This window comes from Alteromonas hispanica (assembly GCF_010500915.1).
GTDB classification, from domain to species: Bacteria; Pseudomonadota; Gammaproteobacteria; order Enterobacterales; family Alteromonadaceae; genus Alteromonas; species Alteromonas hispanica.
Genome location: NZ_JAAAWP010000008.1, coordinates 57,672 through 115,342, shown reverse-complemented (window position 1 = coordinate 115,342; position 57,671 = coordinate 57,672). Strand labels below are relative to the sequence as shown.

Genomic DNA, 57,671 nt, shown 5'->3' with positions numbered 1-57,671 from the left:
TCTCACGAAAAACAATTGTATTGCCAATACCAGCAGGTTGAGCTACCAGCTAATTCAATTGCTTATTTATTCTCTTCCGTTAACGCTTGAATGATAGCCACATTAGCTTCCGGAAAGTCTTTCACGTTTAAGTCATTAACAGCCTGCCAGCGTGATGACTGGCCTTCCTTGCCATGAGGCTCGCCATTGAAGTTAGTCACGCGATGCACATCTAGCTTTACGTACTTATCACCATAGTCATGCTCGATAACTATGAGTGGCTCGCTAGACAAAACATCTATACCAATCTCTTCAGCAAGTTCCCGCTTGAGTGCTTCAGTCACGGTTTCACCGTTTTCTACTTTGCCCCCGGGAAACTCCCATTTACCGCCTTGGTGGACGTCTTTCGAGCGAAGAGTGGTAAAGATATCACTACCGCGGGCAACTACGCCCACGGCAACGTGTACTCGCTTCATTAGCTTAACTTACCGTGGCACTGCTTATACTTTTTACCAGAACCGCATGGGCAAGGGTCGTTACGACCAACCTTAGGCCCGTTTCTCACTGCGGTACGAGGCGTGTCGCTTGCTTCTTCTGGCTTTGCAGAGGCGTCTTGATGCTCAAAGTTTTTGGGCACATCGTCAGCCTGACGACGCTGCTCTTCAACTTTTTGTACATCTTCTTCGGCCTGCACTTTCACACGCGCAAGAATTGTTATTACTTCAACTTTCAGAGTTTCAAGCATTTGAGAGAACAGCGCAAAAGACTCTCGCTTATATTCCTGCTTAGGGTTCTTTTGAGCGTAACCGCGCAAATGAATTCCCTGACGCAAGTGGTCCATTGCCGCCAAATGCTCTTTCCAGTGACTGTCTAAATTTTGCAGCATTACCGCTTTTTCAAACTGACGTAGCACTTCTGGGCCAACAATTTTCTCTTTTTCTGTATAAGCGCTTACCACTTCCTCCAGAATACGCTCTCTAAGCTTTTCTTCGTAAAGCTTGTCGTCGTTTTCTAGCCATGTTTGAAGGGGTAGATCAGTGGCAAAATCTGCTTTAAGGCGCTCTTCCAGCCCTTTCACATCCCACATTTCTTCCAACGACTGTGGCGGGATATATTCATCCACTACGCTGCTAATAACATCTTCGCGAATTGCTGTAATCGTTTCGCTAATATCGCCCTCGTCCAGCAGTTCGTTGCGCTGCTCGTAAATAACTTTACGTTGGTCGTTGGCCACATCATCGTATTCAAGAAGCTGCTTACGAGTATCGAAGTTGCGACCTTCCACTTTGCGCTGTGCATTCTCGATAGCGCGAGTTACCCACGGGTGCTCGATAGCTTCGCCACGCTCCATACCTAAGCGCTTCATCATGTTGCCCATTTTTTCAGAGGCAAATATTCGCATAAGTGCGTCGTCTAGCGACAGATAAAAACGACTTGAGCCCGGGTCACCTTGACGACCAGAACGACCACGAAGCTGATTGTCAATACGACGTGATTCGTGACGCTCGGTACCAATGATATGTAAACCACCGGCGGCAAGCACTTCGTCGTGACGCTTTTTCCACTCTGCTTTTATCTTTTCAATTTGAGCTTCAGTTGGGTTCTCAATTTTTTCAATTTCGGCCTGCCAATTTCCGCCAAGCACGATATCTGTACCACGTCCCGCCATATTTGTAGCGATAGTAACGGCACCCGTTTTACCCGCCTGGGCAACTATATCAGCCTCATGCTCGTGGAACTTAGCATTCAATACTTTGTGCGGAATTTTTGCCTTTTTCAGAATTCGTGAAATAAGCTCCGAATTTTCGATAGATACCGTACCTACCAGAGTAGGCTGACCGCGCTTAACACAATCTTTTATATCTTCTACTATGGCTTCGTATTTCTCTTCGGCCGTTAGGTAAATGAGGTCGGCCATGTCTTTACGCTGCATAGGTTTATTCGTTGGAATAACCACAGTCTCAAGACCATAAATATGTTGAAATTCGAATGCTTCAGTATCTGCGGTACCCGTCATACCCGCGAGCTTGTTATAAATGCGGAAGTAATTTTGGAAGGTAATAGACGCAAGCGTTTGGTTTTCGTTTTGAATGCGAACACCTTCTTTTGCCTCTACAGCTTGGTGTAAGCCTTCTGACCAACGGCGGCCTTCCATTGTGCGACCCGTGTGCTCATCAACAATGACAATTTGGTCGTCTTTAACAATGTAGTCTACGTCTTTGGTAAAGAGCTTATGCGCACGTAGCGCAGCATTAATGTGGTGCAATAATGATATATTTCCTGCGGCGAATAGTGATTCACCCTCAGGCAACACACCCTCTTCCTGCAGAATTTCTTCAACATGAAGTTGTCCGCGCTCGGTCAGGTGAATTTGCTTGGCTTTAAGGTCGATTGTGAAATCGCCGTCACCTTCCTGGCCTTCTTCGTCTTCTTTTTCTTGCTGTACTAATTTCGGAATTATCGTATTGATACGACGATAAAGCTCAGAGCTATCTTCAGCTTGACCTGAGATAATAAGAGGCGTTCGTGCTTCATCAATCAAGATTGAGTCAACTTCATCCACGACTGCATAGTTAAGTGGGCGCTGCACTCTGTCTTGTGGGCTAAACGCCATGTTGTCGCGAAGATAATCAAACCCAAATTCGTTGTTCGTACCGTATGTCACATCAGCTTGGTAGGCTTTACGCTTTTCCTCAGATGACATGCCCGGCACGTTACAACCTACTTCCATACCCAAGAAATTGAAAAGTTGGTTACTCCACTGCGCATCACGCTTGGCAAGGTAGTCGTTCACGGTAATAACGTGAACACCTTTTCCAGAAAGTGCATTTAAGTAAGTAGGCAACGTAGCGGTAAGAGTTTTACCTTCACCAGTACGCATCTCTGAAATGTTACCTTGGTGAAGAACTTGCCCGCCTAGCATTTGAACGTCAAAGTGACGCATACCATAAACACGCTTACTGGCTTCTCTTACCGTAGCAAACGCTTCGTTGAGCAGCGCATCTAAGGTTTCACCCTTTTCAATGCGGGCTTTGAATTCTTCGGTTTTCGCTTTTAGCGCCTCATCAGAAAGCTTTTCATACTCTGCTTCCAGTGCATTGATGGCATCTACGTTTTTACGTAATTTTTTTAATAGTCGGTCGTTTCTACTTCCGAATACTTTTCTTAGGATGCTTGAAAACATTAGCTTTTTTATTCCACTACTTGTCGAGACGCTATACCAAAAGTACAGCAAAATTAAATAATTAAGGCGTATACCAATACCAGGCAATGCCTTGCGATTTTTATGTAACTAGCGCGCAAAAACGAACAGCGTTTTCATTGCTTGCTACCCTTGATGCAGGTGTAAAACCTACTAACCTGGCTGCTACCTTACTTTTTTCTTACAAAAGGCAGAGGATCGACTTGTTTTCCGTTTCTTATTACTTCGTAGTGAACGTGGGCCCCGGTCGAGCGACCGGTATTGCCCATTTTTGCGATAGGTTGCCCTTTGGTAACCACATCACCTATCGAAACAGATAAGGTATCGTTATGCCCATAACGGGTAACAAAACCATCTCCGTGATCAATTTCTACAAGTTGGCCATAGCCATAGCGTTCGCCAGCCCAGGTAACAATACCTGCCGCTGTAGATACTACGTCTATTCCCGCTTGCCCAGCAAAGTCCAGCCCTTTGTGCATAGCAGGCTCGCCAGTAAACGGGTCGGCACGCATACCGTAATAAGAAGACAACCACCCCGACGCAATCGGACGACCAGATAATCGACTCTGCTCTTGTATATGGTGACCCCGTACTAAATTTTCAAGCATAGCTAACTGTTGCGATTTCAAGTCGAGTGATTGCTCTAGCTTTGCTATCTCATGAAGAATGGGGTCGTCTTGGGTGTTGTCTGGTATCGATACCGGTACGAAAGCGTCCAGGTCAGTCGCTGACATACCTAATTCTGTTGCTATCTCCTTTCCCTGCTCATTGAGCAAGGTAGCTTTAGCCGAGAGCTCAGCCACGCGAGATAGTAAAACGTTTAATTTCGTTGTGGTTTCTTTCTTCAGTGATTCAATATCGTCTTTGGATTCGTCTAACTGAGTTTGCGCTAAACGAACACGAGCAATATCTTCAGGAACTGATTCTGTTGAACGACTAGACACAAGCATAAAAATAGAAGTAAGCACAGTTGCGCTCACAAGCGTACGAACACTGACACTGTGCCGATAGCGTGTATTTTTACCTGCTAGTGTAATTGTTAACTTCATACCACGTAACGGATTTGGGTTTCACACTCTTTTCATTGCTTTGCGCTTAGCGATATCGCCAACGCTTTTTTGTTAGTCGCTTCGTTATGAGCGTTGAGGTGAAAGTACTACAAAATAGTGGCTTACTTTATCATTTATTTGAACGATTGCCACGTGAAAAAAAACCGCCATAAAGGCGGCTTTTTGAAATTATGCTAATACGGGCTGTGCGTAGCGAATTGGCGCAGACTCTTGAGAGTCGTAAGTCACATATTCCCAACAATCTTGCTGCGCAAGTAACGCGTTAAGAAGTTTGTTGTTTAGGCCATGCCCTGTTTTGTAAGCTCTAAGCTCACCAATTAGGCTGTTTCCACCTAAGTACAGATCACCGATTGCATCAAGGATCTTGTGCTTTAGGAATTCGTCATCGTAACGCAAACCTTCGGGATTAAGAACGCGAAATTCATCTAGCGCCACTGCGTTTTCCATGCTGCCACCTAGTGCAAGGTTATTAGCATTCATGTATTCTAAATCTCGCATAAAACCGAACGTACGCGCACGGCTCACTTCATTAACGTATGAACACGAATCGAAATCCATCACCATATGCTGGCGGGTTTCACTGATAACAGGATGATCGAAATCGATTTTAAAATCGACGCGAAAACCGTCGTAGGGCACAAGTTCGGCCCACTTATCTTCGTCTTCAACACGCACAGGCTTTTTAATACGAATAAACTGCTTTGGTGCGTTAAGTTCTTCAATACCAGCGGTTTGAAGAAGAAATACAAACGGACTTGCACTTCCATCCATGATAGGCAATTCGTTGCTGTCTACTTCAACAATAATATTGTCAATACCCAAGCCAGCAAGAGCAGAAGCAAGATGTTCAACGGTCTGAATAGTTACACCGTCTTCGTTATTTAAACACGTGCACAGCATAGTGTTCCCTACCGCATTAGCGCGAGAAGGAATATCAACATGTGGGTTAAGGTCAACACGCCTAAACACGATCCCCGTGTTCGCAGGCGCAGGCCGGAGAGTCATCGTGACCTTTTCCCCTTTATGCAGACCAATACCAGTTTCTTGAACCGATTGCTTGATTGTACGTTGTCTAATCATTTGCTTATGCTTTTACCTTTTAAAAAAGCGGGCGCGAATTATAGTGAGTTATTACTCACATGTCAAAAAACACACAAATACAGGGTTTCCCCGCAGCGTTTGTCTCTATCTATGTTAGCGCCTATGCAGGTCCTAATTTGACCTACGCATACACAGTGTTTAACTAATTGCTATGCGTAAGACCCTAACAGAACAAAAAATTCCCTGCAACTTCGCGCAATTATTCGCAGTTGTTCGCAGCCTTTCACAGTGTCTCGAAGCCCTTTACAGTTTTTCAAGAAAACAAGGCAGTACGTTAATCTGCCTGTTTACGTAGAAACGCAGGAATATCCAAATATTCCAAATCATTGTCAGGCTGAGCGCTGTCTTCTGCTTTTAATGCTTGGTTACCTTCGGTACCACCAACAGAAGAACGCGACTCACCAGCGTTGTTGCTACTTCCGTATTCTTTAGCCGGCTGAGTTAAACGTGAACCCTCAGTACTTACTAAAGAAATATCAGCCTTTCGCTCTGCGCCAATGCCCGTTGCAACAACGGTAACACGAAGCTCGTCAGTCATTTCCATATCAATAACAGTACCAACAACCACTGTCGCGTTTTCAGAAGCGAACGCTTTTACTGCGTTACCTACTGTTTCAAACTCGTCGATAGCGAAATCTGGGCCAGCCGTAATGTTAACAAGAATACCTCGTGCACCCGACAAATCGATATCTTCCAACAGTGGACTGGCGATAGCTGATTCTGCAGCTTCTTCAGCGCGGTCTGGACCACTTGCCGCGCCACTGCCCATCATGGCTTTACCCATTTCAGACATAACCGTTCTTACGTCGGCGAAATCCACATTGATCAAACCAGGGCGTGTAATCAGTTCAGCGATACCTTGAACCGCACCGCGTAACACGTCGTTTGCCGCACTAAATGCTTGAAGTAATGGCGTACCTGGCCCCATCACTTTGAGCAGTTTTTCGTTAGGAATAGTAATAAGCGAGTCTACGTTATTAGCTAATTCAACAATGCCCTGCTCTGCAAAAGAGGTACGTTTCTTCCCTTCAAAAGGAAACGGTTTTGTTACCACTGCAACAGTCAGAATACCCATTTCACGAGCAATTTTTGCCACCTCGGGCGCAGCACCTGTCCCGGTACCACCACCCATTCCGGCAGTGATAAACACCATGTCGGCGCCGTCTAACGCTTGACGAATAGTTTCTCTGTCTTCTTGCGCAGCATCTCTACCAATATTGGGATCGGCGCCTGCGCCCAACCCTTTAGTCACACTTGAGCCAATTTGCAGAGTAATGTCTGCATTTGAACTACGAAGTACCTGTGCATCGGTGTTTACCGCGATAAACTCTACGCCTTCAATGCTTTGAGACACCATGTGCTCAACAGCATTACCGCCGCCACCGCCTACGCCGATGACTTTGATTACGGCTTCTTCGCCGTGACTATCCATTAATTCGAACATACTTACTCTCCGGTTGTACGTCTTTAAAACACTACACTAGGTCATCTACAAAGGCTTATTGCATCCTGCTAGCCTAAATGCCATAGCAATAGCGCCCCCTAAAAATTAAAATTCACCTTTAAACCAGCTTTGCACTCTGTGAAACAAGCTTTCACTCGATTTCTGCGTACTGGAATTCTTATTTTCATTTTGTGCTTTACCGTATTGCAGTAAACCCACTACCGTTGCAAAGCCGGCATCGTCAACGTATTCAGCTAAGCCTTTTACGTCAATGGGTTTGCCCACACGCACGGGCATCTGAAAAAGCTCTTCAGCAAACTCTACTGCACCTTCCATTTTGGCGGTGCCTCCTGTTAACACAAGACCAGCAGCAACTTGCTCTTCCAGACCACTGGCACGAATTTCATCGTGTACCAGTTCAAAAAGTTCTTGATAGCGAGGTTCAATAACCTCAGCTAATGTATGACGAGACATTACCCTAGCAGGACGACCGCCTACACTAGGTACCTCAATACTGTCTTCCATACTCACCATATCTTTTAATGCACAGGCATAATTAATTTTAATTTCCTCTGCATTGCTAATTGGCGTTCTAAAAATTTTCGCTATATCACTGGTAATTTGATTGCCAGCTACTGGTATTACAGCAGTGTGACGAATTGCGCCATCTGTGTAAATAACCATATCCATGGTGCCGCCACCAATATCGACAACACATACGCCTAATTCACGCTCATCGTCGGTTAGCACAGCGTAACTTGAGGCCAATGCGGAAAAAATAAGCTGATCGGCATTCAGCTCGCAGCGCTCAACGCATTTCACCATATTTTTAGCCATATCATCTGCACAGGTAATAATGTGTGCATCGGCTTCCATGCGAACCCCTGACATACCAATCGGATTTTTAATTCCCTCTTGTACATCAATGGTAAATTCTTGTGGTAGCACATGTAACAAGCGTCTTTCCGCAGCAATAGGTACACTACGCGCCGCATGTATCACATTATCTACGTCTTCTTGTGTAACTTCTTGGTTATTGATCGGCACCATACCGTTTTCGTTCTGGCATTTAACATGGCGCCCAGAAATTGACATAAACACAGAAGAAACGCGGCAATCTGCCATCAGTTCCATCTCATTTACTGCGCGCTGTACCGACTTCACTACCAAATTCAAATCGTTGACGCCGCCTTTATCCATGCCTTTTGATGCATGGGTACCCACGCCAACAATACTGATTTGATCATCATCTAGCACTTCGCCCACCACGGCCTTCACTTGGCTGGTGCCGATATCTAGTCCTACAATCAAATTGCGTTCAGCAGGTTTTGACATGGTTTCCTTAACTCTCTTTGTTTGTGGCATTGTCGTCGTTCCAACCAACGGCAACGCCCGTGTCATAGCGAAGGTCGACATAACGTACGGCCTTCTCTTGTTGCGCCAATAACGGATAAACATCAATAAACCGCTGTAGTCTATCGATAAAGTCCTGACGCCCTAAATTCAATCTAATACCGTTCTCTAACTGTACCTGCCAAGCAAATCTCTCGCTTAACGACAGTTCATCAATAGCCATATTGGTAGTAGCCATCAACGCGTGCATGCTATTAAAGCCTTCTAACGCGGTTTTCTCACTACCACCAGGACCGTAAAGTCTCGGCAATTCCATTTCTACCCCTTCGTCATTGAAGGTATCACCATATGGATTGAGCAATAAATCTTCGTTCCATTTTGCAACAGCTTGCTGCTCTACCAAATAAATCTTTAGTGTATTTGGCCACTTTTTTCGCACCGAAGCGCGGTATACCCAAGGCTGCGACTCAACCAATTCGAACACATCATTAACGTCTAACGCAAAGAAGCTTCCAGGCTGTGCTTTTCTTATCAGCCTCTCTAGCTTGGTAATATCGATATGCTGGTACTCACCAGAGAAATCGATTACCTGCACCGGCATTTGCTGTTCGTCATGCAAATACTGGTTTGCCTTAATTGCACCTACAACGAGCCCAGCAATAACAAACAACAAAAACGCAATGCCAGTCCACATTGTGCGCTTATTTCGTTTTTCTGCCCTACTGCTAGCAGTTTTACTAGCGCTAGCAGTTTCACCAGAAACGCTAGGGGTATTTCGAGCTGCTGTTGCCATAGTTACAAAGTGTCTTTTGTATAAACGAAACACTTTTTCATATTTCGCTTATGCACCGCTATTTTACCCATCTACCTTTTCTGTCCCGGTGTTAAAGCTTGTTGATAGAATGCTGAGTACTAGTTCATCAAAACTTACACCGGCAACTTTGGCAGCTTTAGGCACCAAACTTTTTTCAGTCATACCCGGCACCGTATTCGCCTCAAGTAAATAAAACTGGCGCTGGTTATCCTGCATCACATCTACTCGTCCCCAACCGCTGCCTGAAATAGCGTTAAACGCACGAGACGCCAATGAAGCCAGTTGCTCTTCTTGCGCCTCTGACAAGCCGCTTGGGCAGAAGTATTCGGTAGTATTATCCTGATATTTCGCAGCATAGTCGTAGAAAGTGTGAGGCGTAGACATACGAATTGACGGTAAGGCTTGGCCCTGAACCACTGAAACAGTGAACTCTGGTCCGTCTATATACTGTTCTAGCAATACCTGGTCATCGTACTGAAAGGCGTCTTGCACAGCTGTTTCTAATTGTTTAGCGCTTGTCACTTTTGCCATGCCAATACTCGAGCCTTCCTGGGCCGGTTTTACCATGACCTCATTTCCCAATTTTTCCATTATAGCGCTGCACTTACCAGCTTCAAAGCGCCTTTTGTCAGCTATTTCATATTTTGCAGTTGGCAGTCCTAAACTTTGCCACACTTGCTTAGTATGAATCTTATCCATTGCCAAAGCAGAGCCTAAAACACGACTTCCGGTGTAGGGAATTTTCAGCAGTTGAAGCGCTCCCTGCATAGTACCATCTTCACCGCCTCTACCGTGTAACATAATGAGTGCGCGATCGACGTTTAAGTCTATTAAATCAGTAAGTGGACGCTCTGCAGGATCAAATGCAAATGCGTCTACTCCCTGGCGCAATAATGCATTGAGCACGGTTTTACCAGAATTAAGCGATACAGCACGCTCTGCAGAGTCACCACCAAGCAACACAGCAACTTTTCCATATTCTGCGGGAGTATGTGTGGTTAACAAGGGCTTAAACATGGTTAACTCCTTGTTGTGCAAGCTTTGCGGGTTCTAGCTCGCAGGTCGCAAGCGACTTGGCTATTTGACCAATATTACCTGCACCTTGAGTCATCACAATATCGCCATCTTGTAAAATGTTCGACAATATTCCAGGCAATGCGTCTTTATCTCCCACATAAACCGGTTCAATTTGCCCTCGCAAGCGAATTGAACGACATAGCGACTTGCTGTCAGCTCCTTCAATGGGCTGCTCACTCGCAGCATAAACGTCAAGCAGTAAGAGCGCATCCACACTCGATAACACTTCAACAAAGTCCTCGTAAAGGTCTCGAGTTCGCGTGTATCGATGTGGCTGATACACCATCACTAAGCGGTTGTCTGGCCAGTTAGCTCTTGCAGCAGCAATGGTCGCTTTTACTTCTGTAGGGTGATGGCCGTAATCATCTACCAAGCACACTTCACCTTTGCTGGTGTTGAACGTTCCTAGTTGCTCAAAACGACGCCCAATACCACCAAAATTAGCCAAGGCACTCACAATAGACTCGTCATCAATGCCCTCATCAGACGCTACTGCAATGGCAGCTAGCGCATTGAGTACATTGTGATTCCCAGTAAGATTAAGCGTAATGTCTAACGGCTTGCTGTCAGGGCGGTGCACTGTAAAGTTTGCCTTTCCAAAAGACAGCTTAATGTTTTCTGCGCGATAATCGTTATGGTCTTCAAAACCATAGGTGAGAATGCTTCGACCAATACGAGGGCGAATTTCTTGGATGTTGGCATCATCACCGCACATAATTGCTTGTCCGTAGAACGGCAGATTAGATAAAAAGTCTACGAAGGTGTCTTTCACTTTTGAGAAATCGCCGCCGTAAGTGCCCATGTGGTCAGCTTCAATATTGGTGACTACAGACACCATAGGCTGAAGGTGCAAAAATGACGCATCACTTTCATCGGCCTCAGCAATTAAATAACGGCTTTTACCCAAACGAGCATTGGTGCCCGCGCTGTTTAGCAATCCACCGATAACAAACGTTGGGTCGTATTCTGCCTCAGCAAAAATCGTCGAAATTAAACTGGTTGTAGTGGTTTTCCCGTGGGTACCGGCAATGGCAATACCGTGACGAAAACGCATCAACTCCGCCAGCATTTCAGCACGACGAATAATGGGAATGCGAGACTCTCGCGCTACTATTATTTCAGGATTCTGTTCGTTGATAGCACTCGAAACGACTATCACGTCCATACCTTGTACATTATCAGCTTTATGCCCAATTTTAACGTCAACGCCTAATTCACTAAGACGCTTCGTCATAGGCCCTTCTTGGATATCCGAGCCAGAAATTTTGTACCCTTCGTTCAGTAAAACTTCTGCGATCCCACCCATACCGGCACCGCCGATACCAATGAAGAAAATATTTTTTACCCGACGCATTTGCGGGCTTTCAAATGGGGTTTTGAAAACCATTAGTCCCCTTCTCCTACCACTAACTTAATGTGGCTTACAACATTCTGTGTAGCATTGGGGCTTGCACATTCACGAGCAAGCTCTCCCATTTTCAAACAGTCGCTTGGATGTTGAATCCAATTACGCACTGATTGCCCTAAATTCTCTTTTAATACTGATTGCGCAATCATTATTGCTGCATTGTGCTTCACTAGCGACTGCGCATTTTTTGTTTGATGGTCGTCTACCGCATGAGGCAAAGGCACAAAAATAGCGGCTCTTCCCGCGGCAGCCACCTCACTCACTGTTAGCGCACCGGCGCGACAAACGATAAAATCTGCCCATTCGTAAGCAGCTGCCATGTCATCAATAAAATCGCTAACAACCACATCGGCACTCTTAGAAACACTGCGTGCAGAATCAATGTGTACAGAACCTGTGTTTGCGTAAGTCTGCTCTACGGTTTTCGCATTTCCTTTTCCGCATTGGTGGCGAATTGAAAGCCCCTTTAACGCACTACACACTTGCGGTACGACGTCGTTAAGTACCTGAGCACCAAGGCTTCCTCCGACAACAAGCATATTCAGCGTTTTATCTGCAGACTGCTCGCCGCTGTTTTCCTGCGACTTCTGCTGTACTTCCCAAATGTCGTCCCTTACGGGGTTACCAACAACATGAACTTTGTTTTTTACTTTTACAAATTGCGCTTTAGCATCTTCGAAGCCCAGCAACACTTTGTGTGCAATCTTGCTCAAAAGTTTGTTTGTCATGCCGGCTGCAGCGTTTTGTTCGTGGATGATCACAGGAATACCCAATGACTTGGCCGCAACACCGCCCGGCCCACTTGCATAACCACCAAACCCAACGACAACATCGGGGTTTATGCGCCTTATAATTCGACGGGCTGACAGGAGGCTTTTTACAAGCGCAAACGCTCCTTTTATACGCGCACCTAATCCCTTACCACGTAAGCCCTTAACAGGAATAAAGTGAATAGGAAAATCGTATTTAGGCACTACTTGGGCTTCCATACGCTCAGGCGTTCCAAGCCATTGAATATCCCATCCCTCATCTCTAAGTGCATTGGCTACTGCCAGCCCTGGAAACACATGCCCGCCGGTTCCGCCAGCCATAATAAGACAGCGCTTAGTCATTATCGGCCTCCTCGGCAACGCGAGCTAAAATTGCTTTTATGCCTGCTTTACCCTCATCTTCGGGCTTGGCGTTTTCTACCTTGGCTTTGTCTACCTTGGCGATATCTACCTTGGTGTCTTTTTGTTTCGATTTGGTACCACCTGCCACCGTGGCTTGTTCTGACTCCTTTGCCGGTTTTACGGCAGCCTTAGACTTTCTTTTCTCACCCCGATCTAACGCCTGAACACCATCAACACGTAATTCAAAATCTATGCGCAATAAAATAGCCACTGCAGCTGCCATAATAATAAGAGAAGATCCACCATAACTAACTAGAGGTAATGTCAGCCCTTTGGTTGGAAGCACGCCAGCGCTAGCGCCGATATTTACGGCTGTTTGAAAGCTAAACCAGATGCCAATGCTGTAAGCCAAGAAACCATCGAACGCGCGTCCTCTTTCAAGTGCGTGATTGCCAATATGAAGGGCTTTTATCACCATCCAGAGAATAAGCCCTAAAACAGCAAGCACACCAACAAATCCTAATTCTTCGGCTAATATGGCCATAACAAAGTCGGTGTGAGCCTCGGGCAGGAACTCTAACTTTTGCAAACTGTTGCCTAAGCCCTGCCCAAACCAATTTCCGCGGCCATATGCCATTAACGACTGAGTTAGCTGATAGCCGGCACCAAACGGGTCGGCCCAAGGGTCTAGGAACGAGGTAACCCGCTTTAAGCGGTACTCCTCAAATACGATAAGGGCAACTACAGCCATTAACCCCACAAAGACAAGCGCAAAAAACTGCCAGAGTCTTGCGCCGGCTAAGAATAGCAGACCAATAGTGGTAGCAAACATCACAACCACAGTCCCCAAATCTGGCTGCAGCAGTAGCAACAGCGCTAGCACAAAGAAAACGCCTAACGGCTTTATAAAGCCTTTTAAATTTTCGGTAACCTCTTCATAACGACGAACTAAATACCCAGCTAAATACGCAAAGAAAAAGAGCTTGGCAGGTTCAGCGGCCTGAATAGTGATAGGCCCAATCGCAAGCCATCGTGTACTGCCGTTAACTGTGCGCCCAACTAGAAGCACCGCAACTAACAACCCAATGGCGGCGAAAAGCAAATACGGATTAGTCACCCGCCAAAACTGCATGGGCAGTTGCAGCACAACAATTGCTGCGAGTATAGCGCCCACTATGTAAATGCCGTGGCGAATAGCAAAGTAAAAAGGATTGCCGTGCAGTCTGTCTGCTACGGGCATGGATGCAGAGGTTACAATCACCACTCCAATGCTTAACAGTGCAAGGGCTATAAGCACAAGGGTGGCATCGTATGGATGCTTAGGTTGCTTCGGGCTGTCGTGACGAGCCGCAAAAAGCTGACTGAGTTTTGTAGAGGCTAACATCATGCTGCTATTACCTCTTCAACTGCGTTTTTAAACACCTGCCCGCGATGCATGTAGTTATCAAACATATCTATGCTGGCACAGGCTGGAGAAAGCAGAACAACGTCGCCATGACTGGCCGCGCTGTAAGCTCTTTTCACAGCCTCGCTCAAATCATTGCTCAACACTGTATTTTCAAACGCCTTTGCAAAAAGTTCTGCATCTTTGCCGATGGCAAAAACTTGAGCCACATGCTGCAAAAGGTACGGCGATAGGGCGTTAATATCGGCACCTTTTGCGTCGCCCCCCGCAATCAGCAAAAGTTTTCCGGTAGTAACTGGCGCAAGACCTTCAAGGGCAGCTATGGTTGCCCCAACGTTGGTCGCTTTCGAGTCATCTATAAAACGCACGCCGTTATTGGCCACTTCGACACAGCGATGAGGCGCACTGGTAAAGTTTTTAATGTGGGGCACCGCCGCCTCGGGTGAAACACCAAGTGCATGACATAAGCCCAAGGAAGCCATGACATTTAGCACATTGTGTGTACCCGCAAGCTGTATTTCACTAACGTCTATTAATGCATTACCGTTGAACGTCAGCTGGGCTTTGTCGTCAATTTGGGCAATACCAAATCCATATTCAGATTCGCCTAATCCATAATGCATAAGCTGCAAAGAGGCTGAGCGAGGCTGAATGTTATCGCCATCGCGCCAAACAATAGCAAGAGAAGCGTTATCAAAAATACGGTGCTTTACACTTGCGTAGCGTTCGAATGAGCCGTGGCGGTCGAGATGATCGTCAGACAAATTCAAAATAGTAGCCGCGTTCAGCGCTAAATTAGATGTTGTTTCAAGCTGAAAACTGGACAGCTCCAACACCACAACGTCTGCATCTGTGTCTAACGTATCTAATGCAGGAAGCCCTACGTTTCCAGCAGCTAGGGCCTTTAAGCCAGTACTATTTAGCAAATGCGTTGCCAGCAGAGTTACAGTCGTCTTGCCGTTTGAGCCCGTAATCCCCACTACAGGCTTAGTATTTAGCCGTGCAAATAGCTCGATATCACCAATCACTTCTACGCCGCAGGACTTTGCTAACGCAACTTGTTCAATTTCAGGTGAAAGCCCTGGGCTTAGCACAAGGGTGTCTACGTCATCATAGAAAGCGCTTGTAAGCGGTGACGTTTCAACTTTACCCTGCATACTCGCTATCATGTCTTTGGTTAAGTTTTCATCAGATAGCGCCGCTGAACTGCGGGTATCAAAGGCTTTAACCTTAGCGCCATGGCTGAGTAAGTAGCGCACGCAAGCCTGACCTGTCATTCCAAGGCCTCCAACTGCATAGCTGTGTTCGCGTACGTTATATGTCATTAATGACTTATCTCAGTTTCAAGGTTGCTAGACCTACCAGCACCAAAATAATAGAAATTATCCAAAATCGAACAATGACTCTTGGCTCTGGCCAGCCTTTTAATTCGTAGTGATGATGAATAGGTGCCATTCTGAATATACGCTGACCGCGCAGTTTGTAAGAGCCCACTTGCAGAATGACCGATAGGGTTTCTATTACAAACACACCGCCCATAATTATCAGCACTAATTCTTGTCTTACTAAAACGGCAAGCACACCCAAGGTGCCACCAAGCGCCAGCGAGCCCACATCACCCATAAAAACTTGCGCAGGATAGGTGTTGAACCACAAAAAACCAAGGCCAGCTCCCACCATGGCGGTACACACAATAACGAGTTCACTGGTAAGGGGAATATGAGGAATATTTAAGTAAGCTGCGAAGTTTGCGTTACCCGTTACATAAGCAAAAACGGCAAATGCACCAGCAACTAAGATGGTAGGCACAATGGCTAAGCCATCTAGGCCGTCCGTTAGGTTAACGGCATTACTTGTACCCACAATGGCAAAGTAGGTAATAATTATGAAAAACGCGCCCAACTGAGGAAAGACTTCTTTAAAGAAAGGTACCAACAGCGATGTTTCGGCACTTAATGTTGCGCTACTGTACAAGTAAAAAGCGACACCTAAAGCTATCACCGACTGCCAAAAATACTTCCAGCGCGCTATCAAACCTTTAGAATCTTTGCGAATAACCTTTCTGTAGTCATCAACAAAACCGATAATGCCGTAGGCAACAACCACAGTAAGGGTTACCAACACATAACGATTTGATAAATCTGCCCAAAGCAAACCACTAATAACAATGGCCGCTAAGATAAGTAATCCACCCATAGTCGGCGTTCCAGACTTCGACAAATGACTTTGAGGACCATCGTCGCGTACCGTCTGCCCTATCTGCATGTTTTGCAAATAGCGAATCATTTTCGGACCAATTAGAATAGCGATAAGCAGCGCCGTAAGAGTGCTTAAAATAGCCCTTAATGTAAGATAGGAAAATACATTAAACCCAGAATCAAATTGAGTTAGCCAGTCGGCTAGCCACATTAGCATTTATCGTGCTCCTCATTTGTGTTGCTTCGTGCGAATGAAGAGGCTTCGATAGCCTTTACGACACGCTCCATTTTCGAACTGCGGGAACCTTTTACTAAGATAGAAATATCCCCAAATGCATTAACCACATTGTTTTCAAAGGTTTTCACTAAGCTGTCAACGTCGGCAAAATGCGCGCCGTTAACATTAAAAGCCTGGCTAGAAAGTACACTGAAATCGCCCATGCTATACAAATAATCAATGCCCTTCAGCTTGGCATACTCGCCTATCTGCTGATGATAGAATTCCGACTCATCGCCGAGCTCCGCCATATCACCGAGCACAAGAACTCTAGTACCCGTAAAGTGACTTAATGTGTCTATGGCCGCCTTCACTGATGCAACGTTCGCGTTGTAGCTATCATCGAGCAGTCTAATTTTTGTATTCAATTGCCTAACGTTAAGGCGACCATCGACTTGCTTCATCGAGCTTAGCCCAGTTCGAACATGATCAAGAGTGGCGCCAACGTTGAGGGTAAGCGCTGCTGCAAGTAACGCATTACCAACATTATGGGTACCAGGAATGGTTAGCTGAATATCAACATTGCCCTGCGGACAATTAAGGACAAACGATGCACAGCCGTCTTGTTGCATATGAATATCTGAAGCATAAAAGTCAGCGGCATTTTTCTGATTAGGTGAAAATGTCAGTGTTTGCGTGCCCTCCAGCTTATCTAGCCAAAAGCTTGCAAACTCACTGTCTACATTAACAATAGCAATTCCGTCATCACCTAAGCCGTCAAAAATTTCACTTTTTGCCCGCGCCACACCGTCTATACTGCCAAAGCCTTCTAGATGAGAAGCTGCGGCGTTTACAATCGTAGCAACGTCGGGCTTTACTAAATCTGTGGTGTAAGCAATTTCACCTTTGTGGTTGGCACCTAACTCCATGACAGCAAATTTGTGATGTTCTTCTAAACGAAGTAACGTAAGAGGCACGCCAATATCGTTATTAAAGTTTCCGTGCGTGGCCAGCACGCTGCCACAAGACTGCAAAATAGCAGCACACATTTCTTTAACTGTGGTTTTACCGCTGCTTCCTGTGATAGCTAGCGTTTTGGGTGCCACACATTGTTTAACCGCAGCGCCCAATAAACCTAATGCTAGCTTTGTATCGTTTACCTGAACAACAGGTAACGACGTTTCAACTTGTTCACTGGCTATAATAGCCTTCGCGCCAGCAGCCTCGGCCTGCTTCGCAAAATCGTGTCCGTTAAAGTTAGGTCCTTTTAGCGCAAGATATATCGCGCCCTCACGAATGGTTCGCGTATCGGTGCTCACATCAACAATGTGGCAATCGGCTCCCACTAATTTACCGTTAATCTTTTCGGCTACCCATGACAGCGTTGTTTTTATCATTAGCTGTACTCCTGCTGCAGTAGCTGTTGTAGCTTGGCTACAACCTCGCGTTCATTGTAATTTATCGTTTCATTACCAATAATTTGGTAGTTTTCATGCCCCTTCCCCGCCACGATAATAATATCGTTAGTCGCAGCTTGGTCTAGGCAGTAGCGAATGGCGGTTTCTCTATCAGAAATGGCAACAGCAGAATCCGGGTTGTGCAGCCCATCCATAATGTCTTTTGCAATTGCTTCAGCCGCTTCGCTTCTACTGTTGTCTGTTGTAATAATAATTTTGTCTGCGCCAGCTTCTGCGGCCTGCCCCATTAACGGGCGCTTACCTTTATCTCTGTCTCCACCACAGCCAAACACACACCACACTTTTCCTTCAGTATGCGCCCTAGCGCTGTCTAGTACTTTTTCAAGGGCGTCTGGAGTATGTGCGTAATCCACCACCACATTCGCATTCGCATTAAAAGTGAAGACTTCCATGCGTCCGGCTACAGGCGTAATAGCGTTAACCGCATTAACGACGCCTTCAAAACGTTCGCCTTGTTGAAGCAAGACAGCAATGGCACTTAGCACATTACTTACATTAAAAGCACCAAATAAAGGTAGCGATATCAACGCATTTCCCCATGAGCTTTGGATCTCAAACCGACAACCAGCGTCATGATATTCTGCGCTTCTTGCAAAGCAGTACTTCGTTTTTTCACTGGCGCCATCTTGTTGGTAAGTACTTACAAGCTTCGTGTCATTTTCAATGCCTGTCCAAATCCGAGTAATGCTCTTATCTGCACAAGCATCCCAGTGTTCACTTTCTTTATCGTTGGCATTAAGCACTACGGCACTTAATCCTGGCTGGGTAAGCAACAAGCGCTTGGCTTTTGCGTACTCCTCCATAGACCCGTGGTAATCAAGGTGATCTCGCGTCAGATTAGTAAATACGGCGATGTCTGTTTTTACATTTCCCAAGCGGCCCTGCACTAGGGCGTGTGAACTGGCTTCAAATGCAGTATGTCGAACTTGGCTTTGCACAAACTCTGCCAACACGTACTGCATGCGAATAGCATCTGGTGTGGTGTTAGCTGCTGGCGTGGTTTTCCACTGAGTTTCTTCGCCCTCAAAAATACTGTTTCCCAAGGTGCCTATACTTGCACTTCGGGTGCCTAGCGCATCTTTAAGCTGCGTAAGCAGTTGAACTGTCGAAGTTTTACCGTTAGTACCCGTTACAGCAACGGTCATCATTTTCTGTGCGGGGTAATCATAAAACGCCCCCGCAATTGACGACAATAAACTGGGCAATTGGTAGATAGAAATAATCATGCTGTGGTCGCGCATTTCCATCTGACCATGGGCGTCACTGTCGTCAGTTTGCGCCATAATGACTCTTGCCCCTAAGCTAATTGCTTGAGGAATAAATTCTCTGCCATCGCGCTCATGACCTTTTACAGCAATAAACGCCAGCTTTGTGTTTACCTCGCGACTATCAAGGGTTAACCCCTCAACGCGAATATCTGGCGCATCTATTTCAAACTTTGCTAACAACGCACGAATACTTTGGGTGAAGGCACTAACTACCACTTTGGCCTCCTTTTAAAAATCGACTGAAGGTGACTTGTTTGTCATCTGGCGTAACGTTCAAAATATGCAGCGCGCCGCCCATAATTGAAGAAAAAACAGGTGCTGCTGTGTCTCCAGCATGATACAAATCACCACCGGGTTCGTTAATAAGCACGACAGTAACCAACCTAGGATCAGACACAGGTGCAATACCGGCAAAAATATTCACGTATTCTTCGCCATAGCCACCTGCTACTGCTTTACGACTGGTGCCGGTTTTACCCGCAACGCGGTAACCCGGCACAGCAGCTTTGGTGGCAGTGCCTCCACGCTGCGTAACGCTTTCCATCATTTGCACTATCGCTTTTGCATTTTCTTCACTGATAACTCGTTCAGCCTGTCCCTGCCACGCGGGTTGCTCCGGTGACTTGATCATATTCAACGGCATTTTTATCCCACCGTTTGCGATGGTGGCATATAGCCTTGCCAATTGAGCAGTCGTTACTGAAATACCGTAACCAAAAGATAAGGTGGCTAATTCAAACTTCGACCAACGACTTCTTTCGTGAAAAATACCGCTGCTTTCACCTGACATATTGAGCCCAGTATCACTCATTAGCCCAAGGTTATAATACGTATCTAAAAGAAAGTTCTTAGGCACCGAAAGCCCTAGCTTAGACGTGCCCATATTACTTGAATGCTGGATAATCTCTTCTAAGGTTAGCTCGCCGTAGTTTCGAGAGTCTTTCACTAGGCTGCCGCCAAGACGCATCCAACCTGGGTTAGTGTCTACTGTATCGTTAGGCTCTACTTCACCAAATTCTAGTGCTGTAAGCACCGCAAGGGGTTTAAGGGCGGAGCCAGGCTCAAACGCATCTGTTATAACGCGGTTGCGCATTCTGTGTGGCGCAATATCGCTTCTATCGTTTGGATTAAACGAAGGCGCATTCACCATAGCCAATACATCGCCCGTCTTTACGTCGACCACCATCGCCGAGGCAGAGCTCGACTGGTAATAAATCATGGCTTCTTTAATTTCTTTGTACGCTAGCGCTTGAATTCTCTGGTCGATAGCTAATTGGAGATCACCCGCTTTTTCGCCAGCTTTGGTTTCCAAAATTTCTACCTGACGCCCCTTGGCATCACGACGAATTTTTCTTGAGCCAGGTGTACCGGTAAGCCACTCGTCGAACATATGCTCAAGGCCCTCGATGCCGGTATCATCAACGTCGGTTACACCGATAAGCTGGGCAGACACTTCACCAGTAGGGTAGTAACGGCGACTTTCTCTGCGCAAATAAATGCCTGGAATATCAAGTTTATCCACGTACTCGGCCATAGCTGGCGATACTTGGCGCTGTAGATAAACGAAACGACGCTTGGGATTAGACACTTTCTCTTTGAGCTCTTTCACGTCTTGCCGCAATACATCTGCTAATGCATCCCAACGACGCTCTTCTTCAAAGCCATTGTTCTCGTGGATAACTTTAGGATCGGCATAAATAGCTCTTACTGGCACGCTCACCGCTAACTCAACACCGTTGCGATCGGTAATAATTCCACGGTATGTAGGCATATTGCGTGTGCGTAGCGTGCGACTATCGCCCTGCTGAATGAGTTCATCGGGCTCTATCACTTGAATGTACGCAGCACGGGCCGCTAGCATGGAAAACACCAAACCAATCATCACAAGCACAACAATAAAGCGCCAATGCATAAAGCTTGGCGTAACATTCTGCTTTGCACCTGTTTTTTTGCGTGAACGAGAAGTTGATACTGTACTCATTTGAGTCTCACCACCACTTCGTCATCGGCAGTGGGGCGATACATGCCAAGCTGCTTTTCAACCAGGTTTTCTATTCTGTTGTGTTCGGTTAGCGCACGCTGTTCAAGAACCAGATTTCGCCATTCAACGTCAAGCTCGTCTTTCTCTTGCATTAAGTCTTCTAAAGCAATGACCTGCTGACGGTTGTGGTGGCTACTCAAAATCACCGCCATTGCACTAACAATAACCATCAAATACAACAAAACCCGCAACTTGTTGCGGGTCAAATCTGAAACCATAATCAATATTAAATTAAAGTTCGTACTGGCTTTGTCTGGCTTAGTCATAGTTTTTCAGCCACACGTAATACGGAGCTACGAGAGCGTACGTTATTCATCACTTCTTCCTCAGAGGGCTTGATTGCCCTGCCGAGTGCTTTTAATACTTTATCTGCATCAATTTCTGCCTGAGTTATAGGCATATTGTGGGGAACGACTTTGCCTTTGCTTTGCTCTTTGATAAAACGCTTAACCAATCTGTCTTCTAGAGAGTGAAAAGAGATAACGGCCAGTCGCCCCTCTTTGGCTAACACTTGCGTTGCTGCTTTTAAACCAACGCGAAGTTGCTCAAGCTCTGCATTGATGTAAATACGAATACCTTGGAAAGCGCGTGTAGCTGGGTGTTTATACTTGTCTTTAACTGGCACTGCTTGGTCGATAATTGTCGCAAGTTGCGCCGTGCGCGTGATAGGGGTTTCCTTGCGCGTGTTGACGATAGCGTGCGCTATTCGCTTACCAAACTTTTCTTCGCCAAACTCTTTTATCACTTGAGTGATGTCTTGCTCTTCAGCATGTGCTAACCAATCTGCCGCACTTTGTCCTTTAGACGTATCCATGCGCATATCAAGAGGTCCGTCTCTTAAGAAACTGAATCCGCGCTCAGCATCGTCTAACTGAGGTGACGACACGCCCAAATCCATCAACACGCCATCTACTTTCCCAGTAAGACCAAGACTTTCAATCTCTTCAGCCATATTGCCAAAAGGTGCATGAATAATGCGAAATCGCTTATCTTCAGCAAAGCGCTCAGCGGCCTGAATAGCTTGAGGGTCGCGGTCAAAAGCAATTAACTGACCATCACCGCCCAACGCATCTAATATATGCGCAGAGTGCCCACCACGACCAAAGGTTGCGTCAATATAAATACCGCCGGGTTTTATGGCTAACGCCTCTATACATTCATCAAGCAACACGGAAATATGCTTAAACTCGCTTGATGATGAAGTGTTTTGCGTTGTCATAGAGAAAAATCCTGTAGCCGTTCGGTTAGTTCAAATTCGCCTTTGCGTTCGGTGTCTATATCAACCTCAATTTGTTGTGCCCATACTTCGGCATCCCAAATTTCAAATTTGTTTAACTGACCAACTAACATGACTTCTTTTGATAGCTTTGCGTGAGCACGCAAAGGTGTAGGTATAAGAATTCGACCGCTTTTATCCATCTCACCTTCCGATGCATGACCAAGCAGTAAGCGCTGCATACGGCGCTCTGCCGGAACCATACTAGAAAGCTTGATAAGCTTAAGCTCGATTTCTTCCCATTCGGGAAGTGGGTAAAGTAGCAAACAACTTTGTTGTGTATCGACAGTGCAAACTAGTTGTCCCTCACAATCATCCAGCAGCGACTGCCGATACCGCGTAGGTATTGCCAGTCTGCCTTTTGTATCCAGGTTGATTGCGTTAGCGCCGCGGAACATTCCCCTAGCCTTTTATTATTTACTGTTATTTTTATTAATTTTTGAGTACTAATTTGCAAAGTGATGATGATTTGATCCACATTTCGCCACATTTACCCACTAGGTTACAGTTTAGGTACCAATGTTCCCCACTGTCAAGTATAAAAATGGCGTGTAGGCCGCGTATTCACTGGCTTTAAACTGGCTTTATATACAGTGGTTTTAGGAAGTGTATGATAAGGCATGCAAAAAAGAGGAAAATGAAAGGAAAAGAAATAAGACGCGAAAAAATTAATCGATGAACTGCATCAGGGAGTGTGGCAAAACTGGGGCGTTTCAATCTTAACTATAAATCTTTGCACTGCTGTTTTAGATTGGGCTTAGTAGAACTAAAAACCCCGCTATCTAGCGGGGCTTGGCTTTTATACTTGCTGCGCTGAAATACCGCTATTATTCGGTTGGCGCTTCTTCGCTGGCCGCTTGGTCTTCAGGCTTAACCGCTGAAAGCTGCATATTACGAATAGGGTTCTCTGTATCGTTTGATAGCTCAACTAAACGGTTAAGTTGACCTACCGACATCATCACAGCGTAAATTGCGCCAAGGAAACCAGCTTTATGAAGTTCAATCACTTGTTCTTCTGGAAGCTCAAGTAGCTTCTTCTCGTTAATGCTCATCATGCCAGTAACATTGCGCTGCTTACCGTCTTGGTAAGTAAGGCGAATTTGGATTTGATCGAGAAGGTCTAACTCAACTACCTTGGCAACAAAACGCTGAGTAAGCATTTCACTGTTCGCAAGGTCTGCTAAGAACTTCTGACGGCCGTCTAAGAACTCACTTGGCTCACCAGCTTCAGTGAATAACGCTTGACCTTCACCGGTAGAAACTAGATCGCTACCTTCATCAATGTAAACACCTAACTTGTCACCGTCAGGACGCACGTCAAACGGGTAACGAATAATGTTCATTGGTACATGCGGCCCCTTCCACGTGTCGCCAGTTAAAAACAAGTTTTGCCCCTGCTCCATGCCTAGCATAGTCACAACGTGGTGGCGCTTAGACGTTGGATCTTCAATAAAAACTAGAGGCATAGTTGCTGCAAGTTGAGCAAACTCGCGGATCGTTGCCGCTGCTAGGTGAGTATTTTTTGCGAAGCTGAAAGATGAATTTACCGCAACCTTCAGGTCTTTATGCTTTTCTTTATCTAGCGGTACAAAATTAATAGCCATATTTATTTCTCATACTTGTTAACGGTGGCCCCTGCTTTTGTTTTGATAAGTGCGGAGCCACAAAAAATGATGTTGTGCCGTTCAGATGACGTATCGCCATTGCCTATCGGCTGAGCGCTGGGAATATACCTTAATCGCGCTGTGGAGTATCCCGTATTCGTGCACCGAAGTCACGCAGGCTCCACAATAACAAGTTTTAAATTTTTATTGCAATGTAAACTTGACGTAAATGCTCACAACCGCTTTAAAATTGAGCAATTGAGGTCATATGCTCGCTCGAACTTTGGCTCTCGGCGTTAAAAAAAGCAGTCGTTGTAGCGCAAACCGATATGCATTAATCTTCTAATGAACATGATGACAACAAAAATAAGGATAACAAATGAAGGGGCGCTTGATAAAAACACACTTTTCAAAGAGAAAGTGCGCACTAGCTTTAACGACATTGTTTACGTTAGGGACAGTGAGTGAAGCCACGTTGGCCGCTGCTGCTCAGGAGCAGCCTCAATACAGTGCATCTGAAAAGGCGGTAGCCATTGCTAGAGAGACTATTATAGTGGACGGTCATATTGATGTGCCCTATAGAGTGAAAAACCAGTGGGTAGATGTGACTAAAGCTACCGAAGATGGAGATTTTGATTATCCAAGAGCGGTTGAAGGCGGCTTAAATGCCCCCTTTATGAGTATTTACGTGCCAGCGAGTTTAGATAACTCTCCAGAATCTACACAATTAGCTCATCTACTTATCGACTCTGTAGAGGCTATAGTTGCAAGAGCACCTGATAAATTCGCCATTGCTAGAAGCCCTAGTGATGTGAAGTCTCACTTCGAAAAAGGCGTAATATCACTTCCATTAGGAATGGAGAACGGATCTCCTATTCAGGGCAACCTCGACAACTTAAATGATTTCTACGAGCGTGGCATTCGCTATATAACTCTTGCCCACAGTCAGTCTAATCATATTTCAGACTCTTCATACGACTTGCGTCGACAGTGGAAGGGATTAAGCCCTTTCGGTAAACAGCTCGTTACCGAGATGAATAATATTGGCATTATGCTGGATATCTCACATGTATCTGACGACGCCTTTTATCAAGTTGTTGAACTAACCAAAGTGCCCGTTATTGCATCGCATTCGTCCCTTCGCCGTTTCACGCCGGGCTTCGAGCGTAATATGAATGATGACATGATTAAAAAGCTAGGTGAAAATGGCGGTGTGATCATGATTAACTTTGGCTCTAGCTTTGTTTCTAAAGAGGCCGGGCAGTGGCGTACAGGTCTAACAAACGCACGCAAAGCGTTGATAAAAGAAGAAGGCGAGGATAGCCCTAAACTTGAAAACTTTGAGGCTCAGTATCGCAAAGAAGTCCCCTATCCTTATTCAACCCTTGATGAAGTGCTTGATCATATCGATCATGTTGTAGAACTCATTGGTGTTGAACACGTGGGTATAGGCTCAGATTATGACGGCGTTGGTGATTCTCTTCCAATAGGACTTAAAGACGTAGCAAGTTTTCCAAATTTGGTACAAGGATTATTAGACAGAGATTATAGCCGAGAGGATATCGAAAAAATCCTCAGCGGAAACTTATTGCGCGTTTGGCAAGAGGTCGAAGACTACGCCAAAAGCCATTAGCTTCGCCTCTATAGCGCTTTGCCAAGAGCTTATTTAAACTGCGATAGATAATCTATAAGCATGAGTGTCATGGTAGGAAACAGTGGGTTAGATTTGGGCACCGCGCAATCTTCCTGCTTATTGACCATATTGGCGTTAAACTTCATTTGCGCTAGCAAAGGTTTGTTAACTACCAAATCGGCATGACACAATTCATAGGACTCATCGATGACGAAAAACGTATTGGGTCCTTTGCTTTGCTCTATCAGGTTTTCGACACCATATATTGGCGTTGTTGTATCTGCTTGTGAATGAGCTGCAAATATCGGCACATCAAGCTGCTGACCATTGTCGATAGTATCCCGAATGTCATTGATAATATCCATTAACTCCAAACCAGCAAAGCCTGCGACATTGGGATATTTGTAAGGGTTGGGGCCGTGAGTTTCGTAGGCGCCGTCGATCATCAGTGCAAGAAGTTTAATCCCCCATATGCGCGACATCCCTTCAGCGTTATCAGATAAGGCCAAGGCACCTGAAAATAGCATCAAACCATCAATACGCTCGTCATTTTTAAAATGATTATCAACAACTAACGCTCCGCCAGTAGAAAATCCTCCAACAACAAGCGTTTCGCCCATTGTACTGGCTAGCGAAATCACGTCGTCTATGTGTAATTGCCAACGCTCAGCTAGATCCCAATCGGACATGTTATCTCCGGCATCCCGCAAGCCATGCCCTGGCAGTAGCGGTACTACAACAGAAAAACCTTCATCAAAGAGTATTTGTGCAATAGCGCGCATAAAAAACGGAGAATCACTTAGCCCGTGCACCAGTACAGCTACACGCTCACTTTGTTTGTTATGCATAATGAAAGGCGCATTCCCTTCATTTCGCAACACATTGCTACACACGCCATACTTGTTTAAGGATGTCTCACGACAGGGCTGCGTTTGTCCCCATTCTGCTTCATATAAACGTTTAAACTCTTCATTTACCTCATTACCAACTGCCATCGTTGATGAAAAAAACAATGAGAAAGCAGCAAAAAGTTTAAAACCTGGTTTTGTTAACACTGTAAATCTCCATGAAACAAATGTGTGATAAGACATCTCGAAAAAGCGCAATAAAAAACGGGGCCATGATAACACGGCCCCGCTGTATGTTGTTCTGATTAGAGTTGAGTATTCAGAACATAGCGACAAGTCTGTTAGCTAAAGTACGCCTCGAGATCGTCAGAACCACCAATGTGTTTACCGCCAATGAAAATTTGAGGCACAGTTTCTCTGCCGCTAATTGCTGATAAGCTTGTTAACGTTGCGTCTTTACCTAGCACTAACTCCTCGTAATCAAAGCCTTTTTCAGTAAGTAACGCTTTTGCTTTCGTGCAGAATGGGCAACCTGGTTTTGTGATAATAGCAACCGGAGCATTTGTAACTTCATCAGGAGCAATATAGGACAGCATAGTATCGGCATCAGAGACTTCAAAAGGGTCTCCTGGCACATCTGGCTCAATAAACATTTTATCAACTACGCCGTCCTTAACTAACATCGAATAACGCCAGCTACGCTTTCCAAAGCCCAGGTCGGCTTTGTCTACTAACATACCCATGCCATCAGTAAACTCACCATTACCATCTGGAATAACAGTAACATTTTCTGCTTCTTGGTCTGCAGACCATGCATTCATTACAAAGGTATCATTGACCGACATACACACGATGTCATCGATACCATGCTTTGCAAACTTCTTGGCAAGTGCATTGTAGCGAGGTAAATGAGTTGATGAACATGTAGGTGTGAACGCCCCTGGTAGTGAAAATACCACTACGTTTTTGTTAGCAAAGATTTCTTCTGTGGTTTTTGTTACCCACGACTCACCTTCTCTGCATTGAAACGTAACACTTGGTACTTTTTCACCTTCTTTGGATTTAAAACGACCCTCAGACATAACTTCCCTCACTTTTAAAAAGACTAACTGATTACCGACAAGCCTAGTGCGTGTTAAATCACAAATCAATAAAAAGCAGCGCTTATCTACAGTGAGATTTTAAAACCTGGTGTAAGCACGTTAACAATGCTGCCACGTTGTCTAAAGCCACCATTAGGTATTCACCTACATTCGTAAATATCGTTTTTGATGCTGAACAATGTTGGGAGTGTTCTATGCTATTGCAAATAGGTTACCCGTAGCGTACTTCAAACCGATAAGCGCATATTGGTAAAAGCAGTTTATTAAGAGTTTACTAGAGGGTTGGTACCATGATTATTTTGGTCGGCGGTGAAAAAGGTGGTAGCGGTAAAAGTTGCTTAGCCCAGAATATAGCAGTGTATTTACGCACTGAAAAAGGCGCAAACGTGCTAATGGTGGATTGCGATCCTCAACGCACCACTTCTGATTGGATCCAAGAAAGAAAGGCTAACCCAAGGCTTGCTGAAATAAACTGCGTTCAGTTATACGGTAAAATACGTAACGAGTTACTCAACTTAAGGCAGTACTACGATTACGTGGTTATCGACTGTGGCGGTCAAGATAATTTAGCGCTTCGCTCCTCTATGGCAGTTGCTGATCATATTCTTATTCCGTTGCGCCCAAAGCGCAGAGATCTGAAAACTGTACCTCACATGGAAGATATTCTTTCAACGTGCAAAATGGTGAACCCCAAAATGAACGCGGCCTTCGTTATTACTCAGTGCCCATCATTGCCAAGCCTAGCGGGTCGAATTTTAGAAGCAAAAGAAGTATGTCGCTCATTTGGAATTCCAGTGCTAAACGCCGTTACATTCAGCCGCAATATGTATGACGATTCTGAAGAATCTGGCCAGTCTGTAATAGAAAGCGAGCCTGAAGGTAAAGCCTCTCACGAGATTAGAACATTATTTGAAGAATTGTTAGCTGGAAAAGTGGAGGATTCGCATGAGTTTACTCAGCCTCAAAAAGTCGAAGCCATCAGCTAAAACAACGCTTCATTCGGTAGATGCTTTTATAGACGATGCGATTTCCTACGCAGCGGGTGTGCAAGTACTCGGGCAAGAGGAAATTGCACAGGCTAAACATCGTCATATTGAAGGTCGCAGCACTGACACGCACCCAGTGCATTTAAAATCGGTGGATGCACCTTATGTGCAAAACGAATCGTCTTCAAGCATACAGGGCCATACTCAACGACAGTTAAAAACGAAGCAAAAGCCAGATGCGAAAGCAGGTGAGAAAGCTTATGAGAAAGTAACAGCCAAAGAAACGCAGCACACTGACAAGCAGATCTTTCAAGGTAAAAATACGTATCTAGGCATGCGTCACGCTACCTTTACCCTAACACGAGAGTGCATATCTCAGCTTTCGTTGCTCTCACAGGACAGCGGAATACCCAAATCAGCGCTTATTAGAAAATGGATAACCAGAGAGTTTGAAGAACGCCGAGTGATAAAAGACTCAAAAAACTAGCTTGCTGAAAAGCATCTATTTGAACGGCGAACACCTTAGACTTGAAGGGCGAATACCTAAGACAAAGTAGTTTGAAAATGGGTTGTTTATTTACTTAATACAACATTATCCGAGCGAGAGGCATGAACTAAAGACGTGTTGAACTTCACGGTCTAATTCCAAGCCTACACGAACATAAAAAGGCCAGCACGTGCCAATAAAGGAGTATCTTTATATAGTTTCGGTGCGCGAAATCGTTCATACTCAGACCCGACGCTGTCATTGAGCATTGAGGCACATCGGCGGCTTACATTGCACCTACTTAATAAAGAGAAGTTACTACGCAACTCAGGAGGACGAACGTGGTTTTCGGTATTCGCACAGCGCTTACGCTAGTTTTGACTCTGTTTCTCAATGTTGCTGCTCTTTATCTTGTCACAGCCTCGCCTGCATACGCCGAAAAGAGCAACGCTTCCGAAATAAAGGTGATACAAGGTCTGCTAGATGCAAAACAGTACGAAGATGCCGACCGTCAGGCACTTCTTTTCGCTGAGTCGGCACTTCAACAGGAAACACCCACATCCGGCTTTTTTACATTAGCGGAACTGTTGCAAACGTCATCCCGCTTTGAATCATCTATTGCAGTATTAAATGCTGCCCTTGAAGCATATACCCGAGAAGGAAAGTTATCCGAAGTTGCCCGAGCACTTTTGTATCTTGGTCAATCTGAGCGGCAGCTTGCAAACTATGTGACGGCTCAGGATTACTTGCGAAGAGCCATGTCTATTGCTCAAATGAAAAAGCAAAAGCTTCTGCAAGCTAAGATCAGCTTAGAGATGGGTATCGTTTTTAAAGAGCAAGGGGAGGTAGAACAAGCGTTGGTACCTTTGAAAGAAGCCCTTGGCATCTTCCGCAATAATGACTCTATCGCCGATTCGAGCGCATGCTTATCTCATATCGGCGATATTTACGCCCTTCTAGACCAAAATACTCAAGCTCTTTCTTATTACAACGACGCATTTTCTGCTATCTCCAATACGGCTAATAAGCAGTTAATGGGCATCATTAAAACCAAGCTCGGTGCGCTTCAACTTAAAAATAATGAGAAAGAAAAGGCACTTCGCTCCATCACAGGTGGCCTAGATTTGCTCTTGGCGACAAATGATGTTGGAGCCATTTCAGAAGCTAAAATAGTGCTGGGAAGAGCTCTTATCGAAACAGGAAATGAACCAAGAGGAATAAGTTTATTGCAAGAGGCAATGAGCTTTGCCGCCGAGTCTGGGCAAACTCGTCTGGTAAATGATGTTCGATTAGCTCTAGCGCAAAATTATCTTAGAGAGCAAAAATTTGATCTTGCCCTAGCCTTCGCCAGCGAGGGATTAACGGATGCCCGAGAAAAGGGAAATTTACGAGGCCAACTTCGCTTTTTAGCTATTCAGCTTAGCGCGAGCGTTTCGTTAGGCGATTTTCAAAAAGCGTTAGATATTCAGTCTGTAATTCAGAAGCTTCGAGAGGCTTTGCTAAGCTCAGAAAACCAAAACGCATTGAAAGGCTTACAAGCTGAAATTGAACTTGTTCGCCAATCTAAAGAGCTAGAACGACTAGAAGAATCTAAACAGCTTGTTATTGCCCAAGCAGAGAAAGAAAAACTAAAAAACACCTTGTTCTGGAGTGCATCACTGGCAGTACTGCTAATGATGTTTTTGTTGTGGAGCCGATTTAAAGAGCGCCAACAAACTATCATACTTCGCCGTGAAGTTAGGCTACAAACAGAGGCACTTCAAGACAAAAATAGTGAGCTGGAAAGAGCATATAAAACGCTCGAACACGTCAGCTTAAGAGACCCTCTCACCGGGCTTTATAACAGGTATTATTTAGAGTCACAGTTACCCGAAGAAATTAAGCGCAGCCAGATAGAAATAAGCAAAAACGTGACAACGTCTGGAAAACACGACCTTTTGTGCTTGCTTATCGATATTGATCATTTCAAACGTATTAACGATGATTTTGGCCACTTGGCGGGAGACAAAGTTTTAGAAGGTTTTGCAGCCGTTCTTAAAGAAGTATTTAGAAATACAGACTTGATTATACGTTGGGGAGGTGAGGAATTCCTCGTGGTTTGTAGGCATTCCTCTCGCGAGGAACTACCAGAACTTGCCGAGCGTTGCCGAGAGACAGTTGCCAGCCATGTATTTGATATCGGCGATAGCAAAACAATAAAAGTAACCTGTAGCATTGGGTTTTCAATTCTTCCTCCTAATGAAATCGTGAATTTCGACAACGCATGGCGGCGAACTTTCGAAGTGGTGGATTACGCACTTTACGCTGCAAAACTTTCTGGTAGAAATGGCTGGATTGGCGTAATTGAGACGTATAATACAACGACGTCGAATCGGACATCGTTAGATAAAAAGTTCGATTTTCCGAGCTCGAGAATAGCAACCTCATTTAATAATATTGCCAGTATTCATTGGCCTGAAGAAGTAGCGGGGTAATAACATGTATAAAGGAAATTGTGAGTGCCAAGCGGTTAACTTCGAATTGTCTGATGCCGTGAAAGTGTCGCCTCCTGTACCTCCAATGGCTTTGCCTGAAGAGAGCATTTCTGAGCATGTACATGATGAATATACGCTGATGCTAGAAGCCGATAAGCAGCATGTTATTATAGACTCAGCCCCATCAACGGTTAACACGCTTCACACCGCCAGTGGCGAAACACATCATGTTTGTAATCAATGTGGTACTTTACTATTTGTGGAAAAAAGCCCCAACGTATTGCATCTTAAAGTAAAGTTTTTGGGCCACAACCAATGCCCGACGTGGTGACCCGTAACACGCTTAAACTGCACCTCAAAATATCGCGTTATAGGGTAGTAATTATTTCCCCTTATACTTTGATGAAAATATAGGCTAGACTCGAAATGTTGAGCGTAAGATTCGATTCGGCTGTGTTCGCATGTACCGTATAGGTGCTGTTTGTAAAGTTAGTCTTCACTTACCTCTTCATTCATATTGATCAAATCAGCAAATGGAGTTTCACCATGAAAACAAAAACGATTGCGTTAGCGCTATTACTCAGCATATTCGGCGTAACAGGCTGCTCAGAGTCTAAAGAAGACACGAAACAAGAAGTCATGTCAGAAATGGAAGAAGCAGGTGAAGCCACAGCTGAAACCTATGAAGATGCGAAAGAAGAAGCCGCAGACTCTTGGGATGACGCCAAAGACAGCGCGGAAGAAGCATACGAAGACGGTAAAGGTATGGCGTCTGATGCGTATGAAGAAGGTAAAGAAAAAGCCTCTGATGCCTATGAAGAAGGCAAAGAAATGGGCGCTGATATGATGGAAGAAGGCGCAGCAAAAACTGAAGAGTTAAAAGATGCTACTGCTAAAAAATTGCGTGAAGCCTGCATTAAGATGAAAGAAAAAATGGGTGGTGACGTAAGCGAGTGTGACACGAAAGACTAAAATCGCTGCTTTAATGTCGTTTGGTGGCCTTAGCGACCAAACGACAATAACACTTAAGTTACGCCATCAATCACTGCTTTTTATATCTTCCATGTGATACTTATCAATCAACGAATAAAGCGTTGGGCGAGTAACACCTAAAAGCTCCGCCGTTTTTGACATATTTTTCTCCGCTTTCTGATAGGCATGTCTAATTGCTTTACTTTCAGCTATTTCTCTTACTTCTCGAAGATTTAACGTGGTGGGTTCGTCAACACTATCTACCGGCAACAGTCCTAAATCGTCAGGCTGAATTACCGTCCCCTCTGCCATGATAACTGCTGACTTGAGCTTGTTCTGCATCTCTCGAATATTACCCGGCCACTTATGGGCTAATAATGCATTGACGGCAGACTCTGAAAAGCTTTTTGCTTTCGATTTGAACTCTTCGCGGTAAATATTCAAAAATGTCCGCGCCAATAAAATAATATCTTGGTCGCGGTCTCGAAGCGGCGGTATGACGATTGGCATTTCTCCTACTCTATAATACAAATCTTCTCGAAAGCTTTCGTTTGCAACCATGGCCTGCAAATCTCTGTGAGTCGCGCAGATCACGCGTATATCGACGGGTATTTCACTTCTTCCGCCCACCCGCTCGATAACTCGCTCTTGCAGAAAACGCAGCATTTTTGCCTGTAAACCAATAGGCATGTCGCCTATTTCATCGAGAAACAAGGTGCCACCCTGAGCGGTTTCTATCTTACCAAGGGTGGTTTTATTTGCGCCTGTAAACGCCCCTTTTTCGTAGCCAAACAATTCGCTTTCCAGAAGGTTTTCTGGAATTGAGGCGCAGTTTATGGCAACAAAAGGTTTTTCTTTACGCGGGCTATGCTCGTGAATGCTGCGAGCAAAAACTTCCTTACCGGTTCCACTTTCACCAAGCAACAAGGTACTAATATCTGTGTTAGCTATTTTCTCAGCGCGCCTAACCACAGTTTGTATAGCTTCACTATTGCCAACAATTCTAGACATTCCTGTTCTGGTTCTGGCCAAAATAGCGTTTTCATGTTCTAGTTTTGCTAAGTTTAACGCGCGATTAACTAACAGCTTGATTGTGTCTGAATCTATCGGCTTTTGATAAAAATCATAGGCGCCAAAATCGATTGCTTTTAGCGCATTTTGTTTGTCACTGTTCCCCGTAACAACTATCACCTTGGTTCTAGGCGCAAGAGAAATAATGTCATGTAAAATTCTAAGGCCTTCTGATGCATTTGCAGGGTCTGGCGGCAATCCTAAATCAAGGGTAACCACTTTTGGCTCATGACGACGCAATTGCGCAATAGCTGAGGCATGATCATCGGCAAATACGACGGTGTAGTCTGTTAAACTCCATTTAAGTTGTTTTTGGATACCGAGATCATCATCTACTACCAAAATGGTATCTGTCATTATGTCATCCTATTATTTTACTTCACTGTCCGATGCGACTGTAATAATCGTGCTCTGCATACTTACATGGCGCTGGTGCATTGCTCCGGTACATAGCTCCGCTACATAATTCCGCTAAATTGCTCTGCACTGTATGCCATTCTATGTTAATCCGTACGCTAGCTTGTGTAAGCTGTTCACCGTATCATTGTATTGTATAATTCAGCACTGCAATCACTATATTTGAACCGCTGTTATGCAAATCGTCACAAGGTTTATCACCTCTAATCCGTGATACTTTGATGGCTGATATCTTGAACCTTGAGTATCTATTACCTTTAATGCTTAATGCTATACTATTGGAAAATGAAGAGTAAAACAGCTACCTTTTCCAACTTCACTTGTTACCACTAGCTTACCGCCTATAGACTCTAGGTATGTTTTTGCATCGTAGGCTCCAATACCCATCCCTGCATTCCCTTTTGTGGTATCAAAAGGTTTGAATAATCGCTCTTCTATGAATGACTTTTCCATGCCTATGCCAGAGTCTTCAATAAGCACTAATTGTGTATTTTGCGCACTATCTACATTTAATACCACATCAATCTCGCCATCATCACTCGTGGCTTGCTGGGCATTACTTATCAAGTGATAGAGCACATTCGCTACTTTTTCTTTGTCCACCACCACAGACCTTTCTTTCATTAGATGCAGTTTAGGCACTGGACTTAATGAGCTACACCGCTGCTTTATTACCTCATCAATAACACTAGAAAGATACTGCTCATCGTTAACACTGTCCTCAACAACTTTTTTATCCGTAAGCTGCTTTAACATTTTTTCCATACGCGCTTTAGTATGTTCAAGTGTTTCGAAGGTGTCTTCAATAAATTCGGGGTTGTGTTTATGCTGCTGAGCATTAGCCAGTATTAGGTCAACCTGAGCCAGTACATTTTTTAAGTCGTGGAGCACAAATGCTGACATGCGATTGAAGGCAGCAAATTGGGCATTTTCGGCCACAACCTGCGCAGCTTCATGATGTTGTATAAAAGTTCCAACTTGCTCTGAAACTGCATTGAGGTAGTCTTTCACCTCCCAATTCAGGGTTACTTTTTCTTTGTCTCCAGCGGCTAATACAGCAAAGCCCCACACGTTGTTATCCTGCATGAAAGGAATAAAAAGTTGGTAATTCCATTGCTTTAGCACCTCTCTGTCTAGTTTCAACCCTTCGTAGTCAAAGGGCTTAACAAGGTAGGCATCGGTATCGATAATCCAGCCGTTCTCACCGCTATATTCAACCAGCTTGTTGAGCATACTGATTTGCTTTTCATCAATCTCAGCATGGCTAAGCTGCGATGCTTTAGCGATGCATTCAATACCACTTTTTGAGACCTTGAAAAGCAAACCTGAGTCGTACTGAACTGCATTTAGTAAGCCGGTTAGTCCTGCGTGATAAACATCTGAAGTGCTCTCTCCCGAACGAGTCAGCCATTTAGTGAGTTTTACCCATTCAACACGGTAGTCGTATTGATTGGCAAAGAAGTGCTTAGTAATAAAGATTTTTATCTTGGTTCTAAAAGCATTCGATAAGAAGACAGTGGCAAGAAGCGCAAATGACATCACCACAAGTATGATTTGTACTGTTGCTCCCCAACTACCTCCAACAAAGTTAATAGCGTAGCCAATAACAGCCATAACGAACAAATAGCCACCAGCAACAAGGAGCAATGAACTGTGCAACACCACGTCTCGAGATATAAAAATATCGATTCCCCAGTGATGAATACGGCGAATTGAAATAACCAGAAGCGGCATAAGAAGAAAATAAATATAACCACGAGCTGCGATATAGCCAACTTCCACTTGATTAACCATAGTGGCATTAGCGTAGGTTACAAACTCAAACACATTTGCAGCGCCAAGATAGATAATAAGCGGTTTAAATGCCCACTGTTCTCTTCCCGCCTGTCTATAAACTACTTCTAACAGCACCAGTACCTCAAGAGACAGCACTATTAGTGTTAAAAAGCTCCACGCAGGATTGGCAGCAAAAAAATAAGGAGAAGCCAGTGCAAAACAGGCCGGAGCCAATATCATTAACGTTGTCGGACGCCTTAGAACGTGGTGAAGGCTTTGAAAATTAGTTTGAATACAGCTTGCGAGAAATAGCAACCACGCTAGTTGCTTCACAATATCAACAGTAAGTAACCAACTTAATGAAATAGGTCCAAAAAGCAGCGTGATCAAGCTTGTTGACCAAATAACCGTGGTAGCAGTAGCAAGCACAAGTAAGTGCTTTGCTACGCCTGGTTTCCTTACCGTCAACAATAAAAGTAGCAGTGCAAGATGCGCTAAGCTGTTAAGCCCGTACCCTAAGTCTGAAACCATTTAGTTGCATTCGTCCTAGTGAATAATAATTTTTTTACGGTCTTGTGGGCGCTCTCAATAAGCCCCCTTCACACAACGTCTAACGCTTTTTCACCACTAGCGAGCCAATGGAGTAACCTGCTCCAAAAGAACACAGCACGCCTAGATCGCCTGAAACAAGGTCTTCGTGATTTAAACCAAACGCTATCACTGAGCCCGCCGATGCTGTATTCGCGTATTCATTAAGTACAATCGGCGCTTCTTGTTCAGTTGCATCACGACCAAGCAGGCGTTTACAAATTAGCGTGTTCATATTGATGTTCGCTTGGTGAAGCCACCAGCGCCTTACATCAGCAGGTGAAATGTCATGTCTAGCGAGATGCTCTTCAATATGACTTGCCGCCATAGGACACACCTCTTTGAACACCTTGCGCCCAGCCTGATGAAATAGCTTATCGACACCATACGGATCAACGTCTTCCGCGCGGGTTAAGTAACCAAAATTTGAACGAATATTGTTGGAAAATTTAGTTACCGCTTTTGTGCTCAACACGTCGTAAACATGTTCACTCTTCGCTGTGTCAGCCAACTCCATCACAGTTGCTGTCGCTACATCACCGAAAATAAAGTGGCTGTCGCGATCCGTATAATTGATTTGCGGTGACACTAATTCTGGGTTGATCACAAGTACTCGAGACGCGTTTCCAGCGCTAAGCATTTCAAACGCTCTATGCATCCCAAACGTTGCCGCCGAGCAAGCTACAAGCATATCAAAGCCGAAGCCTTCTATATTCAAGGCCTCTTGAACTTCAATAGCAATGGCTGGATAGGCCCTTTGCGTGTAAGCACAAGAAACAATAACGGCATCAATATCCTCAGCGCTTACTTTAGCCGCGCTCAGTGCCAAACGTGCTGCTTCTACCGCTATTTCTGCTTGATGAGAAAGTTCATCGTCGCCTCGCGGAGAAATTTTAGGCTTCATTCGGTTTATATCTAACGCACCATCTTTCTTGTAGATATAACGACTTTTGATCCCAGAAGCTTTTTCAATAAACTCCGCACTTGAGTACGGCATCGCCACTACTTCGCCTTTCTCTATTTCTTCTTTGTTTTTATCGTTGAAACTATCGACGTATGAATTATAACTCGCCACCAACTCTTCATTGGTTATGCTCTCTTCGGGGTGCCAGACACCAACGCCACTGATAACGACTTGCTGAGACATAGTAATACTCTTCTAATTATATGGTAACCAAAGGCATGCAAACGCAAATAAAAGGTCTGCTGAACACCTTTATGACGGCCATTGCCATTAGACCAACATTAAAGACAGAATAAACACTTTGAATATTCGAATTAGGCAAGTCTTTAATATAACAATCCGATAGCGATTTAAGTTACACCGTATCTTTTGTTATAGCTTACCTCAATACACTCGCCCTGTAACTATTCTGTGATATAGAGCAAACTCTGTGAATTGTATTGCATCAACCTTTTGGGGCGGGGATAAAGGCCCTGTAATAAACAGAGGAAAGCAGCGCTACATCGCGCCAAATAAAAAAGCTCGCTTAACAGCGAGCTTCTTTAGAGGCTATTACAAGTACATCGAAATTTACAACTGGCTGATTTGCCAAACTGACACTGTGCCACTTACTTCATTGCCAACAATAAGCAACGCTTCTCCGCTTGGGCTGTCTTCAGCGCTAACGAAAACCAGACTTTCTGGGGCAAGGTCACCGATAATATCGTCTGCAGTTAGCCCGTCTGTTAGATCTCGGTTAAACACATACTCTGTGAACTGAACATCGTAAGGATTGGTAACGTCATAGACAAAAATTCCACCCATACGCTCTAAACCAATAAATGCGTAGGTGCGATCGCCAATTTGACCCACCGTGATAGCTTCTGGCTCAGGCCCTTTATTTTCCGAGCGAGAGTCACCTTCGTTTACGTCGTTATCATTGTTGAACTGAACACCGTGAACAGATGCAGTAATACGCTCGAAATCATCACCTGAGTCGTATACTACAAGCCCATTTTGATCCCAAATAGTGAACGAGCGAGCACCGTAGGCATACGCAGCATCGTATTCGCCATTACCATCAGCATCTCCCATGGCAGATGTTACACGTAAGTCGTCCGCTTCCCCCGTTGCCTGTAGCATGGCTAATTCAGAGTTTGGTGCAGCCGTTAAGTCTTCTACTTTCACCTCGTCCGTGTAGGCTAAACAACCGTTGTCTTCATCAAATTCCACACCACCAGCGGCAGTACACGCAGCCTCATCTGCTACGTCAAAGAAATATTCGCGAGCATCGCCTTCATTAGCGGTTACTAAAAACGTTGCGTCTTTCCATGAGAATGCAGCCATACTATCTGGCTGATAAACGCCATACAAACCAGTGTACTGACCAAAACTCACTGAATCATTTTCTTGGATATCAATATCAAAGTTAGCCCATGCTTTTGTGCCTAAGCCAACTACATCAACTGTCAGTTCTTCTAAGTCGATAACAGCTAACCCGTTATTTTCTTGCAAACTTACGTAGGCCACGTCGTTGGTAGCCGCAATATATTCAGGCTCTAAATCCTGAGCGACTGTAGTAGTAATGGCAGTGCCATTTATTGTACGACCTGACGGATTAGGAAACATCATGCCTTGAGACATGAGGTCTGCTTGAGCATCGTTGAAAGCGCTAAAGCCAACTGTTGTGCCTGTTTCTTCAGGCTCGCCGCTAGCTAAAATGTTGATAACAGACACAGAACCCACTGGGTCCACAGTGTAATCATCTGAAGGCTCACCTTCGTTAGCAACCAATACCTTACCGCCATCTGGCGTGAAGGTAACCATGTCAGGCAGAGCACCTACTTCTACTGAATCTAAGAAAGTTGCTGCACCAGCGTCAAGACCGCTATAAAAAAGCACAAACCCGTTGTCCGTTTTTACATCTGCAGCTACGGCTACCGCCATTAGATCGCCATTAACGGCAATACTGTTGACGCCGCCTAGCACTGCACCGTTAATGTCAGCAGGTAACGTAATAGTTGAAGGAGTAAGATTAATGGTGTTGATTGGGTCGGCTAATACAGCAGAGGTAAGGTTTCCGGCAGGGATAACCGCAATGGTATTTGTTCCCGTGTTAGTCGCGTAAATCGTTTGAGTGGCTACATGATACTGAACAATTTCAGCCGCACCTTGATTACCAAGGAAAGCTCGACCTACAACATCCAGTTCAATCCCAATAGATGCATCGGTACCATCAGATCCATCTGCTCCAGGGGTACCCTGTTCACCTTGAGGACCCTGAGCACCAGTTTCGCCTTGTTCACCATCATCGCCATCGAGGCCACACCCGGTTAATGATGCTGATACTAAAAGAGCGAGTAACCCGTACTTGAATTTATTACGCACTGCCATCTTTATTTCCTTTTTTATTGTGGTATCTCAAGTTGAACTGCTAGACAAATATCGCTTCCTGCGTGCATTGCGCTTTATTTACCGCGAGGCGCTTAATATAAGCTATAAGCAGGTAGGCAATAAGCAGGCTTGGTATTATATTCAGTATCTCAACAGTACAACAGAAAACTGATTTAACTTCTATGTATAAATTAAAGCCAGTTTATGACACAAATATTAATTTGGCAAAGCCTTTACAGCGAGCTTCTATTTGGCGTTTTTTGTGGCGTTTTTTTCGGGCTTTTCCTTGCATTTTTGCCCCCAAATAATGTGTAAACGAAGTTGCAGCAAAGTATCTGAATAAATCAACCAATCAGGTTGCTATATTCATGATTAAAATGCAGGTATGCTTAAATAATTTTCAGACACCAAGGATTTAAAATGAAATTGAAATTCACGCTATCGGCGGTTGTCGCCGCTACTATTGCGCTAACCTCTTGCGCCACATCCCCTACTGGTAGAAATCAAGTGCTGTTGTTTTCAGACGCACAGCTAACAGAAATGGGTGCGCAAGCTTTTTCAGGGATGAAAGAGGAACTTACGGTGTCTACAAAACAAGTTCAAAATAGCTATGTTAAATGTATTGCAAATGCCATAACTGCGCAGGTGCCATCTTCAGTGTTTGATGGTCAGTGGGAAGTGGTTGTTTTTGACGATGAGCAGGTCAATGCATTCGCGCTACCTGGCGGCAAAATTGGTGTTTACACCGGCCTTTTAAAAGTTGCAGAAAATCAGCATCAACTCGCTGCGGTTATCGGCCATGAAGTAGGCCATGTTATCGCCGAGCACGGCAACGAGCGAATGTCACAATCTACGCTTATCAACATGGGTACACAGGCAGCAGGCCAAGTATTAGCAGCGAATGAGGTGCCTCAGTCAGGCCCTATTATGGCAGCCATAGGGTTGGGTATGCAGGTTGGTGTACAGCTACCATTTAGTCGAACTCACGAGTCGGAAGCAGACGAAATTGGCCTGCAGCTTATGGCTAAATCTGGCTTCGATCCTCGCCAATCTGTGAATCTCTGGCAAAATATGGAAGCAGCGAGTGGCGGTAATAGCCCAATGGAATTTCTATCCACTCACCCCGCTCCGCAAACCCGTATCAATGACTTACGAGCAAACATGAGTCCTGCGCTTGCTGACTATCAAGCTACGACTAACCGCCCAAACTGTAAGTAAGGCGTGCTGACCTTGCTTTAGAGACAAAAAAACGCCGCTTAAGAAAGCGGCGTTTTCGTTTACGCAACTGGCGTGATGTTATTCACTGTCAGTTTTGTGTAAGTGAACATCCATTTGTGGGAATGGAATAGAGATGCCTTCTTGGTCGAAACGCAATTTAACCGCTTCAGTAAAGTCAAACTTAACACCCCAGAAATCTGCTGCATTAACCCACGGGCGAACTACAAAATTAACACTGCTGTCGGCAAGCTCAGACACGGCTACTTGAGGAGCAGGATCTGACAGAATTCTGTCGTCAGCTTCTACCATTTCTTGCAGAATTTTCTTTGCTTTTAACAAGTCTGCGTCGTAACCAATACCCACTACCATATCTACACGACGTGTTGGTTTTGCCGAATAGTTAGTGATATTGCCACCGTAGATATTTCCATTTGGCACAATGATTTCTTTATTGTCAGGAGTCGTCATTGTGGTCGTGAAAATGCCGATCTTTTTGATTGAGCCTGATGTACCGCCTGCCTCAACAAAATCACCTGCTTTAAACGGCTTAAACACAAGAAGCATAACGCCCGCTGCGAAATTCTTCAGTGAATCCTGCAGCGACAAGCCAATAGCCAAACCTGCAGCACCCAAGATAGCAACGAGTGACGTTGTATCAACACCTAATTGGTCTAACGATGCTACGATAACAAATAGCATCAAAACGGCGCTGATAATTGCTTCTAAGAAATCGACCAACATATCGTCGTACTTAGACTTTGCCATTACACGTCTGAAAACAGAAAGCAGCAGGCCTACAACAATTCGACCAATAACATAGATGGCAATAGCCATGGCGATATTAATACCCCATGGAATTGCGTAATCATTTATATACCTTTCAATATCACTTGCAGATAAGAGCGAGAGTTGTTCTTCCATAATTTTTCCTTTTTGAGTTTATGGTCACTGTGCAAATCAAGGTATCAGTAAAAACAAATATCACCAATAGTTAAACTTAATTAACCTTTCAAAATTACGCTAAAGTCTAAGTGCATCGCGGCTTTCAGCTAATACAACCTCGCTAAAAGCTATACAAAAGTAGTAAGAAAAAGCATCGGGAAGAGTGTTGTTGCAAAGCTGGGCTGTTTAACCACTCCGACTTTATGTAGTCATTTCCCTGTCATAAAAATCTAATAACCTTTTTACTACAGTTGAGAATCAGGTATTGGCTTTCATACTTCCTTTGTTATTTTCATATTGATCGTGACAACGCATTTTTAGACAGTAAAGCGAACTAAAAAATGTGATTAAAAAAACAATTACTTTTTGGCTGCAGACGTTATACTAAAGTCTCATGGATGATGTGTTTGGTACGCAACCAAATTTGCGACCAATGCATGGATAGTAAACATCTGCAAAAACAGAATTTTTACTATTTTATACTCAAGGGTTTGCTGCCCTAGCAATTTATGCAACAAGAAGGATTTTCTCATGCTGCTTTTAACCACCCTATTTGTCGTAGTGTCTGGAATTTTTATTTACGCTTTACGTCCAGACAAAGGCAGGCACACAAAGCATGCAAGAAATTCAAATTCAGCAGATTTAAAAGCGACAGAGTCATCAAAGCTAGCACCTCAAGCTAACCGTTCCGCAGCAATGCACTATCCAGCAGTAGACACAAATGACTCGAAAGCACTTAACGAGTCAAAGGTTTCCAGTGCCCCCACGGGTCAAAGCCCAGCGCGAGCAGCACAGGTAATTTAGTATTTGTTTAGTACTTGCCTAATACTTGTTCAGTACTTGTTTGATCACCTGGGTTTGTCGCTGATTGACTGGTAGCCTATTAGGGCAGTACCATTTTTTCGGCAGTGATAGCGTTGCAAGTCGGCCCCTTCCCCACGTATCATAGCGCTAAATAATTTTTGTCTTTTTTCACATGCGCATACCAAGAGTCTATTACCCCAACGCTATCACCGTAGAACAAGAGTTTGAATTAACTCCAGAAGCTGCACATCACGTGGCCACTGTACTTCGGTTGAAGGCAAACCGCCCCATTGTTTTATTTAACGGCGATGGTAATGAATACAGCGGCCTTATTATTAATGTTCAGCGCAAAAAGGTCATTGTGGAAATCGATGCTTGCTTGTCTGTCTCAAACGAATCCCCCCTTCATCTGCACTTGGGCCAAGGCGTATCAAAAGGCGACAGAATGGACACTGTGCTTCAAAAGGGCGTTGAATTAGGGGTAAGTGAAATTACCCCAATCATCACAGAGCGATGCGCAGTTAAATTAGACCCAGCTCGTTGGGAAAAGAAATTACAACAATGGCAAAAAATCATTATTGGGGCTTGTGAACAAAGCGGTCGTAACGTTATTCCCAAGCTAAATGAACCTGTATCTATAGGGCAATGGCTTTCTCATTCCACGTCAACCTCTCGACTGGTACTTGCTCCTGGCGCAACTCAGCCTTTAGCTCGACAGCCTTATAATACACAAGGGTATCGATTACTTATTGGGCCTGAGGGTGGGCTATCAGATTCCGAAATACACCAAGCAAATGAAAATGGGTATATTTCTGTCAGTCTTGGTCCCCGTATACTGAGAACAGAAACAGCGGCCATTACTTCATTAAGTATCCTACAGTCGTTGCACGGTGACTTTTAGTGAGGTCTGGCCAACCTAAAAAGCCCCAACTGAAATACTTAACGTAACTTGATACTATGCTAAAACGCCCCAACATATGGGGTATTATTGCTATTTACTTATTTACCGTTAATTCAAGCGAGAACTCTATGCAATACACTGTTGGCGTAATAATGGACCCAATCGAGGCGATAACTCCACATAAAGATACAAGCCTCGCAATGATGCTGGAAGCACAGCGCCGGGGTGCTAAGGTCGTATACTTTGAGTTGAAAGATCTCTATCTAGAAAACGGTAAACCTATGGGGGTGGCAAAAACAGTATTAGTCAAAGATCAACCAACCGACTTTTATGAAATAACCGAAACAAATACAGTTCACCTTGGTGATATTGACGTACTGCTGATGAGAAAAGATCCGCCTTTCGACAGCGAGTTTCTTTATGCTACACAAATGCTATCACTAGCCCAAGACGCCGGAGCATTGGTAGTCAATAATCCGCAGGCTCTGCGCGATTATAATGAAAAGCTTTTTACATCGTATTTCCCTGAGCACATCCCTGCCACGCTTGTAGCTAATAACCAAGTACCTATTCGAGAATTTCACGCAAAATACAAAGATATAATTTGTAAGCCACTTGATGGAATGGGCGGCGCTTCTATATTCAGAGTAAAACCAGACGGTAATAATCTTGGTGTGATTATAGAAACCCTCACCCAACTTGGCACACGATATATGATGGTTCAAGAGTATCTGCCTGAGATTAAAGACGGAGACAAGCGGGTGCTCATCGTTGATGGTGAAGTTATGCCTTACTGCTTAGCTCGTCTTCCAACTAAAGGGGAAACTAGAGGTAATCTTGCAGCAGGCGGAACAGGCCGCCCTCAGGCAATTTCAGAGTCTGATAAAGCATTAGCCGAAGCAATTGCGCCAACCTTGAAAGAAAATAATATATTGTTCGTTGGCTTAGACGTGATAGGTAATAAAATAACCGAAATAAATATTACAAGCCCAACGTGTGTTCGAGAAATTGAAGCACACTTTGAAATTAATATTATGGAAAAACTATTTGAAGCCATTGAAAAGAGATTGGCACATAACTAGGGCGTATTGAAACAATACCGATGTAGCAAGACTGAGAAAATATGACGGAATTAAAGAGTTTAAAAAATCATTTTTTGGTAGCCATGCCAAGCCTAGACGATCCTTACTTTTCTCGCTCCCTCATTTATGTGTGCGAGCACGACGCCGATGGCGCAATGGGTATTGTTGTCAATCAACCCTCAACAATGAATGTAAAGCAGTTACTTGAGCAAACGGATAAAGAGCTTGATGTTTCTGCAGACAAAGCGGAACAAATTGTTCTAGCAGGCGGTCCAGTAAGCCAAGAAAGAGGCTTTGTACTGCATTCTACGCAAAAGGGATGGGCCTCTAGCCTCGCGCTAGCGCCGGGCATTATGGTAACCACATCGAAAGATATTCTAACGGCAATTGGCAACGATGAAGGTCCAGATGACGTCATCATAGCGTTGGGCTTTGCTGGCTGGTCTAAAGGCCAGCTTGAACAAGAAATGCAGGAAAACGCGTGGCTTACCATTGAAGCCGACGAAGATATACTATTTCATACGCCAATTCACAAAAAATGGCAGGCTACGGTGAACAAGTTAGGCGTTGATGTATGGCAGTTAGCGCCTGGTTCTGGCCATGCATAAATCTCAAGGTAACTCTCAAGAACACATTGGAAACCGAACGGTTCTGGCCTTCGACTTCGGAACCAAAAGCATTGGTGTGGCGGTAGGCCAAGAGATCACAGGCACCGCATCACCGCTTTCAGCATTGAAAGCGCGAGATGGCATTCCCGATTGGAGCCTGATTGAAAAACTATACGCTGAATGGCTTCCTCACGCTGTCGTTGTGGGACTACCGCTTAACATGGACGGCACTGAGCAAGAGATGACGCAGCGTGCTCGTAAATTTGCTAACCGTTTACATGGTCGCTTTAAAGTGAATGTAGAGTTATGTGACGAGCGTTTAACCACGACAGACGCCAAAGCCATGCTATTTGAACTGGGTGGGTACAAAAAGTTGACTAAGGATAAGGTAGACAGCGTTTCGGCATGCGTCATTTTCACCAGCTGGGTTGAAAACGCCTTCAGCTGATAGACTGCTGATAGACTGCTGATAGACTATCGGGCCTTGCTACATTGCCAGCATACTTCAAATGCGCCGCCATTTTCTTCGCCACACTCACTGCATGTCCATTCGTTCCTATCACTTTCCGCGGTGGGTTTGAGCTTACTTTCAAACGCATTAACCACTTTAGATGCACGATTGAACCATGTTTCATCTACTAGCCATAATTCTTGCTGTGCTTCTTGCCAAGGTAATTCACCAAGCGCGCCACCTGCGAACTCATTTTTTACCATATAGGGGATGGCCAGTGCATCAAGCTCACTGCGAATGGCTTGAAGCTCAAAGGCATCTTCTGAGGCAAACAGTTTTTTCAAGCGTTCATTCCCTAACAGTCTTTTACAGTAAGCTACCCGTGTAAGCGAAAATGTCTAGTCATCCATGTCAAACGACACGTTCGACAGTGTTCCTAAACTTGAATTGTCGCTGGCGTCTAACTTTATCATCAAACGCAAATCGTTAGGCGAGTCTGCGTGGTGCAGAGCCTGATCCATTTCAACACGGCCCTGTTTGTAAAGGTCATAAAGCGCCATATCGAAGGTTTGCATTCCCTGCTCTTTCCCTTTCTTCATCGCCTCTTTAAGGCTGCCTATTTCATTTCGCTGAATAAGGTCGCGCACAAGTGGCGTATTCAATAAAACTTCTATAGCGGCTACGCGCCCCTTACCATCAGGGGTAGGAACAAGTTGCTGGGCTACAATGGCGCGAATATTCAAACTCAAATCGAATCGCAGCTTGTCATGCATATCCTTTGGCGCTAAGTGCATTATCCGCTCGATGGCCTGATTAGCGTTGTTTGCATGCAAAGTTGCAACACAAAGGTGCCCTGTATCTGCAAACGACATAGCGTATTCCATGGTCTCCATAGAGCGAATTTCCCCAATGAGTATGACGTCAGGGGCTTGTCGTAAAGAGCTTTTTAAAGCGTCGTCAAACGACTGGGTGTCAATGCCCACTTCGCGCTGAGTGATGACGCAATTTTTATGCTCATGAACAAACTCGATCGGGTCTTCAATGGTAAGAATGTGACCGTGAGAGTTCTCATTTCTATGGCCAATTAACGCCGCTAATGATGTTGATTTACCGGTACCCGTTCCGCCAACAAATAGCACTAAACCGCGTTTTGCCATAATGATTTCTTTTAAAACTCTGGGAAGCCCTAAATCATCCGCTTTAGGGATTTGAGTCACTATACGCCTAATAACCATACCCGCTTGATCGCGCTGCCAAAATGCTGAGCAACGAAAGCGTCCAATGCCCTCTCTTACAATCGCAAAATTACACTCTTTAGATTCGTGAAATTCCTTTTGCTGTTTCTCTGTCATGGCTTCGTGAACCAGAGCGAGAGCAGTTTCCTCAGAAGTTGCGCTATCGGAAATAGGTGTAAGCTTTCCGTTTATCTTGGCACTGATCGGAAAGTTTGCCGTTACGAATAAATCTGAGGCATTGGTATCAATCATTTTTTGTAAAAGAGAGTCTAGCATGCTTGTTCCCGAAGATAGTTCATGGAGAGGGGGCCTAAAATCCCCCTAAAAAGTCACTCTAAAAGCTATTCATGGCCTGTTTATCAACCGATTTTGCCGCGGCGTCTTGCTTAGTGATAACACCCATAGCCACTAACCGTTGTAAGCATTGATCCATGGTTTGCATACCGTGTGCCTGTCCAGTTTGAATCACTGAATACATTTGCGGGACTTTATCTTCACGAATAAGGTTTCTGATTGCCGGTATTCCTACCATTATCTCATGAGCTGCCACACGCCCACCGCCTATTTTCTTGAGCAGCGTTTGAGATATAACCGCCCGCAAAGATTCTGATAACATTGAACGCACCATCGATTTTTCTTCTGCAGGAAACACGTCGATAATACGGTCGATAGTTTTTGGCGCGGAGTTAGTGTGCAAAGTACCAAATACCAAATGGCCGGTTTCTGCGGCTGATATAGCTAGTCGAATGGTTTCTAAATCTCGAAGCTCACCTACAAGGATAACGTCGGGGTCTTCACGTAATGCCGATCGCAAAGCATTATTAAATGAATGCGTATCTCGATGTACTTCCCGCTGGTTGACCAAACTAAGTTTGTTGTCGTGAACAAATTCGATGGGGTCTTCGATAGTAAGAATGTGCTCACGCTTGTGAGTATTAATGTGGTCTACCATGGCCGCTAACGTAGTACTTTTACCGGAGCCCGTTGCACCGGTTACTAAAACAATGCCGGTTGGCTGATTAATAATTTCCTTAAAAATATCCGGCGCGCCTAAATCTTCAAGAGTCAGAACGTCGCTAGGAATAGTACGAAGTACAGCGGCGGCACCGCGGTTTTGAACAAACGCGTTGACACGAAAGCGCGACAGCCCTTTTACTTCAAAAGAAAAATCGGTTTCTAGATTTTCCTCGTATTCTTTACGTTGCATATCGTTCATGATTTCATAAACGAGCCCGTGAACCTGCTTGTGATCAAGTGCTGGGACATTGAGCTTGCGCATTTCGCCGTCTACGCGAATTAGCGGCGGAAGTCCGGCTGACAAGTGTAAATCTGAGGCGTTATTCTTAACACTAAACGCTAAAAGTTCGGTAATATCCACAACAACTTCTCCATAACAAGGTGAATAATGCAAACAATAGCAGAAAGAATAGATTCCGCACTTCAGGGAATCACACAAGCCGCTACTTCAGTACATCGTCCACCAAATTCAGTCAAATTACTAGCGGTTAGCAAAACAAAACCCGTATCGGATATTATTGAAGCGTATGAAGCGGGACAACGAATGTTCGCAGAGAACTATGTTCAGGAAGGTGTTGAAAAAGTTCAGGAACTTGCTCACCTCACCGACATAGAGTGGCACATGATAGGCCCCATACAGTCGAATAAAACCAAAGTCGTTTCAGAACATTTCGATTGGGTGCAATCTGTAGATAGAGAAAAAATAGCTCGAAGACTAAACGAGCAACGTCCTGACAATTTACCTCCATTAAATGTTTGCATTCAGCTCAACATCGATGACGAAGAGAGTAAATCTGGCGTGAAACCAGACCAACTTGACAGCTTAATTCAGTTTATTAAGTCGCAAGAAAACCTATGTCTTCGCGGGATTATGGCTATTCCAAAAGCCAACCCAAGTGATGAAGAGCAACAAAGCACTCTCGGTAAGCTGAAGGAATTATATGACCATTACCACAAATCGCTGGCCAATTTTGATACCCTATCGGTAGGAATGAGTAGCGATATGCACGCGGCTATCAAAAATGGTTCTACCATGGTGCGCATAGGCACAGCAATTTTTGGTAAGCGTGGTTAAGTCACTTCGCAAAACAGTAACGTAATAAAATGCAGCGTTAGCGATAAACACAGTGGCGTTGACGTTTTAAAAGTGCACTTAAGCTACTTATAAAAGCAATACGCAGTTACGAATATACATTTGTGCAATTTTGCGTGTTGAATTAAGAATTACACAGACAACAGTAAGGATTTACATGCAACAGAAAAAATTGGCATTTATTGGCGCAGGCAATATGAGTCGCAGCATCATTAGTGGGTTAATTCAGTCTGGTTATGCAAAAGAAAATATACTTGCAGCTAACCCGTCTACACCGAAGCTAGACAAGCTGAAAGAAGAATTTGGCATACAAACCACACAATCAAATGATGAAGCCTGCCAGTTTGCCGATGCCATTGTACTTGCAGTAAAACCGCAAATTATGGGCAACATGTGTGCCGACCTTCAGAAAAACAACGACCTCGCGGGTAAGCTATTTTTAAGCATTGCGGCAGGTCTTCCGGTGTCTCGCTTACAAGAGATGTTAGGTGGTGACTACCCAGTTGTTCGTATCATGCCCAACACCCCAAGCCTTCTAGGTAAAGGCATGTCAGGCATGTATGCAGACAGCACGGTATCTCAAGAAGACCGAACTTACGTTGATGACGTAATGAACAGCGTAGGTGAAACCGTATGGGTTGATCACGAAGACGGCATAAATGGCGTAATTGCTGCTGCAGGTAGCAGCCCAGCTTACTTCTTCTTATTCCTTCAAAATATGCAAGAAGAAGCCATGAACATGGGATTTGATAAAGACCAGTCTCGTCTTATGGTTCAGCAAGCCATGCTTGGCGCTGCCGAGATGGTGTGTAATAACCCAGACCTTGAATTAAGCGAGCTGCGTGCCCAAGTTACCTCTAAGGGCGGAACTACGGCACAAGCCGTAAATACCTTTATCGACGAGGGCCTCAAAGACATCATTAGCAAGTCTATGCGTGCTGCCGTCGCCCGTGCCGAAGAAATGGCAAAACAGCTTTAACGTTTGTAGGAACAAGAGTAAATGAACGCAACGGTTTTTTTGATTGATACACTATTCAATCTCTACTTAATGATTGTCATATTGCGGTTGTGGCTGCAAATGGTGCAAGCCGATTTTTACAACCCAATGAGTCAGTTTATTGTGAAAGCAACACATCCTATAGTGGGGCCGCTGCGACGCGTTATTCCGTCATTAGGCAGATTTGATACCGCCACATTTGTTTTAGCACTCGCGGTTTGTGCATTGAAGCTCGTCACGCTGATATTGATATCGGGCGGTACTTTGAACCCAATAGGTATTGCAATTATGTCTTTCATGGGCGTGATAAAAGAAACGCTCTCGCTCATGTTTTGGGTACTTTTACTACGCGCTATACTTAGTTGGGTATCTCAAGGGCAATCTCCTGTTGATTATGTGCTTTATCAACTTACCGAGCCTTTTTTAGCGCCTATTCGCAAAATCATTCCTCCATTAGGCGGGCTTGATTTGTCAGTGCTGATTGCAATCATTGGATTACAGTTTTTACAGCTGTTGATCCAAGATGCTCTCAGAGTGCTATGAGTGTATAAAATTGGCATACAGCCTCTAATGTAAAAACAGCTTAAGTTAGTGCTGAAGTTTTAAAAGCACAATTTAAAAAAACATCAAAGCGAGGAGCGACGGTGAAGATAGTAAAAAAAGTGTCAGCAGTTTTTTTAAGCGCGTTGCTTATGTGCTTGAGCCTTCAAGCTAACGCAGAACAAAAGCAGACATTAGGCGAATGGGATGTCCACTACATGGTAGTGAATACCCCCTTTCTTACTCCTGAGGTTGCAGCAAACTATGGGATTGTAAGAAGTAAGTACAATGCTTTAGTTAATATTTCTGTGCTCGATAAAGACTCAGGTAAAGCACAGCGGGTTTCGGTTGACGGCCATGCCACTAATTTACTCGGGAAAAAACGCGACCTTTCGTTCAAGAAGGTGGAAGACGGTGATGCTATCTATTATCTTGCTGTCTTACCGTTTCGCGATCAAGAGACATATCGTTTCGAAATTAGCGTGAAAAAGGCTTCAAGCCAGCAGACGTTAAAGTTTAAGCAAAAAATGTATGTCGATGGCTGAAAAATCTGAGGCCAGAGCTGATTTAGTATAATGCCATGGAAGAGTTTTATTCAGACAGTTTTATCAGACAGTTTTTTTCATTCGGCCCGCCGATAACTCTAAAAGCAAAACAGATACCAAGCGAGGTGCTATTCACAAGCCCTCGCTTTTTTTAGGCCTAAAAAGAGCGTGTTGACCTTTATTGCTCTAAGTCACTTTACCATTAGCCTTTCCTAGTAAATAATCATAAAAGTACGCTCTGTCGAACTGTTAGGTAATTAAGTAAAAGTGTTCACCGGCAGTTTATGCGCAACAATAAAATTATAAAAAAGAGACTTATTATGACTACCCCCTACCCTCACCTTCTCGAGCCTCTCGATTTAGGCTTTACCACGCTGCGAAACCGAACATTGATGGGCTCTATGCATTTAGGCTTAGAGGAGGAAAAAGGCGGGTTTGATAAATTAGCTGCATTCTATGCAGAGCGAGCAAAGGGCGGCGTAGGCCTCATCGTAACGGGAGGAATAAGCCCTAACATTTCTGGGTGGGTAGCCCCATTTGCAGGAAGAATGACCAGTAAGAGACACGCAAAAAAACACAAAGTTATTACCGACGCCGTTCACGCTGAAGGCGGTAAGATATGCATGCAGATTCTTCATTCTGGGCGCTATGGCTACCATCCTCTAGCGGTCTCAGCCTCATCCGTGAAATCGCCCATTACTCCATTTAAACCCAGGGCACTGTCATCTAGTGGTATCAAAAGCACAATAAAAGACTATGCAAATTGCGCAGGTTTAGCTCAAAAGGCTGGGTATGACGGCGTAGAAATAATGGGGTCAGAGGGCTATCTCATTAACCAATTTTTCTGTGAACGCACTAATCAGCGGGACGATGAATGGGGCGGCAGTCTCGAAAATAGAGCGCGACTGGCTATCGAGGTAGTGAGAAGTGTGCGTGAGAAAGTAGGGGCTGAGTTTATTATTATTTACCGCCTTTCTATGCTGGATTTAGTGGAAGGCGGAGCCCAATGGGATGAAGTGGTTTATTTAGCTAAAGAGATAGAAAAGGCAGGCGCGACGCTTATCAATACAGGTATTGGGTGGCATGAAGCGAGAGTGCCAACCATATCAACCTCGGTTCCGCGCGCGGCTTTTACTTGGATAACCAAGCGGATGAAGGCAGAGGTATCGCTGCCGCTAGTGACGACTAACCGAATAAATACGCCAGAAGTTGCAGAGTCTGTGTTAGCCGACGGCCACGCAGATATGGTTTCCATGGCACGCCCTTTTCTTGCCGACGCTCATTTTGTGGCCAAAGCAATGCAAAACGAGTCAGACCTCATCAACACCTGTATTGCCTGTAACCAAGCCTGCCTAGACCATGCCTTTGAACAAAAGCGCGCAAGCTGTTTAGTTAACCCGCAGGCGTGCTACGAGACCGAACTCACCTTCTCACCAACCTCTAATAAGAAAAAACTAGCGGTTATTGGCGCTGGGCCAGCAGGCCTATCCTTTGCCATGTACGCCGCTGACCGCGGGCACGATGTGCATCTATTCGATCAAGCCAGCGAGATTGGTGGTCAATTTAATTACGCAAAGCAAATACCGGGTAAAGAAGAGTTTTATGAAACCCTTCGTTACTTTAAACATCAATTAGCGCGAGCCAATGTCACAATTCATTTAAATACTCTTGCTAACACAGAGACATTAAAGGATGGAAGTTTCGATGAGGTTATCTTAGCTACAGGTATTAAACCTAGAAGCCTAACTATTGAAGGCCACGACCATCCGAAAGTTTTGGGTTATCTAGACGTATTGCGGGATCATGTTGAAGTAGGCCAGCGTGTAGCGGTGATCGGTGCCGGAGGCATCGGGTTTGATGTCGCTGAATACTTAGTAGAAGAAGCAGACCTAACTGAAAATAGAGACAAGTGGCTAGCACATTGGGGTATTGATAAAAGCTATGCCGCCGGCGGCGCACTTAAGGAAAAAGAGCTCACACCCACCACGCGCGAGGTGTTTTTACTTCAGCGTAAAAACACAAAAGTGGGTAAGGGCTTGGGCAAAACAACGGGTTGGATCCACCGTCAGTCTCTCAAACTTCACAACGTGCAAATGATCAATGGCGTATCTTACGAAAAAATTGATGACAAAGGGCTTCATGTTGTTATTAACGACAAACCAAAACTATTGGAAGTCGATAACGTGATCGTATGTGCAGGCCAAGAGCCATATACGCCATTAAAAGCGCCTCTTGAAGAAGCTGGGTTTAAGGTACACATTATAGGTGGCGCCGACGTAGCAGCAGAACTAGATGCTAAAAGAGCCATTCGTCAGGGCGCCGAATTGGCTGCGAAAATCTAAGCGTTTTGGCAGCCAGAAAGGCTTAACGCTACACAGGCAAAGCCAATAGCGGCTAAAGTCGCGAAAAATCCATTATTTTGCTTCATTGCGTTCCCCATACTTTACTTTCCAGTCCCGACGGGCTGAATTTTAGAGTAGAGGAAGTGAGATCAAAAAACCAGCTTTCACTTGATGGCAAAAGCTGGAGATAGCAAAAGCTGGCTTTGTGCGTACTTTTTTAAGAGGCTAACTTTTTTGACTAGCTTTTTTGACTAGCTATCCAGCGGTCTATTTTTTGTTCAAGAATAGCCAGCGGAATGCCACCTGTGTTTAATACCTGCGCATGGAATTCTCGAATATCAAAATTCTTGCCAAGGGCTTGTTCAGCCCGCGCGCGTAACTCTTGTATTTTTAATGCACCAACCTTGTAAGATAAAGCTTGTGAGGGAATAGCAATATAACGCTCAACCTCTGCCACTACTTCAGTGCGCGTCATGCCTGAGTTATCGAGCATAAAGTCGATGGCTTTTTCTCTGCTCCAGCCCTTGGCGTGAATACCGGTATCAACCACCAAGCGCATGGCTCTTAACTGCTCATCCTGCAATGTGCCGTAACGGTTCCACGGATCATCGAAAAAGCCCATTTCGTACCCTAGCGTTTCAGAGTAAAGCGCCCACCCTTCGCCGAAAGCGGGTAAAAAGCTAAAGCGCATAAACGAAGGCAGTGAGTCATTTTCTTGAGCCAGGCTTATTTGAAAATGGTGGCCCGGTGCGCCCTCATGAAGATATAGCGTCACGTTCCCCGTAGTTAAACGGCTAGGTAGATCATAGGCGTTAAAGAAAAACGTTCCTGGGCGTGACCCATCAGGCGTGCCCGGTTGATAAGAACCACCGGCACTAAACTGCTCAATAGCCGGATCGTAGGGTTTTATTTCTAGCTCTGACTTTGGCAATAGTGAGAAATACTCACCAATTTTCTTGTCTACCTCTTTGCCAATACGATAGTAGCTTTGAGTTAGTGCTTCACGACTTTCAGGCTTAAACTGTGGGTCTGTGCGCACAAAATCGAAAAGTTCATTTAACGTGCCGTCAAAACCCACTTCGTCTTTTATCGCTAGCATGTCGTTTTTAATGCGCTTAACTTCTCTAAGACCAAGTTCATGCAGTTCTTCGGGAGTCAAAGGTAGCGTAGTCGAGCCTTCTACCATCAGCTCATAAAGTTTTGCGCCGCCTTTCATGTCGCTCAAACCGATGGTTTCACGAGCAATGGGTAAGTATTCATTTTTAAGAAAGTTGCGCATACGTGCAGTGGCATCGTAAATGTCTTGCGTAGCCTGCTCATATTCACTCGTTAAGCGAGCCTTTTCTTCATCAGAAAATGAATCTGGAAGCATCGTCATAGGCCCCCAAAACTGCGACTCTTTGAGCGGTATTGCTAGCTGTGTATCAAACTGCTTAATAACGCGGTCAATGGTGAGCGTAGTTTCTAACACGCCAGATTCCATTCCCTCTCGAAAACGCTCTATAGCGCGGTCTGAAATGGCAATATAGTCTTTGTGGCGTGATAGGTTGTTCTCATAGTCTTCAACGGTTTTAAAAGGAGCAGCCCCCTTACCGCTTGCAAATGATGGATAGAAAGTATGAAACCCGCTGAAATGATTAACAGGACGCACTTGGGTTAAGGCACTTATCTCAGGAGAGGACATCTCAAGTGCGCGCTCTTGATTGTATTTAAATACGTCATAAGCCAATTTGTCAGTATCATCTAGCTTGCTTCTATCAATCTGCGCAAGTTCCGATAAATTGAGCTGTGTATTAGTCCTGCTTGCTAAATCATGAGCATCAGTTAAAAAATCGCCCAAGCGATCTGCCCGTCGCATATCACCGCGGAATATAGCCATCACAGGGTTTAGTGCTAAGTTACGCTCGTCCGATGCTTCAAAAAGAGCAAAGAGTTTTTCATGCTCATTTTGAGCTTTTTGCATAACGGTTGACTCTTTTAGAGCGTCATTATGAGAATTTGCGATAGCAACTGATGTGCTCAACGCTAACGCAACAGCGCTACTAACTGCCAACATCTTTCTTATCATTTGTAAGGTTTCCTTATTATTTTAGTGTGCAAACGCCAATATCATTCATAACAAATCAACTTAAAAGCAGCTGTTTGTTCGAATCAGGCGACGACATTATTTTAAGTCTGTCTTATGACCTATCTAATTATTGACATACTTTAGGCGTTATCTTTGTAAAGTGCTATTTTTCGGGGAAAGGTATCGTCATAAGTTGTGTAAAAAATTATCAAAAAAAAGCTGCGCTTGAGCGCAGCTTTATCACAGTGATTTTATACCATTACGGTTTGCAACATGGCGGCCTAAATAGCTACCTTTTGCAGCATCACAAGAAAGATGAATGCTTTATTTACCCGTATTAACAAAACTCACGCAGTCACCTTGATTTTTAAACGTACTTCCGTCATGACGGTTCAGTGTTTTCCACTTACCCTTTTTACATTGGGATTTGTCTTCAGGAACTACATTTAAATTAATGCCTACAATCACAGGGTCGTGGTCTGAACTTCTAAAAGCATTAGGTTCGAACAATGCATCTTGTGCATCTTTTTTAAATGACGTGTCGTAATCGAAAATATCAGGCTCGTCAGCATTAATGTGCCAAACCTGTGTATTAATTACTTGCTCAGTCAAAACAGATGATGACAAGGCATGGTCAAGATATCCCACCTGACCATCAAATACATAAGAGTAAGCAAACTCGCCTTCATATTTGGCTACTAAATCAGTAAAACCTGACGACGTTATTGTTAAGATAGGATCTTCTTTATCGTAACTATTCAAATCGCCAATAACTAATACATCGGGGTCGCCACTGTTTGTAGGATCTGTAGCGATCCAATCAACCAACGCTTTTGCAGCGTCATTGCGCACGTCGTTACAATTCCCTTGTCCGTCTTGCATATCTACATCACCAAAATCTTCACAATCACTGCCCTTAGACTTTAGGTGATTTACGGCAACAGAAAGCACACCGCCTCGCTGTTTTTCTCGGAAAGTTTGTAACAGAACAGGCCTATTTAACTGGTCTATAAAACGACTATCGACAGAAGAGTCTAATGTTGCAAACGCGCCCTCAGTTTCCACGCTATCTTGTCTATAAATTAATCCTACTTTAATTGCATCTGTACCAATGGTTCCGGTATCTACATAAGCGTAAACCTCACTACCCAAAACGCCATTTACGCTGTCGGTGAGATCCTTTAACGATACATCTGGGTTATTTTCTATTTCAATAAGACCCACAATATCAGCATCTATATCTACAAGCGCAGCAACTATTTTTTGCTTTTGGCGCTCGAATTCTTCGCTGTTATCTGCGCCTCGGCACGAGCTATCATTCGGTCCGCAACGGTTTCCGTTTTCATCTAAGGTGGTAAAGTAATTTAGTACATTAAATGAAGCTACCGTAATATCACTTTCAAAAGCGGGAGCGCTCTGTCTTGGGTTAGTTTCAAGGAATTGAGCCCCTGATGTTGGCTGAATTCGATACGCGCCAAACGCCTGATGCATAACCCCGTTTAAAAATTGCACCGTATCTCCGCCACGGAACCTATTCGTTAAAGAAAAGACATCGCCATTAGGGTGTATGGCAGGATCAGCGTTTTGCGACGTACGGCCGTCATCTAACGTAATTTTTGCTTGGCTGTTAGCGATATCTCTTTGTTCAAATGCACTAGAACCAGGCGCTTCTATCGCCGTTGGTGTTATCAAGCGATTTTCGTTGTTTAGTGGTAGCGCAAGCACAATTTCACCAAACCTATCAAAATTAAAGTATTCTGAAATGACCAAAGGCTGCTCCAGAATTATTCGCATGCCCTCTACCGACTCGAGATCCAAATCATCATTGATGGGAAGCGTTAACGACACCGCCTCAGGAAGGGGTTGCCCCTCAGCATTTACTACCACTGAATCAGCACTAACCTGCGTCATTCCACTAAACTCTGAAACAGAGCCTATCACGCTTACGACATCACCAATTTTGACATCTAAGGAAGGAGAAGAACCATCAAAAATAAATATTCCCTCAGAGGTCAGCGGGTTACCATCTGGTGTCAATGATTGAAGAAAGAAACCACGAAGATCACCGTTATCGGTTTCATCATTACGT

50 protein-coding genes (1 of these 50 only partly in view) are annotated in these 57,671 nt (G+C 44.5%); 18 read left to right on the top strand and 32 right to left on the bottom strand.

Annotated elements, in window-relative coordinates:
* Positions 1–62: 62 nt before the first annotated feature.
* The 20 genes from mutT to GTW09_RS13160 form a co-directional block, all read right to left on the bottom strand.
* Positions 63–455 carry an 8-oxo-dGTP diphosphatase MutT gene (mutT, locus tag GTW09_RS13255; RefSeq protein ID WP_071980372.1) on the bottom strand — a complete coding sequence of 131 codons (393 nt, stop codon included), beginning with the start codon at positions 453–455 and terminating at the stop codon, positions 63–65.
* The gene (gene secA, locus GTW09_RS13250; RefSeq protein ID WP_163112265.1) at positions 455–3,163 is read right to left on the bottom strand and encodes a preprotein translocase subunit SecA; all 2,709 of its coding nucleotides are present in this window, start codon (positions 3,161–3,163) and stop codon (positions 455–457) included. The genes mutT and secA overlap by 1 nt, the downstream gene beginning before the upstream one ends.
* Before the next feature lie 188 nt (positions 3,164–3,351).
* Complete coding sequence (locus GTW09_RS13245; RefSeq protein WP_163112264.1) at positions 3,352–4,230, bottom strand: M23 family metallopeptidase; 879 nt, start codon at positions 4,228–4,230, stop codon at positions 3,352–3,354.
* 189 nt (positions 4,231–4,419) lie between these two features.
* A complete protein-coding gene (lpxC, locus tag GTW09_RS13240; RefSeq protein WP_071980375.1) occupies positions 4,420–5,331 on the bottom strand; it encodes a UDP-3-O-acyl-N-acetylglucosamine deacetylase in 912 nt (303 codons plus the stop codon).
* Positions 5,332–5,626: 295 nt separating this feature from the next.
* Positions 5,627–6,796 carry a cell division protein FtsZ gene (gene ftsZ, locus GTW09_RS13235; RefSeq protein WP_071980376.1) on the bottom strand — a complete coding sequence of 390 codons (1,170 nt, stop codon included), beginning with the start codon at positions 6,794–6,796 and terminating at the stop codon, positions 5,627–5,629.
* A gap of 105 nt (positions 6,797–6,901) precedes the next feature.
* Positions 6,902–8,131, bottom strand: coding sequence for a cell division protein FtsA (ftsA, locus tag GTW09_RS13230; protein WP_163112263.1), 1,230 nt, complete (start codon positions 8,129–8,131; stop codon positions 6,902–6,904).
* Positions 8,132–8,138: 7 nt separating this feature from the next.
* Positions 8,139–8,843 (bottom strand): cell division protein FtsQ/DivIB, encoded by a 705-nt coding sequence (locus GTW09_RS13225; protein WP_239059394.1) that lies wholly within the window; start codon positions 8,841–8,843, stop codon positions 8,139–8,141.
* A 162-nt stretch (positions 8,844–9,005) separates the two neighbouring features.
* On the bottom strand, positions 9,006–9,980 hold the full coding sequence (locus GTW09_RS13220) for a D-alanine--D-alanine ligase (protein ID WP_071980378.1): 975 nt from the start codon (positions 9,978–9,980) through the stop codon (positions 9,006–9,008).
* Entirely contained in the window at positions 9,973–11,427 is a 1,455-nt protein-coding gene (gene murC, locus GTW09_RS13215) for a UDP-N-acetylmuramate--L-alanine ligase (RefSeq protein WP_163112261.1), read from the bottom strand. Before murC ends, GTW09_RS13220 begins: the two co-directional genes overlap by 8 nt.
* On the bottom strand, positions 11,427–12,560 hold the full coding sequence (gene murG / locus GTW09_RS13210) for an undecaprenyldiphospho-muramoylpentapeptide beta-N-acetylglucosaminyltransferase (RefSeq protein WP_163112260.1): 1,134 nt from the start codon (positions 12,558–12,560) through the stop codon (positions 11,427–11,429). Before murG ends, murC begins: the two co-directional genes overlap by 1 nt.
* Positions 12,553–13,947 carry a cell division protein FtsW gene (ftsW, locus tag GTW09_RS13205; RefSeq protein ID WP_163112259.1) on the bottom strand — a complete coding sequence of 465 codons (1,395 nt, stop codon included), beginning with the start codon at positions 13,945–13,947 and terminating at the stop codon, positions 12,553–12,555. The genes murG and ftsW overlap by 8 nt, the downstream gene beginning before the upstream one ends.
* Entirely contained in the window at positions 13,944–15,290 is a 1,347-nt protein-coding gene (murD, locus tag GTW09_RS13200; protein WP_163112258.1) for a UDP-N-acetylmuramoyl-L-alanine--D-glutamate ligase, read from the bottom strand. The genes ftsW and murD overlap by 4 nt, the downstream gene beginning before the upstream one ends.
* 7 nt (positions 15,291–15,297) lie before the next feature.
* On the bottom strand, positions 15,298–16,380 hold the full coding sequence (mraY, locus tag GTW09_RS13195) for a phospho-N-acetylmuramoyl-pentapeptide-transferase (protein WP_071980383.1): 1,083 nt from the start codon (positions 16,378–16,380) through the stop codon (positions 15,298–15,300).
* Positions 16,374–17,777 carry a UDP-N-acetylmuramoyl-tripeptide--D-alanyl-D-alanine ligase gene (locus GTW09_RS13190; protein ID WP_163112257.1) on the bottom strand — a complete coding sequence of 468 codons (1,404 nt, stop codon included), beginning with the start codon at positions 17,775–17,777 and terminating at the stop codon, positions 16,374–16,376. Before GTW09_RS13190 ends, mraY begins: the two co-directional genes overlap by 7 nt.
* On the bottom strand, positions 17,777–19,342 hold the full coding sequence (locus tag GTW09_RS13185; RefSeq protein ID WP_163112256.1) for a UDP-N-acetylmuramoyl-L-alanyl-D-glutamate--2,6-diaminopimelate ligase: 1,566 nt from the start codon (positions 19,340–19,342) through the stop codon (positions 17,777–17,779). The genes GTW09_RS13190 and GTW09_RS13185 overlap by 1 nt, the downstream gene beginning before the upstream one ends.
* A complete protein-coding gene (locus tag GTW09_RS13180) occupies positions 19,332–21,107 on the bottom strand; it encodes a penicillin-binding transpeptidase domain-containing protein (protein WP_071980386.1) in 1,776 nt (591 codons plus the stop codon). The genes GTW09_RS13185 and GTW09_RS13180 overlap by 11 nt, the downstream gene beginning before the upstream one ends.
* Entirely contained in the window at positions 21,104–21,433 is a 330-nt protein-coding gene (gene ftsL, locus GTW09_RS13175; RefSeq protein ID WP_163112255.1) for a cell division protein FtsL, read from the bottom strand. Before ftsL ends, GTW09_RS13180 begins: the two co-directional genes overlap by 4 nt.
* Positions 21,430–22,386, bottom strand: coding sequence for a 16S rRNA (cytosine(1402)-N(4))-methyltransferase RsmH (gene rsmH, locus GTW09_RS13170; RefSeq protein ID WP_163112254.1), 957 nt, complete (start codon positions 22,384–22,386; stop codon positions 21,430–21,432). Before rsmH ends, ftsL begins: the two co-directional genes overlap by 4 nt.
* Positions 22,383–22,841 carry a division/cell wall cluster transcriptional repressor MraZ gene (gene mraZ, locus GTW09_RS13165; protein ID WP_071980389.1) on the bottom strand — a complete coding sequence of 153 codons (459 nt, stop codon included), beginning with the start codon at positions 22,839–22,841 and terminating at the stop codon, positions 22,383–22,385. The genes rsmH and mraZ overlap by 4 nt, the downstream gene beginning before the upstream one ends.
* 429 nt (positions 22,842–23,270) lie before the next feature.
* Positions 23,271–24,047: a SapC family protein gene (locus GTW09_RS13160; RefSeq protein ID WP_100972795.1), complete on the bottom strand. Its 777-nt coding sequence runs from the start codon at positions 24,045–24,047 to the stop codon at positions 23,271–23,273.
* 379 nt (positions 24,048–24,426) lie between these two features.
* On the opposite strand from GTW09_RS13160, the gene GTW09_RS13155 reads away from it, so the two are divergent.
* Positions 24,427–25,680 carry a dipeptidase gene (locus GTW09_RS13155; RefSeq protein WP_163112253.1) on the top strand — a complete coding sequence of 418 codons (1,254 nt, stop codon included), beginning with the start codon at positions 24,427–24,429 and terminating at the stop codon, positions 25,678–25,680.
* A 29-nt stretch (positions 25,681–25,709) separates the two neighbouring features.
* On the opposite strand, the gene GTW09_RS13150 is transcribed toward GTW09_RS13155, so the two are convergent.
* The gene (locus tag GTW09_RS13150; protein ID WP_239059393.1) at positions 25,710–26,675 is read right to left on the bottom strand and encodes an alpha/beta hydrolase; all 966 of its coding nucleotides are present in this window, start codon (positions 26,673–26,675) and stop codon (positions 25,710–25,712) included.
* A gap of 194 nt (positions 26,676–26,869) precedes the next feature.
* Positions 26,870–27,610, bottom strand: coding sequence for a glutathione peroxidase (locus GTW09_RS13145; RefSeq protein ID WP_071980391.1), 741 nt, complete (start codon positions 27,608–27,610; stop codon positions 26,870–26,872).
* Positions 27,611–27,921: 311 nt separating this feature from the next.
* Here GTW09_RS13145 and GTW09_RS13140 point away from each other — a divergent pair, with 311 nt between their 5' ends.
* The 5 genes from GTW09_RS13140 (at position 27,922) to GTW09_RS13120 (ending at position 32,550) form a co-directional block, all read left to right on the top strand.
* Positions 27,922–28,617, top strand: a complete 696-nt coding sequence (locus tag GTW09_RS13140; protein WP_100972796.1) for an AAA family ATPase — start codon at positions 27,922–27,924, stop codon at positions 28,615–28,617.
* Positions 28,577–29,104, top strand: coding sequence for a hypothetical protein (locus tag GTW09_RS13135; RefSeq protein WP_163112252.1), 528 nt, complete (start codon positions 28,577–28,579; stop codon positions 29,102–29,104). Before GTW09_RS13140 ends, GTW09_RS13135 begins: the two co-directional genes overlap by 41 nt.
* Before the next feature lie 341 nt (positions 29,105–29,445).
* A complete protein-coding gene (locus GTW09_RS13130) occupies positions 29,446–31,578 on the top strand; it encodes a diguanylate cyclase (protein WP_338024959.1) in 2,133 nt (710 codons plus the stop codon).
* A gap of 4 nt (positions 31,579–31,582) precedes the next feature.
* The gene (locus tag GTW09_RS13125) at positions 31,583–31,909 is read left to right on the top strand and encodes a hypothetical protein (protein WP_163112251.1); all 327 of its coding nucleotides are present in this window, start codon (positions 31,583–31,585) and stop codon (positions 31,907–31,909) included.
* Between the two features lie 215 nt (positions 31,910–32,124).
* The gene (locus GTW09_RS13120; protein WP_071980395.1) at positions 32,125–32,550 is read left to right on the top strand and encodes a hypothetical protein; all 426 of its coding nucleotides are present in this window, start codon (positions 32,125–32,127) and stop codon (positions 32,548–32,550) included.
* A 66-nt stretch (positions 32,551–32,616) separates the two neighbouring features.
* Here the strand turns inward: GTW09_RS13120 and prsR are convergent, their stop codons facing one another.
* The 4 genes from prsR to GTW09_RS13100 form a co-directional block, all read right to left on the bottom strand.
* Positions 32,617–33,978, bottom strand: coding sequence for a PEP-CTERM-box response regulator transcription factor (prsR, locus tag GTW09_RS13115; RefSeq protein ID WP_100972799.1), 1,362 nt, complete (start codon positions 33,976–33,978; stop codon positions 32,617–32,619).
* A gap of 330 nt (positions 33,979–34,308) precedes the next feature.
* Complete coding sequence (prsK, locus tag GTW09_RS13110; protein ID WP_163112250.1) at positions 34,309–36,345, bottom strand: XrtA/PEP-CTERM system histidine kinase PrsK; 2,037 nt, start codon at positions 36,343–36,345, stop codon at positions 34,309–34,311.
* A gap of 79 nt (positions 36,346–36,424) precedes the next feature.
* Entirely contained in the window at positions 36,425–37,549 is a 1,125-nt protein-coding gene (locus tag GTW09_RS13105; protein ID WP_163112249.1) for a beta-ketoacyl-ACP synthase III, read from the bottom strand.
* 387 nt (positions 37,550–37,936) lie between these two features.
* Positions 37,937–39,739: a choice-of-anchor I family protein gene (locus GTW09_RS13100; protein ID WP_163112248.1), complete on the bottom strand. Its 1,803-nt coding sequence runs from the start codon at positions 39,737–39,739 to the stop codon at positions 37,937–37,939.
* Here GTW09_RS13100 and GTW09_RS17485 point away from each other — a divergent pair.
* Complete coding sequence (locus tag GTW09_RS17485) at positions 39,717–39,911, top strand: hypothetical protein (protein ID WP_203565759.1); 195 nt, start codon at positions 39,717–39,719, stop codon at positions 39,909–39,911. The genes GTW09_RS13100 and GTW09_RS17485 overlap by 23 nt on opposite strands.
* A gap of 248 nt (positions 39,912–40,159) precedes the next feature.
* Complete coding sequence (locus GTW09_RS13095) at positions 40,160–40,957, top strand: M48 family metallopeptidase (RefSeq protein ID WP_163112247.1); 798 nt, start codon at positions 40,160–40,162, stop codon at positions 40,955–40,957.
* Between the two features lie 78 nt (positions 40,958–41,035).
* On the opposite strand, the gene GTW09_RS13090 is transcribed toward GTW09_RS13095, so the two are convergent.
* The gene (locus GTW09_RS13090; protein WP_163112246.1) at positions 41,036–41,878 is read right to left on the bottom strand and encodes a mechanosensitive ion channel family protein; all 843 of its coding nucleotides are present in this window, start codon (positions 41,876–41,878) and stop codon (positions 41,036–41,038) included.
* A gap of 552 nt (positions 41,879–42,430) precedes the next feature.
* Here GTW09_RS13090 and GTW09_RS13085 point away from each other — a divergent pair.
* The 5 genes from GTW09_RS13085 (at position 42,431) to ruvX (ending at position 45,742) form a co-directional block, all read left to right on the top strand.
* Positions 42,431–42,703, top strand: a complete 273-nt coding sequence (locus tag GTW09_RS13085) for a hypothetical protein (protein WP_163112245.1) — start codon at positions 42,431–42,433, stop codon at positions 42,701–42,703.
* 172 nt (positions 42,704–42,875) lie between these two features.
* Positions 42,876–43,604: a 16S rRNA (uracil(1498)-N(3))-methyltransferase gene (locus tag GTW09_RS13080; RefSeq protein WP_071980404.1), complete on the top strand. Its 729-nt coding sequence runs from the start codon at positions 42,876–42,878 to the stop codon at positions 43,602–43,604.
* A 128-nt stretch (positions 43,605–43,732) separates the two neighbouring features.
* Positions 43,733–44,686, top strand: coding sequence for a glutathione synthase (gshB, locus tag GTW09_RS13075; protein WP_163112244.1), 954 nt, complete (start codon positions 43,733–43,735; stop codon positions 44,684–44,686).
* Positions 44,687–44,727: 41 nt separating this feature from the next.
* Positions 44,728–45,294, top strand: a complete 567-nt coding sequence (locus GTW09_RS13070; protein ID WP_163112243.1) for a YqgE/AlgH family protein — start codon at positions 44,728–44,730, stop codon at positions 45,292–45,294.
* Complete coding sequence (gene ruvX / locus GTW09_RS13065; protein ID WP_163112242.1) at positions 45,287–45,742, top strand: Holliday junction resolvase RuvX; 456 nt, start codon at positions 45,287–45,289, stop codon at positions 45,740–45,742. The genes GTW09_RS13070 and ruvX overlap by 8 nt, the downstream gene beginning before the upstream one ends.
* 26 nt (positions 45,743–45,768) lie before the next feature.
* On the opposite strand, the gene GTW09_RS13060 is transcribed toward ruvX, so the two are convergent.
* From GTW09_RS13060 to GTW09_RS13050, 3 genes are read right to left on the bottom strand one after another with little or no spacing between them, the layout of a single operon-like run.
* Entirely contained in the window at positions 45,769–46,089 is a 321-nt protein-coding gene (locus tag GTW09_RS13060) for a putative signal transducing protein (protein ID WP_100972809.1), read from the bottom strand.
* A gap of 54 nt (positions 46,090–46,143) precedes the next feature.
* Positions 46,144–47,256: a PilT/PilU family type 4a pilus ATPase gene (locus GTW09_RS13055; RefSeq protein WP_071980408.1), complete on the bottom strand. Its 1,113-nt coding sequence runs from the start codon at positions 47,254–47,256 to the stop codon at positions 46,144–46,146.
* 58 nt (positions 47,257–47,314) lie between these two features.
* Positions 47,315–48,358: a PilT/PilU family type 4a pilus ATPase gene (locus tag GTW09_RS13050; RefSeq protein ID WP_163112241.1), complete on the bottom strand. Its 1,044-nt coding sequence runs from the start codon at positions 48,356–48,358 to the stop codon at positions 47,315–47,317.
* Positions 48,359–48,385: 27 nt separating this feature from the next.
* Between GTW09_RS13050 and GTW09_RS13045 the strand changes: the two genes are divergently transcribed.
* The 5 genes from GTW09_RS13045 (at position 48,386) to GTW09_RS13025 (ending at position 53,514) form a co-directional block, all read left to right on the top strand.
* On the top strand, positions 48,386–49,072 hold the full coding sequence (locus tag GTW09_RS13045; protein WP_163112240.1) for a YggS family pyridoxal phosphate-dependent enzyme: 687 nt from the start codon (positions 48,386–48,388) through the stop codon (positions 49,070–49,072).
* Between the two features lie 175 nt (positions 49,073–49,247).
* Positions 49,248–50,069, top strand: coding sequence for a pyrroline-5-carboxylate reductase (proC, locus tag GTW09_RS13040; protein ID WP_071980411.1), 822 nt, complete (start codon positions 49,248–49,250; stop codon positions 50,067–50,069).
* A gap of 21 nt (positions 50,070–50,090) precedes the next feature.
* Entirely contained in the window at positions 50,091–50,630 is a 540-nt protein-coding gene (locus GTW09_RS13035; RefSeq protein ID WP_071980412.1) for a YggT family protein, read from the top strand.
* Positions 50,631–50,779: 149 nt separating this feature from the next.
* Entirely contained in the window at positions 50,780–51,172 is a 393-nt protein-coding gene (locus tag GTW09_RS13030; RefSeq protein WP_163112329.1) for a DUF4426 domain-containing protein, read from the top strand.
* A 320-nt stretch (positions 51,173–51,492) separates the two neighbouring features.
* Positions 51,493–53,514: an NADPH-dependent 2,4-dienoyl-CoA reductase gene (locus GTW09_RS13025; protein WP_163112239.1), complete on the top strand. Its 2,022-nt coding sequence runs from the start codon at positions 51,493–51,495 to the stop codon at positions 53,512–53,514.
* Between the two features lie 238 nt (positions 53,515–53,752).
* Here GTW09_RS13025 and GTW09_RS13020 read toward each other — a convergent pair whose 3' ends face one another.
* Both GTW09_RS13020 and GTW09_RS13015 read right to left on the bottom strand, forming a co-directional pair.
* Positions 53,753–55,582 (bottom strand): DUF885 domain-containing protein, encoded by a 1,830-nt coding sequence (locus GTW09_RS13020; RefSeq protein ID WP_163112238.1) that lies wholly within the window; start codon positions 55,580–55,582, stop codon positions 53,753–53,755.
* A 324-nt stretch (positions 55,583–55,906) separates the two neighbouring features.
* On the bottom strand, positions 55,907–57,671 hold the 3' portion of the coding sequence (locus tag GTW09_RS13015) for an ExeM/NucH family extracellular endonuclease (RefSeq protein ID WP_163112237.1). It continues 839 nt past the right edge of the window; only the last 1,765 of its 2,604 coding nucleotides appear in the window; its start codon lies beyond the right edge, outside the window; its stop codon occupies positions 55,907–55,909.

Bases quoted from the DNA above. Each gene is read 5' to 3' on its own strand.
- GTW09_RS13160 (WP_100972795.1), bottom strand. From the start codon at position 24,047: ATGGCTATTAATTTTGTACCGCTAGATAAAGAAAAGCATAAAGACCTG.
- GTW09_RS13125 (WP_163112251.1), top strand. From the start codon at position 31,583: ATGTATAAAGGAAATTGTGAGTGCCAAGCGGTTAACTTCGAATTGTCT.
- GTW09_RS13245 (WP_163112264.1), bottom strand. From the start codon at position 4,230: ATGAAGTTAACAATTACACTAGCAGGTAAAAATACACGCTATCGGCAC.
- GTW09_RS13095 (WP_163112247.1), top strand. From the start codon at position 40,160: ATGAAATTGAAATTCACGCTATCGGCGGTTGTCGCCGCTACTATTGCG.
- GTW09_RS13225 (WP_239059394.1), bottom strand. From the start codon at position 8,843: ATGTGGACTGGCATTGCGTTTTTGTTGTTTGTTATTGCTGGGCTCGTT.
- rsmH (WP_163112254.1), bottom strand. From the start codon at position 22,386: ATGACAACGCAAAACACTTCATCATCAAGCGAGTTTAAGCATATTTCC.
- ftsZ (WP_071980376.1), bottom strand. From the start codon at position 6,796: ATGTTCGAATTAATGGATAGTCACGGCGAAGAAGCCGTAATCAAAGTC.
- GTW09_RS13155 (WP_163112253.1), top strand. From the start codon at position 24,427: ATGAAGGGGCGCTTGATAAAAACACACTTTTCAAAGAGAAAGTGCGCA.
- ftsA (WP_163112263.1), bottom strand. From the start codon at position 8,131: ATGTCAAAACCTGCTGAACGCAATTTGATTGTAGGACTAGATATCGGC.
- GTW09_RS13180 (WP_071980386.1), bottom strand. From the start codon at position 21,107: ATGAGTACAGTATCAACTTCTCGTTCACGCAAAAAAACAGGTGCAAAG.
- GTW09_RS13055 (WP_071980408.1), bottom strand. From the start codon at position 47,256: ATGCTAGACTCTCTTTTACAAAAAATGATTGATACCAATGCCTCAGAT.
- GTW09_RS13030 (WP_163112329.1), top strand. From the start codon at position 50,780: ATGTGCTTGAGCCTTCAAGCTAACGCAGAACAAAAGCAGACATTAGGC.
- murD (WP_163112258.1), bottom strand. From the start codon at position 15,290: ATGACATATAACGTACGCGAACACAGCTATGCAGTTGGAGGCCTTGGA.
- GTW09_RS13140 (WP_100972796.1), top strand. From the start codon at position 27,922: ATGATTATTTTGGTCGGCGGTGAAAAAGGTGGTAGCGGTAAAAGTTGC.
- GTW09_RS13100 (WP_163112248.1), bottom strand. From the start codon at position 39,739: ATGGCAGTGCGTAATAAATTCAAGTACGGGTTACTCGCTCTTTTAGTA.
- ruvX (WP_163112242.1), top strand. From the start codon at position 45,287: ATGCATAAATCTCAAGGTAACTCTCAAGAACACATTGGAAACCGAACG.
- proC (WP_071980411.1), top strand. From the start codon at position 49,248: ATGCAACAGAAAAAATTGGCATTTATTGGCGCAGGCAATATGAGTCGC.
- GTW09_RS13220 (WP_071980378.1), bottom strand. From the start codon at position 9,980: ATGTTTAAGCCCTTGTTAACCACACATACTCCCGCAGAATATGGAAAA.
- GTW09_RS13145 (WP_071980391.1), bottom strand. From the start codon at position 27,610: ATGTCTGAGGGTCGTTTTAAATCCAAAGAAGGTGAAAAAGTACCAAGT.
- prsK (WP_163112250.1), bottom strand. From the start codon at position 36,345: ATGGTTTCAGACTTAGGGTACGGGCTTAACAGCTTAGCGCATCTTGCA.
- GTW09_RS13035 (WP_071980412.1), top strand. From the start codon at position 50,091: ATGAACGCAACGGTTTTTTTGATTGATACACTATTCAATCTCTACTTA.
- prsR (WP_100972799.1), bottom strand. From the start codon at position 33,978: ATGACAGATACCATTTTGGTAGTAGATGATGATCTCGGTATCCAAAAA.
- GTW09_RS13150 (WP_239059393.1), bottom strand. From the start codon at position 26,675: ATGGCAGTTGGTAATGAGGTAAATGAAGAGTTTAAACGTTTATATGAA.
- mutT (WP_071980372.1), bottom strand. From the start codon at position 455: ATGAAGCGAGTACACGTTGCCGTGGGCGTAGTTGCCCGCGGTAGTGAT.
- GTW09_RS13020 (WP_163112238.1), bottom strand. From the start codon at position 55,582: ATGATAAGAAAGATGTTGGCAGTTAGTAGCGCTGTTGCGTTAGCGTTG.
- GTW09_RS13070 (WP_163112243.1), top strand. From the start codon at position 44,728: ATGACGGAATTAAAGAGTTTAAAAAATCATTTTTTGGTAGCCATGCCA.
- GTW09_RS13045 (WP_163112240.1), top strand. From the start codon at position 48,386: ATGCAAACAATAGCAGAAAGAATAGATTCCGCACTTCAGGGAATCACA.
- lpxC (WP_071980375.1), bottom strand. From the start codon at position 5,331: ATGATTAGACAACGTACAATCAAGCAATCGGTTCAAGAAACTGGTATT.
- GTW09_RS13085 (WP_163112245.1), top strand. From the start codon at position 42,431: ATGCTGCTTTTAACCACCCTATTTGTCGTAGTGTCTGGAATTTTTATT.
- GTW09_RS13120 (WP_071980395.1), top strand. From the start codon at position 32,125: ATGAAAACAAAAACGATTGCGTTAGCGCTATTACTCAGCATATTCGGC.
- GTW09_RS13105 (WP_163112249.1), bottom strand. From the start codon at position 37,549: ATGTCTCAGCAAGTCGTTATCAGTGGCGTTGGTGTCTGGCACCCCGAA.
- ftsL (WP_163112255.1), bottom strand. From the start codon at position 21,433: ATGACTAAGCCAGACAAAGCCAGTACGAACTTTAATTTAATATTGATT.
- GTW09_RS13190 (WP_163112257.1), bottom strand. From the start codon at position 17,777: ATGATAAAAACAACGCTGTCATGGGTAGCCGAAAAGATTAACGGTAAA.
- mraY (WP_071980383.1), bottom strand. From the start codon at position 16,380: ATGCTAATGTGGCTAGCCGACTGGCTAACTCAATTTGATTCTGGGTTT.
- ftsW (WP_163112259.1), bottom strand. From the start codon at position 13,947: ATGATGTTAGCCTCTACAAAACTCAGTCAGCTTTTTGCGGCTCGTCAC.
- GTW09_RS13135 (WP_163112252.1), top strand. From the start codon at position 28,577: ATGAGTTTACTCAGCCTCAAAAAGTCGAAGCCATCAGCTAAAACAACG.
- GTW09_RS13090 (WP_163112246.1), bottom strand. From the start codon at position 41,878: ATGGAAGAACAACTCTCGCTCTTATCTGCAAGTGATATTGAAAGGTAT.
- murG (WP_163112260.1), bottom strand. From the start codon at position 12,560: ATGACTAAGCGCTGTCTTATTATGGCTGGCGGAACCGGCGGGCATGTG.
- GTW09_RS13025 (WP_163112239.1), top strand. From the start codon at position 51,493: ATGACTACCCCCTACCCTCACCTTCTCGAGCCTCTCGATTTAGGCTTT.
- murC (WP_163112261.1), bottom strand. From the start codon at position 11,427: ATGGTTTTCAAAACCCCATTTGAAAGCCCGCAAATGCGTCGGGTAAAA.
- secA (WP_163112265.1), bottom strand. From the start codon at position 3,163: ATGTTTTCAAGCATCCTAAGAAAAGTATTCGGAAGTAGAAACGACCGA.
- gshB (WP_163112244.1), top strand. From the start codon at position 43,733: ATGCAATACACTGTTGGCGTAATAATGGACCCAATCGAGGCGATAACT.
- GTW09_RS13080 (WP_071980404.1), top strand. From the start codon at position 42,876: ATGCGCATACCAAGAGTCTATTACCCCAACGCTATCACCGTAGAACAA.
- mraZ (WP_071980389.1), bottom strand. From the start codon at position 22,841: ATGTTCCGCGGCGCTAACGCAATCAACCTGGATACAAAAGGCAGACTG.